Origin of the sequence: Cellulophaga fucicola, assembly GCF_900119145.1 — a bacterium.
Lineage (GTDB): Bacteria > Bacteroidota > Bacteroidia > Flavobacteriales > Flavobacteriaceae > Cellulophaga > Cellulophaga fucicola.
Window position 1 is genome coordinate 228758 of the sequence record NZ_FPIY01000002.1, and the last position, 55776, is coordinate 284533.

Annotated in this window: 70 protein-coding genes (2 of these 70 only partly in view); 9 read left to right on the forward strand and 61 right to left on the reverse strand. The window is 32.9% G+C overall.

Features of this window, described 5'->3' with window-relative positions; all coding sequences use genetic code 11:
* Nucleotides 1-218 carry the 5' portion of a hypothetical protein gene (locus BT107_RS07285; protein ID WP_072303138.1) on the reverse strand. 130 nt of this gene lie to the left of the window's left edge, so only the first 218 of its 348 coding nucleotides appear in the window; it begins with the start codon at nt 216-218; the stop codon falls past the left edge of the window.
* The gene (locus BT107_RS07290) at nt 218-547 is read right to left on the reverse strand and encodes a YtxH domain-containing protein (protein ID WP_072303139.1); all 330 of its coding nucleotides are present in this window, start codon (nt 545-547) and stop codon (nt 218-220) included. Before BT107_RS07290 ends, BT107_RS07285 begins: the two co-directional genes overlap by 1 nt.
* Before the next feature lie 184 nt (nt 548-731).
* Here BT107_RS07290 and BT107_RS17515 point away from each other — a divergent pair, with 184 nt between their 5' ends.
* Both BT107_RS17515 and BT107_RS17725 read left to right on the forward strand, forming a co-directional pair.
* Entirely contained in the window at nt 732-908 is a 177-nt protein-coding gene (locus BT107_RS17515) for a hypothetical protein (protein WP_170854717.1), read from the forward strand.
* Between the two features lie 93 nt (nt 909-1001).
* Nucleotides 1002-1133, forward strand: a complete 132-nt coding sequence (locus BT107_RS17725) for a hypothetical protein (protein ID WP_280173623.1) — start codon at nt 1002-1004, stop codon at nt 1131-1133.
* A gap of 63 nt (nt 1134-1196) precedes the next feature.
* Here BT107_RS17725 and BT107_RS07295 read toward each other — a convergent pair whose 3' ends face one another.
* The 10 genes from BT107_RS07295 to BT107_RS07340 form a co-directional block, all read right to left on the reverse strand.
* Entirely contained in the window at nt 1197-2015 is an 819-nt protein-coding gene (locus tag BT107_RS07295; protein WP_072303140.1) for a universal stress protein, read from the reverse strand.
* A gap of 22 nt (nt 2016-2037) precedes the next feature.
* Nucleotides 2038-3399 (reverse strand): oxygen-independent coproporphyrinogen III oxidase, encoded by a 1362-nt coding sequence (gene hemN, locus BT107_RS07300; protein WP_072303141.1) that lies wholly within the window; start codon nt 3397-3399, stop codon nt 2038-2040.
* Between the two features lie 86 nt (nt 3400-3485).
* Nucleotides 3486-4535 (reverse strand): lactonase family protein, encoded by a 1050-nt coding sequence (locus BT107_RS07305; RefSeq protein ID WP_072303142.1) that lies wholly within the window; start codon nt 4533-4535, stop codon nt 3486-3488.
* Between the two features lie 101 nt (nt 4536-4636).
* A complete protein-coding gene (gene fucP / locus BT107_RS07310) occupies nt 4637-6007 on the reverse strand; it encodes an L-fucose:H+ symporter permease (protein ID WP_072303778.1) in 1371 nt (456 codons plus the stop codon).
* A 191-nt stretch (nt 6008-6198) separates the two neighbouring features.
* Nucleotides 6199-7608: an MBL fold metallo-hydrolase gene (locus tag BT107_RS07315; RefSeq protein ID WP_072303143.1), complete on the reverse strand. Its 1410-nt coding sequence runs from the start codon at nt 7606-7608 to the stop codon at nt 6199-6201.
* Between the two features lie 65 nt (nt 7609-7673).
* Complete coding sequence (locus BT107_RS07320; RefSeq protein WP_072303144.1) at nt 7674-9398, reverse strand: SulP family inorganic anion transporter; 1725 nt, start codon at nt 9396-9398, stop codon at nt 7674-7676.
* A gap of 74 nt (nt 9399-9472) precedes the next feature.
* On the reverse strand, nt 9473-10255 hold the full coding sequence (locus BT107_RS07325) for an aldose epimerase family protein (protein WP_072303145.1): 783 nt from the start codon (nt 10253-10255) through the stop codon (nt 9473-9475).
* A gap of 26 nt (nt 10256-10281) precedes the next feature.
* Complete coding sequence (locus BT107_RS07330) at nt 10282-10872, reverse strand: sugar O-acetyltransferase (protein WP_072303146.1); 591 nt, start codon at nt 10870-10872, stop codon at nt 10282-10284.
* 12 nt (nt 10873-10884) lie between these two features.
* Nucleotides 10885-11865, reverse strand: coding sequence for a PLP-dependent cysteine synthase family protein (locus tag BT107_RS07335; protein ID WP_072303147.1), 981 nt, complete (start codon nt 11863-11865; stop codon nt 10885-10887).
* A gap of 90 nt (nt 11866-11955) precedes the next feature.
* Nucleotides 11956-13197 carry an ABC transporter permease gene (locus tag BT107_RS07340; protein ID WP_072303148.1) on the reverse strand — a complete coding sequence of 414 codons (1242 nt, stop codon included), beginning with the start codon at nt 13195-13197 and terminating at the stop codon, nt 11956-11958.
* A 3-nt stretch (nt 13198-13200) separates the two neighbouring features.
* On the opposite strand from BT107_RS07340, the gene BT107_RS07345 reads away from it, so the two are divergent.
* Nucleotides 13201-14436: an exo-beta-N-acetylmuramidase NamZ family protein gene (locus BT107_RS07345; protein WP_072303149.1), complete on the forward strand. Its 1236-nt coding sequence runs from the start codon at nt 13201-13203 to the stop codon at nt 14434-14436.
* Nucleotides 14437-14443: 7 nt separating this feature from the next.
* Here the strand turns inward: BT107_RS07345 and BT107_RS07350 are convergent, their stop codons facing one another.
* From BT107_RS07350 to BT107_RS07360, 3 genes are all read right to left on the reverse strand, one after another.
* Nucleotides 14444-15274, reverse strand: a complete 831-nt coding sequence (locus BT107_RS07350) for a sterol desaturase family protein (RefSeq protein WP_072303150.1) — start codon at nt 15272-15274, stop codon at nt 14444-14446.
* Nucleotides 15275-15337: 63 nt separating this feature from the next.
* Entirely contained in the window at nt 15338-15832 is a 495-nt protein-coding gene (locus BT107_RS07355) for a YkgJ family cysteine cluster protein (RefSeq protein ID WP_072303151.1), read from the reverse strand.
* Nucleotides 15832-16347: a DUF2059 domain-containing protein gene (locus BT107_RS07360; protein ID WP_072303152.1), complete on the reverse strand. Its 516-nt coding sequence runs from the start codon at nt 16345-16347 to the stop codon at nt 15832-15834. The genes BT107_RS07355 and BT107_RS07360 overlap by 1 nt, the downstream gene beginning before the upstream one ends.
* Nucleotides 16348-16406: 59 nt before the next feature.
* Here BT107_RS07360 and BT107_RS07365 point away from each other — a divergent pair, with 59 nt between their 5' ends.
* Nucleotides 16407-17123 carry a class I SAM-dependent methyltransferase gene (locus BT107_RS07365; RefSeq protein ID WP_072303153.1) on the forward strand — a complete coding sequence of 239 codons (717 nt, stop codon included), beginning with the start codon at nt 16407-16409 and terminating at the stop codon, nt 17121-17123.
* Nucleotides 17124-17191: 68 nt separating this feature from the next.
* Complete coding sequence (locus tag BT107_RS07370; protein ID WP_072303154.1) at nt 17192-17998, forward strand: hypothetical protein; 807 nt, start codon at nt 17192-17194, stop codon at nt 17996-17998.
* A gap of 50 nt (nt 17999-18048) precedes the next feature.
* Here BT107_RS07370 and BT107_RS07375 read toward each other — a convergent pair whose 3' ends face one another.
* From BT107_RS07375 to BT107_RS07395, 5 genes are read right to left on the reverse strand one after another with little or no spacing between them, the layout of a single operon-like run.
* Nucleotides 18049-18477: a VOC family protein gene (locus tag BT107_RS07375; protein ID WP_072303155.1), complete on the reverse strand. Its 429-nt coding sequence runs from the start codon at nt 18475-18477 to the stop codon at nt 18049-18051.
* A gap of 12 nt (nt 18478-18489) precedes the next feature.
* Nucleotides 18490-19332 (reverse strand): alpha/beta fold hydrolase, encoded by an 843-nt coding sequence (locus tag BT107_RS07380; RefSeq protein WP_072303156.1) that lies wholly within the window; start codon nt 19330-19332, stop codon nt 18490-18492.
* Between the two features lie 36 nt (nt 19333-19368).
* Nucleotides 19369-19737 (reverse strand): cupin domain-containing protein, encoded by a 369-nt coding sequence (locus tag BT107_RS07385; RefSeq protein WP_072303157.1) that lies wholly within the window; start codon nt 19735-19737, stop codon nt 19369-19371.
* Entirely contained in the window at nt 19738-20283 is a 546-nt protein-coding gene (locus BT107_RS07390) for a hypothetical protein (protein WP_072303158.1), read from the reverse strand. It abuts the gene before it with no gap.
* 36 nt (nt 20284-20319) lie between these two features.
* Entirely contained in the window at nt 20320-21828 is a 1509-nt protein-coding gene (locus BT107_RS07395; RefSeq protein WP_072303159.1) for a helicase HerA-like domain-containing protein, read from the reverse strand.
* A 172-nt stretch (nt 21829-22000) separates the two neighbouring features.
* Between BT107_RS07395 and BT107_RS07400 the strand changes: the two genes are divergently transcribed.
* Entirely contained in the window at nt 22001-22648 is a 648-nt protein-coding gene (locus tag BT107_RS07400; RefSeq protein ID WP_425291838.1) for a 7-carboxy-7-deazaguanine synthase QueE, read from the forward strand.
* 71 nt (nt 22649-22719) lie between these two features.
* Here BT107_RS07400 and BT107_RS07405 read toward each other — a convergent pair whose 3' ends face one another.
* From BT107_RS07405 to BT107_RS07435, 7 genes are all read right to left on the reverse strand, one after another.
* Nucleotides 22720-23577, reverse strand: coding sequence for an alpha/beta hydrolase (locus BT107_RS07405; protein ID WP_072303161.1), 858 nt, complete (start codon nt 23575-23577; stop codon nt 22720-22722).
* Between the two features lie 126 nt (nt 23578-23703).
* Nucleotides 23704-24165, reverse strand: a complete 462-nt coding sequence (locus BT107_RS07410; protein WP_072303162.1) for a GyrI-like domain-containing protein — start codon at nt 24163-24165, stop codon at nt 23704-23706.
* A 38-nt stretch (nt 24166-24203) separates the two neighbouring features.
* Nucleotides 24204-24929 (reverse strand): helix-turn-helix transcriptional regulator, encoded by a 726-nt coding sequence (locus tag BT107_RS07415; protein WP_072303163.1) that lies wholly within the window; start codon nt 24927-24929, stop codon nt 24204-24206.
* A 3-nt stretch (nt 24930-24932) separates the two neighbouring features.
* Entirely contained in the window at nt 24933-25907 is a 975-nt protein-coding gene (locus BT107_RS07420) for a sulfurtransferase (protein ID WP_072303779.1), read from the reverse strand.
* Nucleotides 25908-26059: 152 nt separating this feature from the next.
* Nucleotides 26060-26947, reverse strand: a complete 888-nt coding sequence (locus BT107_RS07425) for a bifunctional 5,10-methylenetetrahydrofolate dehydrogenase/5,10-methenyltetrahydrofolate cyclohydrolase (protein ID WP_072303164.1) — start codon at nt 26945-26947, stop codon at nt 26060-26062.
* A 56-nt stretch (nt 26948-27003) separates the two neighbouring features.
* On the reverse strand, nt 27004-28344 hold the full coding sequence (ffh, locus tag BT107_RS07430; RefSeq protein WP_072303780.1) for a signal recognition particle protein: 1341 nt from the start codon (nt 28342-28344) through the stop codon (nt 27004-27006).
* A 133-nt stretch (nt 28345-28477) separates the two neighbouring features.
* Nucleotides 28478-29860 (reverse strand): hypothetical protein, encoded by a 1383-nt coding sequence (locus BT107_RS07435; RefSeq protein ID WP_244543108.1) that lies wholly within the window; start codon nt 29858-29860, stop codon nt 28478-28480.
* A gap of 140 nt (nt 29861-30000) precedes the next feature.
* Here BT107_RS07435 and BT107_RS07440 point away from each other — a divergent pair, with 140 nt between their 5' ends.
* The 3 genes from BT107_RS07440 (at nt 30001) to BT107_RS07450 (ending at nt 34038) form a co-directional block, all read left to right on the forward strand.
* The gene (locus BT107_RS07440) at nt 30001-30513 is read left to right on the forward strand and encodes an RNA polymerase sigma factor (RefSeq protein ID WP_072303166.1); all 513 of its coding nucleotides are present in this window, start codon (nt 30001-30003) and stop codon (nt 30511-30513) included.
* 95 nt (nt 30514-30608) lie between these two features.
* A complete protein-coding gene (locus BT107_RS07445; protein WP_072303781.1) occupies nt 30609-31517 on the forward strand; it encodes a FecR family protein in 909 nt (302 codons plus the stop codon).
* Entirely contained in the window at nt 31504-34038 is a 2535-nt protein-coding gene (locus tag BT107_RS07450) for a TonB-dependent receptor (RefSeq protein ID WP_072303167.1), read from the forward strand. Before BT107_RS07445 ends, BT107_RS07450 begins: the two co-directional genes overlap by 14 nt.
* Here BT107_RS07450 and BT107_RS07455 read toward each other — a convergent pair.
* The 34 genes from BT107_RS07455 to rplD form a co-directional block, all read right to left on the reverse strand.
* Nucleotides 34035-34847 carry a zinc-dependent peptidase gene (locus BT107_RS07455; protein ID WP_072303168.1) on the reverse strand — a complete coding sequence of 271 codons (813 nt, stop codon included), beginning with the start codon at nt 34845-34847 and terminating at the stop codon, nt 34035-34037. The two genes, BT107_RS07450 and BT107_RS07455, sit on opposite strands and share 4 nt — an antisense overlap.
* Before the next feature lie 15 nt (nt 34848-34862).
* Nucleotides 34863-36638: an arginine--tRNA ligase gene (gene argS, locus BT107_RS07460; protein WP_072303169.1), complete on the reverse strand. Its 1776-nt coding sequence runs from the start codon at nt 36636-36638 to the stop codon at nt 34863-34865.
* Nucleotides 36639-36696: 58 nt separating this feature from the next.
* On the reverse strand, nt 36697-37629 hold the full coding sequence (gene ctlX / locus BT107_RS07465) for a citrulline utilization hydrolase CtlX (RefSeq protein WP_072303170.1): 933 nt from the start codon (nt 37627-37629) through the stop codon (nt 36697-36699).
* 17 nt (nt 37630-37646) lie between these two features.
* On the reverse strand, nt 37647-38558 hold the full coding sequence (locus tag BT107_RS07470) for a dimethylarginine dimethylaminohydrolase family protein (RefSeq protein WP_072303171.1): 912 nt from the start codon (nt 38556-38558) through the stop codon (nt 37647-37649).
* A gap of 116 nt (nt 38559-38674) precedes the next feature.
* Nucleotides 38675-39958 carry a citrate synthase gene (locus BT107_RS07475; RefSeq protein ID WP_072303172.1) on the reverse strand — a complete coding sequence of 428 codons (1284 nt, stop codon included), beginning with the start codon at nt 39956-39958 and terminating at the stop codon, nt 38675-38677.
* A 238-nt stretch (nt 39959-40196) separates the two neighbouring features.
* Entirely contained in the window at nt 40197-41489 is a 1293-nt protein-coding gene (gene eno / locus BT107_RS07480; protein ID WP_072303173.1) for a phosphopyruvate hydratase, read from the reverse strand.
* A 130-nt stretch (nt 41490-41619) separates the two neighbouring features.
* Nucleotides 41620-42732, reverse strand: coding sequence for a glutamine-hydrolyzing carbamoyl-phosphate synthase small subunit (gene carA / locus BT107_RS07485; RefSeq protein WP_072303174.1), 1113 nt, complete (start codon nt 42730-42732; stop codon nt 41620-41622).
* Between the two features lie 110 nt (nt 42733-42842).
* Nucleotides 42843-43331, reverse strand: coding sequence for a 50S ribosomal protein L17 (gene rplQ / locus BT107_RS07490; RefSeq protein WP_072303175.1), 489 nt, complete (start codon nt 43329-43331; stop codon nt 42843-42845).
* A gap of 37 nt (nt 43332-43368) precedes the next feature.
* Nucleotides 43369-44361, reverse strand: coding sequence for a DNA-directed RNA polymerase subunit alpha (locus tag BT107_RS07495; RefSeq protein ID WP_072303176.1), 993 nt, complete (start codon nt 44359-44361; stop codon nt 43369-43371).
* Nucleotides 44362-44377: 16 nt separating this feature from the next.
* On the reverse strand, nt 44378-44983 hold the full coding sequence (rpsD, locus tag BT107_RS07500) for a 30S ribosomal protein S4 (RefSeq protein ID WP_072303177.1): 606 nt from the start codon (nt 44981-44983) through the stop codon (nt 44378-44380).
* Between the two features lie 97 nt (nt 44984-45080).
* Nucleotides 45081-45473 carry a 30S ribosomal protein S11 gene (rpsK, locus tag BT107_RS07505; protein ID WP_013621735.1) on the reverse strand — a complete coding sequence of 131 codons (393 nt, stop codon included), beginning with the start codon at nt 45471-45473 and terminating at the stop codon, nt 45081-45083.
* A gap of 99 nt (nt 45474-45572) precedes the next feature.
* Nucleotides 45573-45947: a 30S ribosomal protein S13 gene (gene rpsM / locus BT107_RS07510; protein WP_072303178.1), complete on the reverse strand. Its 375-nt coding sequence runs from the start codon at nt 45945-45947 to the stop codon at nt 45573-45575.
* Between the two features lie 2 nt (nt 45948-45949).
* The gene (gene ykgO / locus BT107_RS07515) at nt 45950-46066 is read right to left on the reverse strand and encodes a type B 50S ribosomal protein L36 (protein WP_013621733.1); all 117 of its coding nucleotides are present in this window, start codon (nt 46064-46066) and stop codon (nt 45950-45952) included.
* 1 nt (nt 46067) lies between these two features.
* Nucleotides 46068-46283, reverse strand: a complete 216-nt coding sequence (gene infA / locus BT107_RS07520) for a translation initiation factor IF-1 (protein ID WP_013305172.1) — start codon at nt 46281-46283, stop codon at nt 46068-46070.
* Nucleotides 46284-46286: 3 nt separating this feature from the next.
* Nucleotides 46287-47630, reverse strand: coding sequence for a preprotein translocase subunit SecY (gene secY, locus BT107_RS07525; protein ID WP_072303179.1), 1344 nt, complete (start codon nt 47628-47630; stop codon nt 46287-46289).
* Between the two features lie 14 nt (nt 47631-47644).
* The gene (rplO, locus tag BT107_RS07530; protein ID WP_072303180.1) at nt 47645-48097 is read right to left on the reverse strand and encodes a 50S ribosomal protein L15; all 453 of its coding nucleotides are present in this window, start codon (nt 48095-48097) and stop codon (nt 47645-47647) included.
* Nucleotides 48098-48112: 15 nt separating this feature from the next.
* A complete protein-coding gene (gene rpmD, locus BT107_RS07535) occupies nt 48113-48292 on the reverse strand; it encodes a 50S ribosomal protein L30 (protein ID WP_013621730.1) in 180 nt (59 codons plus the stop codon).
* 10 nt (nt 48293-48302) lie between these two features.
* Nucleotides 48303-48827 carry a 30S ribosomal protein S5 gene (gene rpsE / locus BT107_RS07540; RefSeq protein WP_072303181.1) on the reverse strand — a complete coding sequence of 175 codons (525 nt, stop codon included), beginning with the start codon at nt 48825-48827 and terminating at the stop codon, nt 48303-48305.
* A 6-nt stretch (nt 48828-48833) separates the two neighbouring features.
* Nucleotides 48834-49187, reverse strand: a complete 354-nt coding sequence (rplR, locus tag BT107_RS07545) for a 50S ribosomal protein L18 (RefSeq protein ID WP_072303182.1) — start codon at nt 49185-49187, stop codon at nt 48834-48836.
* 11 nt (nt 49188-49198) lie between these two features.
* Nucleotides 49199-49741, reverse strand: a complete 543-nt coding sequence (gene rplF / locus BT107_RS07550) for a 50S ribosomal protein L6 (RefSeq protein ID WP_072303183.1) — start codon at nt 49739-49741, stop codon at nt 49199-49201.
* Between the two features lie 19 nt (nt 49742-49760).
* The gene (gene rpsH / locus BT107_RS07555) at nt 49761-50159 is read right to left on the reverse strand and encodes a 30S ribosomal protein S8 (RefSeq protein ID WP_072303184.1); all 399 of its coding nucleotides are present in this window, start codon (nt 50157-50159) and stop codon (nt 49761-49763) included.
* Nucleotides 50160-50232: 73 nt separating this feature from the next.
* Nucleotides 50233-50502 (reverse strand): 30S ribosomal protein S14, encoded by a 270-nt coding sequence (gene rpsN, locus BT107_RS07560; RefSeq protein ID WP_072303185.1) that lies wholly within the window; start codon nt 50500-50502, stop codon nt 50233-50235.
* 1 nt (nt 50503) lies between these two features.
* A complete protein-coding gene (gene rplE / locus BT107_RS07565; protein WP_072303186.1) occupies nt 50504-51055 on the reverse strand; it encodes a 50S ribosomal protein L5 in 552 nt (183 codons plus the stop codon).
* A 2-nt stretch (nt 51056-51057) separates the two neighbouring features.
* Nucleotides 51058-51372 carry a 50S ribosomal protein L24 gene (rplX, locus tag BT107_RS07570; RefSeq protein WP_170854718.1) on the reverse strand — a complete coding sequence of 105 codons (315 nt, stop codon included), beginning with the start codon at nt 51370-51372 and terminating at the stop codon, nt 51058-51060.
* A gap of 11 nt (nt 51373-51383) precedes the next feature.
* On the reverse strand, nt 51384-51752 hold the full coding sequence (gene rplN, locus BT107_RS07575; protein WP_034642780.1) for a 50S ribosomal protein L14: 369 nt from the start codon (nt 51750-51752) through the stop codon (nt 51384-51386).
* A gap of 1 nt (nt 51753) precedes the next feature.
* Nucleotides 51754-52011: a 30S ribosomal protein S17 gene (gene rpsQ, locus BT107_RS07580; protein WP_072303188.1), complete on the reverse strand. Its 258-nt coding sequence runs from the start codon at nt 52009-52011 to the stop codon at nt 51754-51756.
* A 13-nt stretch (nt 52012-52024) separates the two neighbouring features.
* Entirely contained in the window at nt 52025-52216 is a 192-nt protein-coding gene (gene rpmC, locus BT107_RS07585) for a 50S ribosomal protein L29 (RefSeq protein ID WP_072303189.1), read from the reverse strand.
* 18 nt (nt 52217-52234) lie between these two features.
* Entirely contained in the window at nt 52235-52654 is a 420-nt protein-coding gene (gene rplP / locus BT107_RS07590) for a 50S ribosomal protein L16 (protein WP_072303190.1), read from the reverse strand.
* Nucleotides 52655-52674: 20 nt separating this feature from the next.
* Entirely contained in the window at nt 52675-53391 is a 717-nt protein-coding gene (gene rpsC / locus BT107_RS07595; RefSeq protein ID WP_072303191.1) for a 30S ribosomal protein S3, read from the reverse strand.
* Between the two features lie 9 nt (nt 53392-53400).
* Complete coding sequence (gene rplV / locus BT107_RS07600; RefSeq protein WP_013621717.1) at nt 53401-53808, reverse strand: 50S ribosomal protein L22; 408 nt, start codon at nt 53806-53808, stop codon at nt 53401-53403.
* A gap of 3 nt (nt 53809-53811) precedes the next feature.
* Nucleotides 53812-54090, reverse strand: a complete 279-nt coding sequence (gene rpsS, locus BT107_RS07605; protein ID WP_072303192.1) for a 30S ribosomal protein S19 — start codon at nt 54088-54090, stop codon at nt 53812-53814.
* Nucleotides 54091-54102: 12 nt separating this feature from the next.
* A complete protein-coding gene (gene rplB, locus BT107_RS07610; RefSeq protein ID WP_072303193.1) occupies nt 54103-54927 on the reverse strand; it encodes a 50S ribosomal protein L2 in 825 nt (274 codons plus the stop codon).
* 9 nt (nt 54928-54936) lie between these two features.
* Nucleotides 54937-55227 (reverse strand): 50S ribosomal protein L23, encoded by a 291-nt coding sequence (rplW, locus tag BT107_RS07615; protein WP_072303194.1) that lies wholly within the window; start codon nt 55225-55227, stop codon nt 54937-54939.
* A gap of 7 nt (nt 55228-55234) precedes the next feature.
* On the reverse strand, nt 55235-55776 hold the 3' portion of the coding sequence (rplD, locus tag BT107_RS07620) for a 50S ribosomal protein L4 (protein WP_072303195.1). It continues 88 nt past the right edge of the window; only the last 542 of its 630 coding nucleotides appear in the window; the start codon falls outside the window, past its right edge — the gene reads right to left on this strand; the stop codon is at nt 55235-55237.

The following is a 55776-nucleotide window of genomic DNA, read 5'->3' on the forward strand; positions in this document are numbered from 1 at the left end:
AACAAGTCTCCCAAAGCTAATGCAGCTGCAATTGCCATAAACAAAAATGCTAACAACAATAGTCCGCCTAGGATTACCATTTTAACCACATAAGAAGATATGGTTGTTAGCTGCTGAAAAACTTTAAGCTCGTAGTATTTTTTAGATACCTCTACATATTGTTTTCCAGTCGCTGCAGCTTCGGTTGCCGTTTTGTCTATGGATTTTAATACGCTCATTACGACTTCTGTAATTTCTTGTTCTTAGCCTTTAACTCTTTAAGTTTGCTCTCTAATTGTCCTATTACATCGTCTGCCTTATAACTAGCGTCTGATACTAAAGATTCTAATTTAGAGTCTAAGGTTTCTTTGTTAGCCACCACTGTAGATGCTACTGTATTTCTAATATCTAAAGCTGTATCTGCAATAGATTCTTTTGTTGCTACGGCTTCGTCTACTAATTTTTTTCTAGTGTTTACACCTTTATCTGGGGCAAACAAAATTCCTAATGCTGCTCCTATTGCGGTTCCGGCTAATACTCCTAATACTGTGTTGCTATTGTTACTCATAGTTTTATATATTTATTTGTTTGTTCAACAAAGGTCAGAATTCTTTTGCCTATTCTTTAACGTAAATGATGCAAAGCTTAACTCATTTACAACAAAGCATTTGTGTTACCTTTTTTAGCTATTGCGCTAATAAACACCACTAAATTCTTATATAATTGTAACACAACACTAAAAACAAATAACAATGAAAAAAGACACTAAACAAGGAGAAGAAGATATGAAGCTTATTAAAGACAAAAACGAAAAAACTAGGAATTACTTGTTTCAGAAAAACAAGATCACAGTTGTAGCTTTTATAATTGTCTTTATAATAATTGTAGCACTATTAATTAGTGTATTTGCTACTTCTAGTCATATTTAATATTGGTAAAAACGATAAACTGATAAATATCATATTTAAGGAACCCTACAGATAGTATCTTTACACTGTAGAACTTTAATAACCACCATAAAAATGAATTTATCTATAGCCTTATCTAACCTAAGTAATGGTAAAATAATGATAGCCATTTTTGCTCTAGTATGTATTACTCTTGTAGCAATTGTAGTTGGCTTTTTAATGACCGATAAAAAGAAGAAAGAATAATTTAGTTGTAATAGTTGGTTAAAATGAAAGAAGCAGGTTTTTAAAAACCTGCTTCTTTTTTTGTTATATTTTAAAAGTAACTACTGGTATTATGGCGTGGTTGGCAATATCTTCTCCTATACTACCCATAAAGAAATGAGATACACCTTTACGACCGTGAGTAGACATTGCAATTAAATCTGCATTTGTAGTTGCACTATAGTTTAGCACTCCTTTTTCTACCGTATAATCGTTGTAAATTTCTACCTCTATACCTGCGTTTGTCTTAGATATAAACTGTGCTATTCTAGAGTACGCATCTTCTGTGCTTAAAAAGTTATCTCCAGGTGTGTTAATATACACGTAGTCTACTTTAGCATTTAAAAGATTGGCAAAAGATTTTACTTTATGAAAAGCAGTAATATTCTCTTCTTCAAAATTAGAAGCAAATACAATAGATTCTACTTTAAAATCTTTAATCTCTTCTTTTATAATTAAAACCGGTACTGTTGCATTACGCACAACGCGTTCTGTATTACTACCTATAAAAATTTCTTCTAAACCATCTACTCCGTGAGACCCCATAACAATTAAATCTGCATTATGCTCCTCGGCAACCTCATTAACCTCACTAAAAACTTTATAGTGTTTTATAATAGGTGTAACAGTTATGTCTTTTAAAAATGGCTTATCTAAAAACTCTTTTAATCTTTTCTCTGTTAACTTTAATAGAAATACAACCTGTTCTTGTGGCATACCTGCGGACGAAATCATAGTTGCAGACAACTCTAGCATATGCAAAATAATAATTTCTGAATTGTGCTTTTTAGCCAAAGACGCAGCTACTTCTAGTGCATAGTTAGATTGTTCTGAAAAGTCTACTGGTACAATAATTTTTTTCATAGTTTACATTTATAGGTTATAATTAAATAGTCATTGAAAATAATCTTGTTTGCGGTGTTTTCTGATGCAACAAAACATCAAAAGCCATACATATGTTTCTAATAAAAGGTCTTCCTTTATCTAAAACAGTAAGCTTTGCAGCAGAAATTTCTATTAGGCCGTCATTTTCCATTTCTTGCAATTTTTCTAAAGTATTTGGCAATTGCGCAAATTCTTCTTCTCCATTGCTCCAAGAAGTCTCTAACCTACACATCAAATTTAAAATATGTTTTCTTATTATTCGATCTTCTTCTGTTAAAATATGCCCTCTATAAATAGGAATTATATTGTTAAGTACTAAATGACTGTATTCTTCTAAACTTTTTACATTTTGAGCAAAACTATACCAACTATCGCTAATACTAGAAGCACCAAGACCTATCATTACTTGGGTTTTAGATGCTGTATAGCCCATAAAGTTTCTATGTAACTTATTGGTTTCCATAGACACATACAAACTATCTGCCTCTAAAGCAAAATGGTCCATACCAATTTCTTTATACCCTACTTTAGCAAGTAAGTTTTTTCCTTTCTCGTACTGCTCTCTTTTTTGCGTTGCAGTTGGCAAATCTTCATCTCTATAACCACGCTGTCCGTTTCCTTTTAACCACGGCACGTGCGCGTAGCTGTAAAAAGCCAATCTATCTGGTAATAGTTCTTTTGTTTTTAAAATAGTAGCTTCTACGTGCTCTAATGTCTGAAAAGGAAGTCCAAAAATAATATCGTGACCAATAGATGTATACCCTAATTCTCTAGCCCATTTGGTAACATTTTTAACATTCTCAAAAGGTTGCACTCTATGTATAGCTTCTTGTACCGTTAAATTATAATCTTGTACACCATAACTAACACGTCTAAAGCCTACGTTATATAATGCTTGTAAATGTTCTTTAGTTGTATTGTTTGGGTGCCCCTCAAAACTAAACTCGTAACCAGTTGCTTTATTGGCTTTTCTAAAAATACCGTTTATTAGCTCTTGTAAGTTTTCTGGAGTAAAAAACGTTGGCGTACCACCACCTAAATGCAATTCTTTTACAATTGGTTTTTCTGGCAAAATATCGCAATACAATTGCCACTCTTTAAGCACAGCTTGTATATACGGTGTTTCTACCTCGTGTCTTTTAGTTATTCTTTTATGGCAACCACAAAACGTACAAAGACTCTCGCAAAAAGGCAAATGTATGTATAGACTTATTCCCTCTTTTTGATTACTTTCTGTAAAAGATTGTATAAGCGTTTGCTCCCACTCTTTTCCAGAAAATGTAGTATTGTCCCAATAAGGTACGGTTGGGTAACTTGTATAGCGAGGTCCTGGTATATTGTATTTCTGAACTAAATTGCACATTTATATAGCGTATTTTAAGGTAAAAATACAGGCTATTTAGGGCCAGAACTATGACAAATATCATACTCTTAAAATACAGTGCTTATTTAAGCTTTATGCCAAAGCACGCAAGTTGGTGTGTTTAATTCTTTTATAATATGAGATTGTGTTAGTGTACCCAAATCTTTATCTACCTTAAAAACAGTAACATCGTTAGAGCTTTGACCAGCAACTAACAACCATTTTTCAGACGGAGATAAATTAAAATCTCTTGGTGTTTTTCCGCCTCCATCTATACGTTGCACCAATACTAATTCTCCTGATTTTTTATCAATCTTAAAAACTATAATCTGACTAGTGGTTCTTTCTGATGCATATAAGAATTTACCATTTTCAGTTATTCTGATGGCTGCCGCACCTGGTAGATCTGTAAACGAATCTGGCAATAATTTTATGGTTTGCAACAGTGTACTGTCTTTGGTTGAAAACACATTTACTGTTCCAAACATTTCGGTTAATACATATACAAAGTCTTTTCTAGGATGAAAAACACAATGTCTGGCACCGCTACCCGCTGGCACTTTAAAATCTAAATTAGCCCTGTTCATAAAACCAGTATTATTCCCTTTTTCATAGGTTTTAACAGCATCTAAACCTAAATCTGTTATATACATTCTGTTTTTAAAATACAGACACATATGCGCGTGCGGACCTTCTTGTCTTCCTGGGTTTACACCTTTACCCGTATGTTGTAGTATTTGGGCATTTTGTATAGTACCATTTTTTTGTATGGCATACACCTCTGCATTTCCGGTACCGTAATTGGCAACCGCAAGCTCCTTACCATTAGGCGAAATTGCAATATGGCACGGGTAAGCACCGTGTATAAACTTTTCGTCTATTAAGGTATAATTACCGTTTCCATTATATTTAAAAGCTTTTAATTTTGGTGTGTCTTCGTATGCTATTTCTTCAATAACATACAAACAATCGTTCTTATCATTGTAAACAAAATAACTAGGATTTTTAAGTGATAAGTATCCTATTTCTGTAGTGTTTCCAGAGTCTTCATTCCATTTTAGAATATAAATTCCTTTACTTTTTCCTATTAGGGTTTCAGACATTTTTTCTGTGTAACCACCAACCAATACTATCATAATTTTAATGCTAATTATTTCAATCACAAATTACAAATAAAAGACACATACAACTCTATAGCGTCTAAAAATTTATAACATTAAGAATCTAGATTATGATATTAAACTGATGCAGCAACTTTAGACTCGTACTTTTTATACACTGTAAAACCGTACCAAGCAATATACAGAAAGCAAAAAAGTGGCAGTACAAAAGAGAAATTAATCTCTGACACGCCCAATACTGTAGTGTCTGATACTCCTGAACCTCCTAAATCTATTATTAGGCCTTGTAATGGCGGCATTAAAGCACCACCAACAATTGCCATTATTAAACCTGCAGAACCTACTTTAGACTGGTCTTCTGTTAAGCCTTCTAAAGCAATACCATAAATTGTTGGGAACATTAAAGACAAACAAAAAGACACCCCAACCAAGCTGTACAAGCCAAACATACCATCTATAAATATTGTGCCACAAACAAATACAATTGCCAATACTGCAAAGCTAGATAATAGTTTGCCGGCACTCATAAAACGCAACATTGCTGTTCCTATAACTCTACCTACTACAAAAAGTAAAAATGCTATAATTTGATAATAAAATCCGTCTTTTAATACCTCTGTACCAAATACAGTAATGTAACTTTCTGCAAAGGCTCCTGTATTTACCAATCCTTCTACGTATTGATAAATATACGTCCAACACATAATCTGCGCACCAACGTATAGTATTTGCGCTAAAACACCTAATGCATACTTTTTATTAGAAGCCAATTCTTTAAAAGTCTCTTTTATACTTGGCATTTTACCTTCTGTTGTATTCTGAGGCATTTTACTTACCAAAAACAACACAAAAAAGCCAATTAACACCAATCCTAATATTACATAAGGATCTCTAATTACTGCTAGGTCTGATGCTGTTATCGCTGCCTTTTTAACAGAGTCTAAAGCCGCAAAATTATCAAAATCGTCTGATTGTAATTTCTCTGCAACAAAAAACTTAGCAATTAAAATACCAGCTATTAAACCAACCGGATTAAAAGCTTGTGCTAAATTTAAACGTTGTGTAGCTGTTTCTTTTGCCCCCATTGCTAAGGCATATGGGTTTGCTGCTGTCTCTAAAAAAGCCAAGCCAAAAGTTAAAATATATAATCCCAAGCAAAAAAACCAAAACTGCTCTGTTACTGCCGCTGGGTAAAAAAGTAATGCTCCAGTAGCAAACAACCCTAAACCAATTAACACACCTACTTTATAAGAATATTTACGCATAAACATTGCTGCAGGTAAAGCCATACAAAAATAGCCACCGTAAAAAGCCATTTGTACCATAGATGCTTGTGTGTTACTTAATTCTAATACCTTTTTAAATGCCGATACCATTGGGTCTGTTACTGCATTTGCAAATCCCCATAACGCAAATAACGATGTAATTAAAATAAATGGGACTAGCATTTTTTTAGTTACAACAGGTATTTTTTCAGTAGTTTTCATATAGTAGTTTGTTTGGTTGTTCTTATACTGTACAATGTATTTAAAAGACATCAAGTAACTCTATTTTTTTCGACTAACCGATGTTTTTTCAGTAATTATAACAAAATACAGAGCAAAAATAAAAAAGGTTAAAACTGCTTAGTATACACTAAACGGCTTTAACCTTTGTAAATATTAATTTTTTACGCTTACTATAAAGTAGACGGACAAACAAATTTTGTGATGCTCATATTTGCAGTTCGCATAGCAGCAAAACCACCTGCAATATCTACTAAATTATGAATACCTCTACTTTTTAATATAGATGCAGCAATTACAGATCTGTAACCACCTGCACAATGTATATAAAAAGGCTCATCTTTAGGAAACTCTGCTAAATGATTATTTAACATACTTAAAGGTGTGCTTTTAGCATCTTCTATATGTTCTGCTTGGAATTCTGTTTCCTTACGAACATCAAAAATAGTGGCATTATTATTTATAACCTCAGCTTTAGCATCTTCTGCAGAAATAGAACGTAAACTGTCTATTTCTTTACCTGCCGCTTTCCAAGCTTTAATTCCTCCTTTTAAATATCCTATAGTATGATCAAAACCAACACGAGATAAGCGTGTAATAGCTTCTTTCTCTAACCCTTCTGATACAACTAAAATAAGAGGTTGTTTTACGTCTGCAATTAAAGCGCCTACCCAAGGAGCAAAACTACCATTAAGACCAATAAAAATAGATCTAGGAATGTGTTCCTTAACATACTCATTTTGGTGTCTTACATCTAAAACAATAGCGCCAGTTTCGTTTGCAATAACTTCTAATTCTTCTGGTGATAAAGGTCTTGTTCCTCTTTCTTGTACAACATCAATATCATCATACCCCTCTTTATTCATCTTTACATTTAAAGGAAAGTATTTTGGTGGTGGTGCTAAACCATCTGTAACCTCTTTTATAAATTCTTCCTTAGTCATATCTGCACGTAAGGCGTAATTCATTTTCTTTTGGTTACCTAAAGTATCAACCGTTTCCTTCATCATATTTTTACCACAAGCAGAACCTGCACCGTGAGCTGGGTATACAATAACATCATCTGCTAAAGGCATAATTTTGGTACGTAAACTATCAAACAAAAAGCCCGCTAAGTCTTCTTCTGTAATTTCGCCTGCTTTTTGTGCTAAATCTGGTCTACCAACATCTCCTAAAAACAAAGTGTCTCCAGAGAAAATAGCGTGGTCTTTACCGTTTTCATCACGTAATAAGTATGTAGTACTTTCCATTGTATGCCCTGGCGTATGCAAAACAACTATAGTAATGTTACCAACTTTAAACTCTTGTAAATCTTTAGCTATAATAGCATCAAAACTAGTAACAGCGTTAGGGCCAAAAACTATTGGTGCTCCAGTAGCCTTTGATAAAGAAACGTGCCCGCTTACAAAATCGGCGTGAAAATGTGTTTCAAAAATATATTTTACAGTAGCCTTATCTGCTGTTGCTCTTTTTATATATGGATCTATTTCTCTTAACGGATCTATAATTGCAACCTCACCATTACTCTCTATATAATATGCGCCTTGCGCTAAACATCCTGTATAAATCTGTTCTATATTCATAGTCACTTTCTATTTTCAATAGACGTAAAATTACGCTTTTTTATTTTTTATAATACTGATATTTATCAGTTAAAATTCTTTTGATGAGCTACTTTAGCTCTCAACATTGATATTTCCTTAGGTTCATCAAAATAAGTAACAGCCTCTGCTGTTTTTACAAATAAAAATTCCCTGTGTAATTCTGTTATAATTCCGCTTGTAAAAATTATATCTCGTGCTGGCCCTATAGCACCAGCTACATAAAATTGTATGTTTTTTTCGTGTATTTCTCTAATTACTTTCTCTAACATTTGAGCTGCACTAGAATCTATATAGTTAATAGCTTCTGCATTTAAAATTACACCTTTTAAAGCAGAACCTTTTTTGTCTATATGCTTATACAGTTCGTTTTTAAAATAACTTGCATTACCAAAATACAGTTGCGCATCAAACCTAACAATTAAAAGATCTTCTCTAGTAATTACCTCTGTACCAAAACGACTTACATTTTTATAATAATCTGTATCTTTTACATTCCCTAGAACAGCAAAATGTGGTTTAGATGTTCTGTAAACCATCAGCAATAAAGAAAATAAAACACCTACTAAAATCCCTTCTTTTATACCGATAAAGATGGTGCAAATAAATGTTGCTAATAGTACTAAAAATTCATCTTTACGGTGTATCCATAATTCTTTAGGATAACTAAGATCTATTAGTCCAAATACAGAAACCATTATAATTGATGCCAATACTGCATTAGGTAGATAAAAAAATAGTGGTGTTAAAAAAAGCAATACAACCACAACCATTACAACACTAAAAAGTGATGCTAAATTGGTTTTTGCCCCTGCTTCGTAATTAATTGCCGATCTAGAAAAACTAGCTGTAACCGGAAAAGATCTAAAAAAAGACCCTACCATATTAGAAGAACCTATAGCAATTAACTCTTTGTTTGCGTCTATAGTTTCTTCTCCGCTTTTTTCTTCTAATGCTTTACCAATAGAAATAGCCTCTAGATACCCAACTAAAGCCAATGTAACTGCTATAGGCCAAATATCTAAGATGTTCTTTATATTTATATTAGGCACACCAAAAGAAGGTAATCCGTCTGGAATAGCACCCACAATTTTTACACCATATTGATCTAGTTTAAAGAAGTATACTGCTAATATCCCTAGTATAACCACAAATAAAATAGAGGGTAATTTTTTATTTACTTTTTTAAGAACTACAATTATAACAATACCAACAATACCAATAGCAAAGTCGTACATATTGGTTTCTGCTACCTTAGCCATAACATTTTTTATCAATGCTATAAACTTACTACTCCCTTCTATGTTAGCACCTAGTAAATGTTTAAGCTGACTAAACATTATTATAATTGCTGCCCCAGAAGTAAACCCACTAATTACGGGTTTAGACATAAAGTTTACCAAAAAACCCATTCTAAAAAGTCCCAATAAAAACTGAGTTGCGCCAACCATAAAAGCCAATACTATGGCCATAGAAATATAATCTTCTGTTGTTGCAAGTGACAACGCTCCTAACCCAGCGGCAACCAATAAAGAATCCATAGCAACCGGACCAACTGCCAATTGTCTAGATGTACCTAAAAAAACATACATTAATGTTGGAAACAAGGCTGCATACAAACCATAAACAGGTGGCAAGCCAGCAATCATAGCATACGCCATACCCTGCGGTATTAAGATGATACCTACGGTAAAACCCGCAAGTAAATCTTTTATAAAATCTCCTTTTTTATAAGTTTTAAGCCACGTAAGTATGGGAAAGAAATTCTGCATTAAACAAATTTACTGTTATTGTTTATAGTATATATAATAAAATTGAAAAATAGGGTGACAATTAATTGATTAAATTATAAATGAGTTGGCTTTAAAAACACTTTATATTCTACTGGCAACTTACCCATATAACTATATCCTTGAGATAATTTATCTTGAGTAACATCATAAGGATAAAATGTAATAGGTTCTATACACAGCATAGTATCTACCTCTGTCCATAACATTAAATGCTTAAAACCTTGAGTTTCTATAGTAAGCGGATTAGGATTCTGTAGTTGTGCACTAGTCACATCTGTTAAAGAATATGCTCTACTACCAACTGCTTGTATTTCTTCTACATGAATAGTAATATTCTCTGTAGATAGCTTGGTAAATTTACTTTCTGTTTTAAATGCAGGATGATATCCTAACATAAAAGGCATACCCTCTTCTGCTGTAATTATAAAAGTAATTTCTAAACCGTTATTTGTAAGCTCGTATTTTTTTTGAAATTGAAAATCGTAAGGCCAATACAACTCACTAACAATAGATTTATCAGGATATTTAGAGTTTGTTATTTTAGTATTAGCTAAATATTTTTTCTGAAAAATTGCAGTAGTATCATCTGCCTCTACTAAAGTATATGTTAGCTCTCTTAAAAGTCCGTGTTGGTCTTGTATGGCATCTCCTTTAGGTGTCCAAACAGTAAAGTTTGCTTCTGCAGTGGGACCAATAACAGGAAACATTTCTGTATCTGCATTTCGCCATCCTGGGTCTCCTTTTTGGTGTATATATTCAACCGTATTAGCATTGTAACTTACTAATTCACCTTTATCTATCTTAACGGTTTGGTTTGGTAATTTTAGAACTATCATTATAAAAAATTAAAATAAGGATGAAGTTACACTTTACTATTAAAATAATCTTTGTCTTCTTCTGTAATTTCCCTTTTTATTGTACAAGGGTTACCCACGGCTATTACATTACTAGGAATATCTTTAGTAACTACACTTCCAGAACCTATAACGGTATTAGCGCCAATGGTTACTCCAGGGTTTATAACTACGTTACCACCGATCCACACATTATCTCCAATAGTTATTGGCAAAGCGTGCTCGTAATGTTTGTTTCTAATAGTATGGTGAATTGGGTGTGCTGCGGTATAAATAGCAACATTAGGGCCTAACATTACATGATCTCCTATGGTTACTTTTGCACAGTCTAAAATAGTAAGGTTATAATTAGCAAAAAAGTTTATACCAATCTCTATATTATAACCATAATCGCACCTAAAAGGCGGCTCTATGTAGAACCGCTTAGGTGTTTTTGTAAAAAGCTGAACTAAATCTTGCTTTTGTTCTTTTACTTCTGTTGGTCTACGAGAGTTAAAATTAAAAATAATTTCTTTGGCCTTTAAACGCTCCGCTGCTAATTCTTTATCAAAAGGCGAATACGGTTTACCAGAAAGCATTTTTTCTTTTTCACTCTGCATATATGTTGTTTTTTAGTCTAAAAAACCTTGTTCTTTCATCCATTCATCATTAAACATTTTACCAACGTATCTACTTCCGTGATCGTGAAAAAGCACAACCACAACATCGTCTTTTGTAAAATGTTCTTTAAGTTGCAATACTCCTTTTATAGCAGCTCCGGCAGAGTTACCTAAAAACATACCTTCTTCTTTTGCTAGGCGTTGTGTATAAACAGCAGCATCTTTATCTGTTACTTTTGTAAAACCATCTATAATGCTAAAATCAACATTTTTTGGCAAAATATCTTCTCCAATACCTTCTGTAATGTATGGGTAAATTTCGTTCTCATCAAACTCACCAGTTTCGTGGTATTTTTTAAATACAGAACCATATGTATCTACGCCCCAAATTTTAACGTTAGGGTTTTTAGATTTTAAGTATTTACCAACACCAGAGATAGTACCTCCAGTACCTACACCAACAACAAAATGCGTTATTTTACCTTCTGTTTGTTCCCATATTTCTGGACCAGTACTTAAAAAGTGTGCTTTTGCGTTAGAAGGGTTATCGTATTGGTTTACATACCAAGAGTTAGGTGTTTCTTCTCCTAATCTTTTAGAAACAGAATAATACGAACGTGGATCTTCTGGTTCTACTGCAGTAGGACAAACAATTACCTCTGCACCAACTGCCTTTAAAATATCTACTTTTTCTTTAGACTGTTTGTCTGCCATAACAAAAATACATTTGTATCCTTTTATAACAGCGGCAAGTGCCAAGCCCATTCCTGTATTACCAGAAGTACCTTCTATTATTGTTCCGCCTGGTTTTAATCTTCCGTCTGCTTCAGCATCTTCAATCATCTGTAAAGCCATACGGTCTTTTACAGAATTTCCAGGGTTAAAAGTTTCGTATTTAGACAATACCAAACAAGGTAATTCTTTTGTTAGTTTATTTAATTTAACCATAGGTGTATTCCCTATAGTCTCTAAAATATTCTCTGCGTAAATCATTTAATCATTTGTATTTGAGTGCAAAGATAATTAATGACACAGAAAAATAACTAAACATTAGGTTATTGTTAGATTATACAATCTATTAACCTACTCAAATTTAATAGACTTTACAGGACTTATCTTTGTTATAATGTAAGATGGCACCAACAACATTAGCAAGCAAAGCACCATTACACCTGTGTTTAAAGCTACTATAGTTATTAGATCTATATGTACAGGTATGTACTCTATGTAATATTCCTTAGGGTCGGCAAATTTTAAAAATTTAAACTTGCTTTGCATCCAAAGAAGACCTAAACCTATTAAATTACCCCAAAATAAGCCAATAGCAATTAGGTAAACCGCATTGTACAAAAACACTTTACGCACACTCCAATTGGCAGCGCCAAGTGCTTTTAAAATACCAATCATTTGGGTACGCTCTAATATAAGAACCAAAAGTGCGGTTATCATATTAATACCACCAACAATTATCATAATTCCTATAATAAGTGTCACATTAAAATCGAACAAACCAATCCATTCAAAAATACTTCCGTATTTCTTTTTAATGTTAGTAGAATCTAAGGTAGACAATGTAGCTCCGTAAACTTCTTCGCTTTTTTTATCAATAGCATCAAAGCTTTCTAAAAAAACTTCAAAACTACCAACTTCATTTTCTTTCCATTTATTTATACGTTGTATATGGCGTATGTCTACAAAAATATACGTACCATCAAACTCTTCAAAGCCACTGTTATATAGTCCAACAATTGTAAAATTTCTACGATTTGGTGTTTGTGAAGGGTTGTTATCTTTTAGAAAAAAGGTCGAGAATGTATCACCAACTTTAAGTTGTAATCGGTTTGCAATTAATGAAGAAATTAAAACTTCTTCATTTAACTTATCATTATAGTTTGGCAATCTGCCTTCTATTAAATACTCTTTAAAAACATCCCAGTTGTAATCTTTACCAACACCTTTTGCTATTACGCCTTCAAAAGTTTCATCAGCAATAATAATTCCGCCTTTATTAGCAATAGCCTGTATATGTGTAACACCATCTATACTAGTAAATTCTGGATAAAATTCTTGCTCTAAAGAAACAGGAACAACAGAAACATCTGATGTGTTATTATCGTAATTAAAAATTTGAATATGCCCATTAAAGGCAGCAACTTTTTCTCTTACTTTCTCTTTTAAACCTTCTCCCGTAGCAATAGCAAAAAGCATCATTATAACGCTCATAGCAATTGCTGCAATAGCAATTTTTATAATTGGAGCAGATATACTACTTTTATTCTCTTTACCTTTAATTAGGCGCTTAGTAATAAAAAATTCTAAATTCAATTTATGGCGATTTTTTCCAGTTTCAAAAGTACAGTTTTATTATCGTTTTTAATACTTTCTGCTTGCGGAAACACTCCAAAAGCAACTATTACTCATAATACAGAGGAAAAACCTAAAGAGACTGCTCCTAAAAAAATAGTAGTAGCCGCTAACAAAACTGAAAAATACCTGCCATTATTAAACGGTAAAAAGGTTGCTGTAGTTGCAAACCAAACTAGTGTTATTTTTAAGACTGATAATACATACACACATATAGTAGATTCTTTACAGGCATTAAAGGTTGATATTAAAAAAGTATTTGCTCCAGAACACGGCTTTAGAGGTAAGGTAGATGCTGGCGAACACGTAAAAGACGGTGTAGACACTAAAACTGGTTTATCCTTAATATCTCTTTACGGTAAAAATAGAAAGCCAAATAACGAACAATTAAAAGATATAGATGTTGTTCTTTTTGATATACAAGATGTTGGTGTACGTTTTTACACCTACATAGCAACTTTGCAACTGGTTATGGAAGCTTGTGCAGAAAACAACATTAAAGTTATTGTGTTAGATAGACCAAACCCAAACGGACATTATGTAGACGGACCAACAATGGAAACAGAACATAGAGGCTTTTTAGGAATGACAAATATTCCGTTAGTTTACGGAATGACCATTGCAGAATATGCAACAATGATTAATGAAGAAGGTTGGTTAAATGGCGATAAAAAGGCCGACTTAACTATAATTAAGCTTGATAATTATGAGCATACAAGTGATTATAATTTACCTATTAGACCTTCTCCTAACCTACCAAACAATACTGCAATTACATTATACCCAAGTTTAGGTTTGTTTGAAGGTATGGATATTAATGCTGGTCGTGGAACAGAATTTCAGTTTCAACGTTATGGAGCTCCATTTTTAGACAGTACAAAATATAGTTTTACATACACACCTAAACCTAATTTTGGCTCTAAAAACCCTAAGCATAAAGACGAGTTGTGTTATGGCAACGACTTATCTGCAACAGAAAGAATGAATCTAGTTTCTTTAAAATGGATAATAGATGCATACAACAATAGTACAGATAAAAGCAAGGTATTTTTAACTAGCGGATTTACAAAACACGCGGGAACAGAAAAATTACAAAAACAGATAGTTTCTGGTATGTCTGAAGCTGAAATAAAAAAAACGTGGCAACCAGCTATTGAAGATTTTAAGAAAATAAGAGCTAAATATCTTATATATAATTAAACTATAACTAAACTTTAGTTGTAGGATTTCTATACGTATGAAAGGGTTGCTTTAGCAGCCCTTTTATGCTTGCATTCTCCACCTCATCCGGGAAAGTATCTACACCATAAATTATACTATCGCGATCTAATTTCATAAACGTACCAAACATTCTGTCCCAAATAGAAAAAATGTTTCCGTAGTTAGAGTCGGTATAAGGCAACATATAATGGTGGTGCACTTTATGCATATCTGGAGACACTAAAAAGTAACTAATAAAAGCATCTACCTTTTTAGGCAATCTAATATTTGCGTGTCCAAATTGGGTAGCTATTAAAGATAAAGATTGATATAGCATTACCACACCCATAGGAGCTCCAACAATAAAAACACCCATTAAAGTAAAAGCAAATCTAATAACACTCTCTAACGGATGATGCCTGTTTGCGGTTGTTGTATCTACATTATGATCTGTATGATGCACCAAATGCACCATCCACAATGGTTTAACTCTGTGTTCTGTAAAGTGTGCTAAATAAGCTCCAAAAAAATCGAGTAGCATTACACCTGCAACAACATACAGCCACAGTGGAATTTCTGGCAACCAGTTAATAATTCCGAAGTTATTTACAACTGTCCAGTCGCTCGTTTTTAACAAAAGAAAGGCTAGTAAAAAATTAATTATTATTGTAGTTAGCGTAAAAAATAGATTTGGTAATGCGTGCCTCCATTTTTTATACGTAAAGCGCTGCAAAGGTAAAATACCTTCTAAAACCCAAAATAGAGTTATACCACCAACTAAAATAATACTTCTGTGCCCAGAGGGTATTGTTTCAAAATAACTAATAATACTTTCCATTTTCTAAATATAGAAAAAACTGTTAACTTTTATAGTAACGCTCTATATATAAAATAAGGACTATTAAACCTTAATTTTCTTTTTCATTTCCTCAACAATATTATAAGCAGCCGGACAAATAGCAACATTTTTCATTGTTAAGTTACTTATTTGCTGAAACTTTTTACGGTCTGTATGCGGAAATTCTCTACACGCTTTTGGCCTTACATCGTAAATAGAACAATAATTATCTGCTCCTAAAAATGTACAAGGAACACTTTGCAACACATAATCATTTTCATCATCTACTCGTAAATAGTTTGCAATAAACTGTTGTGGTTTTTGTTTAAAAGACTTTGCTATACGCTCTACATCTGCATTAGTAAATAAAGGGCCTGTAGTTTTACAACAGTTAGCACATGTTAAACAATCTGTTTTTTTAAATTCGTTTTCATGTAATTCTTGCATTACATAATCTAAATTCTTTGGTGGCTTTTTTTTAAGCTTCACAAAAAACTTCTTATTTTCAGTTTGTTTCTCTTGTGCCTTTTTAGGTAGTTCCTTTAAAAAGTCTTCCATTATTTTAATAAAGTCATTGCTGTTTCATACAAATCTCTACTCCAAGCCTCAGAAGCTGTTCCTATTTCCTTACCTAATACTTGTTGTTTAGAAATTATCTTTTTTCCAACTTCAGAATTGTAGTATGCATTAAGCTCTTGCTTTTGCTCTTCTGTCATTTGGCTTCTATCTTTTAGCATTTGCTTAGCAGCATCACCTCTATAAAAACCTAACATTTCGTTTATATCTTCAGTTGTAAAATGCTTCTCGTATACTTTTCCTAAATCGACCATAATATCAGCTACAGCTTTAGCCTTATTTTCGTTTAAGTACTTCCATCCATCTGCATTAGCATCTGTTTTAGGATGTTTTTGTTTTAACATTGTTAATAATTGATCGTACGCATACTCGTATTGAACCGCAGATCCATTACTCTTTAAATAGGTGGCAATTAAACTTTGCTCTTTCCCTTTTTGAGCGAAGCTATTAGTTGATACAAAGAAAATTAAAACCAGTGCTATACCCAGTTGTTTCATATAAATACTTTTAAATGTTGTTAAAAATTGCCACTTTTGTTGGCTAAAATACAAATAAAATGGGAAGCGATATTTTTGGTGCCGCAATGTTAGATTATTTAAATAAGACATATACAGAAGACATTGTTACGCTTTCTACCATTTCTGAAGAAGATACAATTCCTGTGCCATATCTTTTTAGAGATTACGCCGCCATGCCTCTTCTGGAGCAAAAGGCATTAGATTTAAGTAAAGGGAAAGTCCTAGATATTGGTTGCGGTGCTGGTAGCCATAGTCTGTATTTACAAGGAAAAAGCATAGATGTTACTGCTTTAGATGCATCTAAAGGAGCTATAGAAGCCTGTAAACAAAGAGGTGTAGACAAAACAATACACTCTACTATTTTAGAATATAACGCAGCTACCTATGACACTCTACTCTTATTAATGAACGGTATAGGTATTGTTGGTAGTTTAAATAATTTAGCTGAATATTTATTGCATTTAAAATCGCTTTTAAAACCAAACGGACAGTTATTACTAGATTCTAGTGACATTATTTATATGTTTGATGAAGATGAGGATGGTGGATATTGGATTCCTCCTGGAAAAGATTATTACGGAGAAGTAGATTTTACAATGCAATACAAAGGTCAAAAAAGCGATTCTTTTCCTTGGTTGTATTTAGATTACAACACACTACAACGTGCTGCTATTTTAAATGGTTTTAATTGTGAATTGATAGTTGAAGGTGAACATTACGACTATTTAGCTAAACTTACTCTTATTACGCAATAGAAGTTCTCTTTTATACGTTTGTTAGTAGGGTTTTGCCTTAAACAATTGTTTGTTATAAAAAGATATCTATGAAAAAATTTAGTGCTTTACTATTATCCGTTTTACTTTTTGCAAGTTGCTCTAGCACTGATGATTCTGACAAACAATCTGAAGGACAAATAAAAAAAACAGCAAACCTACAAGGTTCAGGAGACTCGGCTAACGACATATTATCTAATAACACATTCTCTAAACTCTCTTTAGAAATTGCATATGTAAAAGGCTTTAAACCTGCAGATGAGACTTTAATTAACTTTACAGACTTTATAAAATCTATTACTTTTAAGAATGATATAGCAATTAAACTGGTTGAGTTAGATTCTCCTAATGAAGAAGATTTAACTACAGAAGAAGTGGCTAAATTAGAAACTGAAAACAGAACAATTTACAATAGTGATGACACTTTAGCTATCTATATCTATTTTGCAGATGCACCATCTAATAATGATGACGAGGATACAAACTCGGTAACACTAGGGGCTGTTTACAGAAATACTTCTATGGTTATTTATGAAGCTACGATTAAAAAATTGGCAAATAAAAGTGCTTTAATTTCTGAGACTTCTGTTGAAACCTCAACACTTAATCACGAGCTAGGTCATTTAATGGGCTTAGTAAATTTAGGCACAGAAATGGTTCATCCGCATGAAGGAGAAACTACAAACGAGGACAACGAAACTGTAGGTAGTAACCACTGCAACATAGACAATTGTTTAATGAATGCCGAATTAGAATTTGGATCTGGAATGAAAAAAATGCTAATTGCTAGCAAAAACGGTATCCCAGAATTAGACGCTGAATGTTTAGCAGATTTAAAAGCAAACGGAGGTAGATAGTTTTAATTTAAAAAACTTACAACCACAAACATTAAAGCCATTACAACTATTTATTTTGCAAACAGCTGGTCTATATCCTTAAAAGCTTTAAATTCTAAAGCATTACCAGCAGGATCTAAAAAGAACATAGTTGCCTGCTCTCCTCTTTCTCCTTTAAACCTTACATAAGGCTCTATTACAAATTTTACTCCCTTTTGTTTTAACTCTTCAGAAAAGGTTTGAAAAGTTTCCCAAGGTAATACAACACCATAATGTGGTACAGGAACATTTTTACCATCTACAGCATTTGTATATAAATCTTCGTTTGTAGTTTTTTCTTTGTAATGTATTACCAACTGGTGACCAAACAAATTAAAGTCTACCCAATGATCACTACTTCTACCTTCTGGACAATCTAATACATCTCTATAAAACGCCCTGCATTCCTCTAGATTATGAACAGGTATTGCGATATGGAAAGGTGCTACTGGATACTTCATACTACTATTATTTTAGCCTTCTTTTAAAAATGACATTACGGCATTACTAACCTCATCTTGGTGTAAAGAATGTCCGTAACCCTCTGTTGTAATTAATTTACTGTTGGTCCAATTTTTATGAACTAATTCTGAGTCTGAACACGGAGCAATAAAATCTAGCTTATCATGCACTAATAAGCCTTTCTTTTTATTCTGTTTAGCGTATTCAGATATTGAAAAATCTTCAGGTAAAAAACCAAATTTTTCTTTTATAAATGCCTTTAACTCATTAAAAACTTTATCATTAAACTTAAGCATATTTTGGTAGTTCAACAAAATAGTATAAAACTCAGATGGTGCCCCAAGTATAATAAGTTTATCTACGCTAGGGTTATTGTATTTGTAATTATTATATAAGGTTGTCATACCACCAACACTATGCCCTACAATATGCTTTGGCTTGTATTTATCTATAAGTGTTTGTGCTACTTCTGTATAAATAGGCACGTGTAACACTTCACCCTTAGAATTACCGTGTGCAGGAGCATCAAAAGCAATAATATTATAATTATCTTCTATTAAATAAGAAATTAAATTTCGCCATCTAAACACATTACTTTCCCAACCATGTAAAAGTAAAACAGTTTCTTTTTCTCCAGCCCACTCGTACACCTGCAAATCTATATTATTGCTGTGTACAACCTCTTTTTTAGCTTTATTTAAAAATTCTGATTGAAACGGCAACACTTTACCCTTTCTAGGTGTGCAGAAAAGATAAAATGCTTTTTTTGCAGCTTTCTTTTTAGAAAACACAGAAAGTGTATTAAAGTATGCTCCGTAAGCAACAGGAATTATTTTATTTAAGAGTTTTTTCATAAAATAAATAATAGATCTATTTTAACATAATCGTTTTTATTCTTCTTCTCTGTTTACCGTATCTATAGAAAAAGCTGGCGTACAAATAGACATATACTCACAAACCTCATCAAAAGGATTAGAGTATTTTACACGTGTATTCTTTTCTATTTTTATAGACTGTCCTTGTTCTAATACAACAATATCACCATCTATTACAAATTGCTTTTTACCTTTAATGATATAGGTGTACTCTGCAAACTCTGGTGTCTGAAAAGGCTCTGACCAACCAGGAGGAGCCACCATATGAGCAATACTAATATCTTCTTGCTTTGTTGTTGCACCACCAAAATGTTCTTCTATTAATTTACCATCTGTAGTAGGCACTACAAATGGCTGCGCTTGTATAGTATACTTCTTTTTCATTTACTCCCAATCTACCATTAAATACTTAATTTTAGCATCATCCGGTATCTGTATAGCCTCTATCTTAGTACTATTGCTATAGCGTAAGTTTTCTGGCAATTCTTTTTTATCAATAGTAAAATAAATCTCACTATCTTTTATAAACAACACTATATTGTTCATAGAAGTAAGTACCTTACTTACCGTGTAATTATCCTTTATATCTTTAAAAGTACTAAGTAAATTAACACCTTTATCTGTAGTATAACGCGGATCTAAAACCCTAATGTTATCTATAATAGAATCGTTACTAATACTAACGGTAAACAAAGGCTTTCCTCCTTTTTCGTAAATATGCTCTTTGCGCATACTTGCATTTAATTGTACTGCATCATCTTTTACTATAGAGTCTGTTGCATAAATAGTTGCTATTTCTTTAGCCGAATTATCTTTGGTTAGTTTACCAAAACTAGTTGGCGTAATTAAAAAATCTGCATCTGTACTTTTAGCACACTGCGTTAAAATTGAAGCAGCTGCAACAATACAAGTAATTGTTATTTTTTTCATTTAAAATATGTGGTTAGTAGATAAGTTTGTTATTGTTTAGCGTAATACTTTTTTTAGCACACCAAGCATACCTCTTATAAAAGTTGCGCTGGTTAATACTTTTATAATAGGATTTTGTCTTGTGCTTTTAGCACGACTACTTGCCCTTTTTGGTTCTGGTTTTTCCTTTTCTTTTGCTGCTATTTCTTCTGCCTTATCTATTTTTTTAGTAAGCATTTCATAAGCACTTTCTCTATCTATAACATCATTGTATTTTTTAACCAAAGCAGAAGAATCTATAACTTCCTTTAATTCTTTATCTGTTAAAACATCCATTCTACTCATAGGCGCACGCAACATAGTGGCTGCTAGCGGAGTTGGTCTACCTTTTTCATCTAGAGCAGAAATTAAAGCTTCACCAATACCTAAAGACGTTAATACATCTTCTGTATTATAATACTCACTGTCTGGGTAATTTTGTGCTGCCAACTTAATAGCTTTTCTGTCTTTAGCCGTAAATGCTCGTAAAGCGTGTTGTATTTTTAAACCTAATTGCGCCAATACATCTTCTGGTACATCTGTTGGGTTTTGAGTAACAAAATAAACACCAATGCCTTTAGAACGTATTAGTTTTACAATGCTTTCTATCTGATTTAATAAAGCCTTAGATGCTTCATCAAAAATTAGATGAGCCTCATCTATAAATAAAACCAACTCTGGTTTATCACTATCTCCTTGTTCCGGAAAAGTATCATAAATTTCAGCTAAAAGACTCAACATAAAAGTTGAAAACAACTTAGGTCTGTCTTGTATATCTGTTAATCGTAAAATATTAATATATCCTCTACCGTTTTTATCTATTCTAGTTAAATCATCTACTTCAAAAGATTTTTCTCCAAAAAATAAATCGGCTCCTTGTTGTTCTAATTCTATTATTTTTCTAAGAATAGTACCCGTAGATGCAGATGAAATTCTACCGTAGCTTTCTTTAAATTCTTGTTTTCCTTCTTCAGTAGCGTATTGCAATACTTTTTTAAAATCTTTAAGATCTAAAAGAGGTAATTTATTATCGTCACAATATTTAAAAATAACGGCAAAAATACCTTCTTGCGTTACAGTTAAGTCTAAAATTCTAGATAAAAGAACTGGTCCAAATTCAGATACAGTTGCTCTTAGTTTAACACCATCTTGCTCGGACAATGATAAAATTTCTACAGGAAAGCTTTTACTCTCAAAAGGTACTCCTATTTTTGCGTGACGTTCATCTATTTTAGGATGTCCAGGACTAGGCTGTGCCAAGCCACTTAAATCTCCTTTTAAATCCATTAACAGTACAGGAACACCTTTTTCTGATAAATTCTCGGCTAACACTTGTAATGTTTTAGTTTTACCCGTACCAGTGGCACCAGCAATTAAACCGTGACGGTTAAGAGTTTTTAAAGGTATTTTTACAAACGCATTAGTAACGGTTTCCCCATCTACTATACCTGCGCCCATAGTTATAAAGTCGCCTTTTGTAGTATACCCTTTTTCTATGTCTGCTAAGAATTTTTCCTTGGTGCTCATTTCCTAAAATTTTGATAAAAATAGCTTAAATTTAAACAACTAAAAAGATTAGTTCTACGCTAATCGTATTAAAACCTTAAGTATCAACTTTTACTGTTTTTATTTTTTTTGATTTAATACACTACGCACTACACTAACTTTTACATAAAGTTTAGATAGAGAAAAACAAAAAATGTATCTTTGCATAATGGTTAAAAATGAGGTATTAGCATTGGTAGATAAGGGAGAAATGCTTCCGTTAATGGAAGAATTTTATACCATACAAGGAGAAGGTTTTCATAAAGGAACTGCTGCGTATTTTATACGCGTCGGCGGTTGCGATGTGGGTTGCCATTGGTGTGATGTTAAAGAAAGCTGGAATGCAGAAACACACCCACCAACAACTATAAAAGCTATAGTAGATAATGCTGCAAAATACTCTAACACTATTGTAGTTACAGGTGGCGAGCCATTAACTTGGAATATGGTGCCATTAACTGATGCTTTAAAAGCTAAAAATTTACAAACACATATAGAGACTTCTGGTGCTTATACCTTAACTGGTACTTGGGATTGGATTTGCTTATCTCCTAAAAAAAATAAATTACCAGAAGGTATTATTTATGACAAGGCAGATGAGTTAAAAATGATTATTTACAATAAAAACGATTTTAAATTTGCTGAAGAACAAGCGGCTAAAGTAAACAAAGATTGTATTTTGTATTTACAGCCAGAGTGGAGTGTTAAAGACAAAATGACTCCGTTAATTGTAGATTTTGTTATGAAAAATCCGCAATGGAAAGTTTCTTTACAAACACATAAGTATTTAAACATACCATAGTAAAATATAAAAACTAGCTAGTATTATTGTAATACTAGCTAGTTTTTATTTACACCTATAGTACTTTATTGTCAATGTTGATGAAAAGCAGCTGACACAAATTTTAATACTTCTGGTAAGGATTGTCTCCAATACGTCCAATTATGTGCACCATCACGAACTCTATACTCGTGGGGAATTTTCTTTTTCATCATAGAAATATGCACCAAGCTATTGCCTTCAAACAAAAAATCATCATCACCACAATCTATATACCAACGAACAGATTTAACATCATCTACAGGTATACTATCTAGTAGCGAAATAGCAGAGTGCTTCTTAAAATATTGTTTCATTTCGGCAATAGATTTTTGCTCGCTCTCTGCAAAATCTTTTATTTTAGTTGTGTCTTGTGGCAACATACCAACAGAGGCACTTAAGGGACAAGCAGACGAGAATAACTCGGGTTTATGCAGTGCATACATAAATGTGCCACCGCCACCCATAGAAAGGCCAGAAATAGCCCTATATCTCTTTTCGCTTTTAATTCTATATTTATTTTCTACATAAGGCATTAATTCTTCAAAAAAGAAATCTTCATAACGCCAATCTTCAGTATTAAAATAACCACGTTTACCCGTATCGGCATCTGGCATTACAATAATCATAGGTGTTGCTTTACCTGCTTTAATTGCTTTGTCTGTAATATGTAGTACCTCACCAAACTGCACCCAGCCTGTATGGTCGTCTCCGGCCCCATGTAATAAATACAGAACAGGATAATCTCTTTTAGACGACTCGTAATCTGGCGGAAGGTATATAGAAAAGTTACGTTCGCTTTTAAGTATTTTACTTGTAACTTTTAGATTGTCAAAAACTTTACCTGTTTGCGCTTTTACTATAAAACCAAATAGCAAACTGAAACAGATAGTGGGTATTAACTTTTTCATGGAACAAAAAATTTAAGTAGGCTATTGTCCCTAAATATAAAAAATGTAGTCCAAAACAGGACTACATTCTCTTTAAACCTTGTAATATATTGGTTAAGCTACTAAAACTATAGACCTAAAAAGCAACTACTCTTTCACCGCTACATAAATAGGAACCTCTGCATTTGTTGTATCTTTTGCAGTATCTCCATAAATTTCAAAGTCCGATGTATACAAACGATCTTCTTTTGCTTCCCAAATTTCTAACCATTTATTATACACTACGTTTTTAGACAAGTCTCCTTTTGCTATACTTTTTTTATAGGTTGATGCCTTAATAGTATGTGCTACCATACCATTTGGAACCTCATCTATACTAGAAACTTTACATCCTAAAATAGTATCATAAGGTTTTGTGTAATCTCCCTCATAATTGGTATAAATTGAAAAGACTTCTGTACTTATTTTATTTGGAGTTTTGTCTAAAATATGCTCAGACATAAAAGTATTCCATAATGCAACAATATCTTTTGCTGCTTGTGCATTTTCATTTGTAGTACGCACTTTAATACCAATTACACTAAAAGATTCTAATTTTACAATATTCATAGCTTTCTATTTTTATTTACTTCAAAAGTAAACCAGCTCTATGTCATAGATATGTCAGGGGTACTCTCCCATTTTTTTCTAGCCATATCAAAATAATCTTCAAGTGTTATTTTATGCGGATTAAAAGTATTGGAAGAAATTACCATTTGCTGAATGCAGTCTACCCTAAAAGCTCTAAAATCTTTTCTAAGTCTACAAAAAGCAATTAACACCCAATTGTCTTTATTATGTATTAACGCAAATGGCTCTATATCTCTTTTTGTTTCTTTCTGTTCTAAAGACAAATAGTTTATTTGTATTACTTTATAATTAGTTAATGCTGTTTGCAGTTGCATTAAATAACTACTTGTTTTCTGATTCTCTAAATTGCTTCTTATTTGTAAGCGCTGGGTAAGCAATGTTGCTTTATCTTTTTGAGAATATTTAAGTACAGCTTTAATTTTTTCTATTGCGCTAACATATCCATCTACAAAAGAAGTATCCTTATTCTTGTTTATAATATGCTCTGCAGTTATTAAGGCATTTGCTTCTTCTTCTGTAAACATTACAGGCGGCAAATTATAGCCTTCTACTAAACAATACCCTTTACCTTCTTCTGTATAAATAGGAATCCCAGATTGTTCTAAAGTACGTATATCTCTATAAATAGTTCTTATACTAACCCTATACTTAGCAGCCAACTCCGTAGCAGTTACAATTCTTTTGCCTTGTAACTGCGTAACTATTGCTGTTAGTCTAACCAATCTGGGTTTCCCTTTTTCCATTTATTATTCTTCCTCTTCAGAACTTATTTCTTCCTCATTTAAATCTTCTACATCACTTAACACCTCTTCTTTACTTACTTCTGCTTGGTTAAGCTCCTCTACCTCATTAGCAATTACTTCTTCTTCAGTTATCTCCTCAGTTACTTCTTCATCTTCTTCTTTATACAACTGTACCCACTCAGTCCAAGAACCATCATAAACAGATGAATCTTTAGTATCATCTACCAACTTACTTGCTAATAGAATAACACAAGCTGTTAAACCAGAACCACAACTAAAAACAAGGGGCTTATCTTCTGCTAAAATCGGATTAAAAATAGCAGCTAATTCTTCTTTAGATTTGTATTTACCATCTACAAGCACATCATTAAAAGGAACATTAATAGAACCCGGTATAGAACCACTTGCTAGTTCTGCTCTAGGTTCTGGCTCTGTTCCATTAAAACGACCAGCAGAACGTGCATCTACTACTAGAGCCGTATTACTTTCTGTGTTTTCCTTTATCATTGAAAAATTCATTACATTAAACTCTTTTAAGTTTGCAATAAAATTACCCAATGGCACTCTTTTTTTACTCGCTTGCTCTGTTGCATACTCGTGCGCCACCCAGTCTGGCAAGCCACCATCTAAAACAGCGATATTATTATGACCAAAAGTGTTAAACAACCACCAAACACGTGGCGATGTATACACTCCAAGATTATCATAAACTACAATTTTACTATTCTTATTTATACCTAGTTTACGTGCTTCTTCTTGAAACTGTTTAGCACTAGGTATGGTATTTGGATAGTTACTTTCTCTATCGCTAAAATTATTTTTTATATTAAAATAACGAGCTCCTTTAATTTGCAAACCTTCTAGATCGCTACTTAATCCAGATACATTTGTAGCCGGACTAGCATCTAAAAGAACTACGCTAGTTTCTTCCGTTAGCAATGCCGCTAATTCTTCTGATGAGATAAGGGGTGTTTTCATATTTATATATTTATTGGCATTAAAATTACCCAATTAAATCGTTGCTTAAGAGCTAACTTATTAACATAAAAAAAACCATTACAAACTATGTAATGGTTTTATATTATAAATAAGAATTACTTAACTTTTATAGCTAAAACTTAATTTTATTTTTATCTGTTAGCATTTCTATGACGCTCTCTTGCTAATAATGTATTCTTTAATAACATTGCAATAGTCATTGGTCCTACTCCACCTGGAACTGGTGTTATAAAAGATGCTTTTTTACTTACGTTTTCAAAATCTACATCTCCTGTAATATAGTATCCTTTTGGTTTTGTATCATCTGCAACACGTGTAATACCAACATCTATAACTACAGCATCATCTTTTACCATTTCTGCTTTTAAAAAGTTAGGTACACCTAACGCAGAAATTACAATATCTGCCTGAGAGATAATTTGCGTAATATTTTTTGTAGCACTGTGCGTTAAAGTTACGGTAGAGTTACCTGGCCATCCTTTACGCCCCATTAAAATACTCATTGGTCTACCAACAATATGGCTACGACCTATAACTACAGTATGCTTTCCTTTTGTATCTACTTTGTAACGCTCTAACAACTCTAAAATTCCGAATGGAGTTGCTGGTATAAACGTACTCATATCTAATGCCATTTTTCCAAAGTTAGTTGGGTGAAACCCATCTACATCTTTATCTGGATCTACAGCTAAAAGTACTTTTTGTGTATCTATTTGTGGAGGCAATGGCAACTGTACAATAAAACCATCTATTTCATCGTCATTGTTAAGCTCTTCAATTTTACGAAGCAACTCTATTTCACTAGTAGTACTTGGCATTTGCACTAAAGTAGACTCAAAACCAACACGCTCACAAGAGCGTACCTTACTACCAACATACGTTAAGCTAGCCCCATCACTACCAACAATTATTGCTGCTAAATGTGGTACTTTTTCGCCACGCTCTCTCATTTTGGTTACCTCAACGGTAATCTCTTCTTTAATCTGATTTGATACTTTTTTTCCGTCTAGTAATTCCATTATTAGATTTTTATTGATGGTTTTTAGCTACGAGTATATATTTTAAAACTTTTAAATTATGGACGTCCTCCATTTAAACCACCCATCATTTGCATCATCTTTTTACCGCCTCCGCCTTGCATCATCTTCATCATCTTACTCATTTGATCAAACTGCTTAAGTAATTGATTTACTTCTTGTACAGATCTACCACTACCACTAGCTATTCTTTTTTTACGACTAGCATTAAGTAAAGTTGGTGTTTCGCGTTCTGCAGGTGTCATAGAATGTATAATAGCTTCTACGTGTTTAAATGCGTCATCATCTATATCCATACCTTTTAATGCTTTACCAGCACCAGGTATCATTCCCATTAAATCTTTAAGGCTACCCATTTTCTTAATCTGCTGAATTTGCTTTAAGAAATCATCGAACCCAAATTTATTTTTGGCAATCTTCTTTTGTATTTTACGAGCTTCTTCTTCATCAAACTGCTCTTGAGCACGTTCTACTAAAGAAACAACATCTCCCATTCCTAGGATACGTTCTGCCATACGAGATGGGTGAAAAACGTCTATTGCATCCATTTTTTCACCTGTACCTATAAATTTAATTGGCTTAGTTACTACAGATTTAATAGATATTGCTGCACCACCACGTGTATCACCATCTAATTTGGTAAGTATTACACCATCAAAATTTAAAACATCATTAAAGGCTTTTGCTGTATTTACAGCATCTTGACCTGTCATAGAATCTACAACAAATAATGTTTCTTGTGGTTTAATTGCTTTATGAACGTTAGCAATCTCGTTCATCATTTCTTCATCTACTGCTAAACGACCAGCTGTATCTATAATTACTACATTGTGTCCGTTTGCTTTTGCATATGCTATACCAGCTTCTGCAATGGCAACAGGATCTGTATTACCACGGTCTGAAAAAACGTCTACTCCTATTTGATCACCAACTACGTGTAACTGATCTATTGCAGCAGGACGATAAACATCACAAGCTACCAATAATGGCTTTTTAGTTTTTTTAGTTTTTAAATAATTGGCAAGTTTACCAGAAAACGTTGTTTTACCCGAACCCTGTAAACCAGACATAAGAATTATAGATGGTGTACCAGAAAGGTTTATACCCTCTGCATCTCCACCCATAAGCTCAGTAAGCTCATCTTTTACCAACTTAACCATTAACTGTCCTGGTTGCAGGCTAGTTAATACGTTTTGACCTAGTGCTTTTTCCTTTACCTTATTGGTAAATTCTTTTGCAATTTTAAAGTTAACATCGGCATCTAATAAAGCTCTACGAACTTCTTTTAAAGTTTCTGCAACATTAATTTCTGTTATTTGCCCGTGTCCTTTTAGTACATGGAACGCTTTATCTAACTTTTCGCTTAAATTATTGAACATAAGTCTACCTTTTTCTGGAATTGCAAATTTAATAATTACATTGGGAAGTGTATGGTTTAAGCCAAAAAATATAGCACAAAAAAAGGGCAACTTATAAAAAGTTGCCCTTTAGCATAATTATAATGCACTATTGCTAGTCGCATTCTTTGGTTAAGACAATAATTTCTTCTCCTCTTTCTAACTTAAATGAATCAGTACCACATTCTATTACTTCCCATTCTCCATTGTAGTTATCTAATTTTAAGCTTAAGGCTACAAAACTTAACACTCCGCTTTGTAAAGACCAAGCACCTTCATCTGCTATTGTATTGTTAGCATCGTAAGCGTGAATATTACTGTTAGAAAAATCTATATATAATTCTTCAAAGAAAGTACCATCTAGATTTGTAATTTTAAATTTACAACCTCCAAATAAAGCATCATTTATATCTGCATCACTACAAGCAGTACCATCTTCGCATTTTCTTTGCAATACATTTTGGTATACTAGCTCATTCTCATTGTAGATATCTACATACATTTGAGATGCTGAATATGATGATATTTTCCATTTTTCAGCAATCAATTCTTGATTAGCATTATAAAAAGTAATAGCACCGCCATCTAATTTCCAAGTTGTAAAAGTATCTATAGTAAAAACACCTCCGTTTTCATCTACAAACTTAACATCTCCGTTTTCTAAAAACTTAACATTATACAAACCAATAGATGAGCTGCTAGGAACCACAAACTCCCATTTACACTCGGCAAGTATATTTTCTATTTCTTCATTAGATTCTCCTGTTACTTCACAACTTTTAGTTAAAACAATAGTTTCTTCTCCTCTTTTCAATTTAAATGAGTCATTTTCACAACTAATAACTTTCCAATCACCAATGTAGTTTCCTAAAGTTGCACTTAAGCTATTTATTTGTAATACTCCACTCTGTAAAGACCAGTTACCTTCATCTGCTATTGTATTATTAGCATCGTAAGCGTGAATATTACTGTTAGAAAAATCTATATATAATTCTTCAAAGAAAGTACCATCTAAATTTGTTATTTTAAATCTACAATCTCCTAATAAAGCTTCATTTATATCTCCATCACTACAAGGTGCAATCTGGCCTGGGTCACAAGAATCTTTCGCTGCTTCTAGAACTACAGCCAATTCTGCATTACTATTTACAACAACCCTAGTACCATCGTACTTTTCTAGAGTAATAGGAAAATCTATACCAACAATATCATTTTCTCCCAATCCTGTAAAAAATAATCTTAGCTCAATATCATTCTTTACCGTTACTGTATTTGTAATTTCTAGGTTGATGTTAAAACTGAATAAATCTATAGGATACACAAAGTCTATACACTCTATGCTGTTGTTTTGACCACCTTCTGAAGATGTATCTTTAATTAACGCTGCTGTAGAAGAAGATGCTTCAATTGCTTTACCATCATTACTGTCTGGCAATTCTTCAAACTCTTCTTGACAAGAGATTAAAGTAAATGTTCCCATAAGTAGGGCTGCGAACATAAATTTTGTGAAAAAGTTTTTCATAATAATTTGGTTTATTTTTGTTTTTATAGCTCTATAACAACTGAGTCTAAAAATACCCTACCACAATAAAATCATTTTTTTAAAATACCTTTGGCAAAAAATAAACCTATCTAGTTTTGAATATAGAGAACAACACTAACGTTTGCGAAGAAAAGGTATACAACCAAATCTTTACCACCAATTCTAAAACGGTATTTAATTATATATATTATAAGTTTGGGAATGAAGAAAAGGCTTATGATGCTGTGCAAGAAGCTTTTGTAAAGTTATGGGAAAATTGCGCAAAAGTAGTTCCTACCAAAGCAAAATCTTACGTTTATACTATTGCCAATAATTTATATTTAAATATGATTAAGGCTGATAAAGTACGATTAAAATATGCCCACCTAAACACAGGTGTAACTAATGAAACTCCCGAATTTCTACTTGAAGAAAAAGAATTTCAGGAAAAATTAGATAATGCCCTCGCTAGTTTACCAGAAAACCAACGCACAACTTTTTTATTAAATAGAATTGATAAAAAGAAGTATGCAGAAATTGCAGAACTAGAAGGCGTTAGTGTAAAAGCTATAGAAAAAAGAATGCACTTAGCTCTAAAATCGCTTAGAGAACATATAGACGGTATTTAAAATACAAACAAGCATTATAGATACCAATAAAAAATATTAATTTAGAAGTAGGGTTTTTTACTTCTATATTGTTATACCTACGTAAAGCAAAAGTTATGCAAGAGAATTACCTAGCTAAATGGCTAAATAACGAGTTAACAGATGAAGAGATTATCCAATTTAAAAAAACGGATGAGTATACTTCTTACCAAAAAATTATAACTGCATCTAATAAATTAAAAGCTCCAGAATTTAACCAGAATAAAGCTTTACAAGCAATTAAAGCTAAGCGTAATGCAACTAAAGAAGCTAAAGTTGTTAAACTAAATCCGTTTAAAAAATATGCAAGCATTGCTGCAGCAATATTACTTTTATGCAGCTTAGGATATTATTACACAACAACATTAGACCAAACTATTAGTACAGATTATGCCCAAAACAATGAATTAACTTTACCAGATAACTCTGAGGTTTTTTTAAATGCCGAGTCTAAAATTGCATACAATAAAAATCAATGGAACAAAAAAAGAGATGTATCCCTAGATGGTGAAGCTTTTTTTAAAGTTGCCAAAGGAGAAAAATTTACAGTTACTACAGATCACGGAACTATTAGTGTTTTAGGCACACAATTTAATATAGAAACTAGGACAAACTTTTTTGAAGTTACTTGTTATGAAGGTCTTGTAAATGTAAATTACAATGGTAAAAACTACAAAGTACCAGGCGGAACCTCTTTTATGGTTGTAAACGGTAAAATAGCACCTTTAAGTCACGTAAAAACATTAGTACCATCTTGGACATTAAACGAAAGTACATTTAAAAGCATACCATTAGAGTTTGTTTTAAATGAACTACAAAGACAATTTAATTTAACTGTAACTACAGAAAACGTAAATACAAAACAACTTTATACCGGCTCTTTTAATAATAAGGATCTAGATCTTGCTTTAAAGAGTATTAGCATACCTTCTAAAATTAGTTATAACTTAGAGAAGAATAAGGTGTTGTTTTATGCAGAAAAATAATTTTCTAAGATCTTTCTGTTGCTTTCTTTTATTTGCCTTAAGTTTAGTAACTACTGCGCAAGAAACCAACAATGTAGTACCATTACTAAACTACATACAACAACTAGAACAAAATTTTAATATTAGAATATCTTATGTAAATAAAGATATAGAATCTTTTAATATACAACCTAGCGCAAGTACTAGTTTAGGAGAGATTTTAAAGTACATATCTAAAAAAACAGACTTAACACTAACTAAGTTAAACGAGCGTTACTATGCGTTATCAAAAGAAAATACAATTAGCATACACGCTAAAATCTTAGATAATTACGAGCAAAACACTGTAAATGGTGCCACTATAGAAGTACTAGAAAGCAACATAGCTACAGTTACAGATGCTACAGGCTATTTTAGTCTTAACAATGTGCCTAAAGATGCTATACTTAGAATACGCTTTATTGGCTTTAAAACAATGCATATAAGCGCAAAAGAATTAGATAGTAACAACCCAATAAAAACATTTTTATTAAGTCAACACTACGTAGCACTAAAAGAAGTTATTGTTTCTAAATTTTTAACAACCGGACTTTCTAAATCTAAAGACGGTAGTATAGTTTTAAATACAACTAATTTTGGCATTTTACCTGGACTTATAGAACCAGACGTACTGCAAACAGTACAAGCTTTACCTGGTATTAAAAGTAGCAACGAGACTGTTTCCGACATAAACGTACGTGGTGGTACAAACGACCAAAACTTAGTGTTATGGGAAGATATAAAAATGTATCAATCTGGGCATTTTTTAGGTTTAATTTCAGCATTTAACCCGTACTTAACCAATAGTGTCACCATTATAAAAAATGGTACTAGTCCGCAATTTGGAGATGGTATAAGTAGTGTTATAGACATGCGTACTAATAATAAAGTAGACAATTCTTTTTTAGGTGGTGGTTTTAATATGATAAGTGCAGATGTCTATGCACAAGTACCTATCACAAAAAAGTCGGCTTTTCAGTTTTCTGCAAGAAGATCTATAACAGACTTTTTAAACTCACCAACCTACAATAGGTATTTTGATAAAACTTTTCAGGATAGTGATATAGATAAAAACACTACAAATAATGACATCACCAGAGAAGAAGATTTTTATTTTTATGATATTACAGCAAAAGTTTTATATAATATCACAGAAAAACAAAAGCTAAGATTCAGCTTTATTCATATGAATAATGCATTAGACTATCAAGAAACTAATGCCAACAATGAAACAGCACTTAGCAAATTAGACCAGCAAAACACTTCTTTTGGAGGTAGCTTAGAAAGTAGATGGACCTCTAGATTCTCTACAAAAGTTAATGCTTATCGTACATCTTACAATTTAAATACCAAAGCAATATCTAATAACAAAGAACAAGAACTACAACAAACAAATAAAGTTTTAGAAAACGGATTAAAATTAAATACCAACTACAAACTTACCAATAAGATTAGTTTACTTAATGGTTACCAACTTATAGAAACAGGTATATTAAATCTTACCAACGTTACCTTACCTCCTTATAGAAAAAATATAAAGGGAGTTATTAGAACCAATTCTATCTATTCTGAAATAGATTATAAATCGACAAGGTTAAATGCCAGAGCTGGTGTGCGGGTAAACCACATAGAGAATATAAATACATTTAAACGCTGGATTGTTGAGCCTCGTTTAAATGTAAACTACAATTTAGCAACTCATTTTAACGCCAATATTCTGGGCGAATTTAAGAGTCAGTCTACCAATCAAATTATAGATTTAGAACAAAACTTTTTGGGTGTAGAAAAAAGAAGGTGGATACTGGCAGATGAAGATCAGTTACCAATTACCACAAGTAAACAATTATCCTTAGGTTTTAATTACGACAAAAACAGCCTGTATATTGGAATAGAAGGCTTTTATAAAGATGTAGAAGGCATAAGCACACAAACACAAGGATTCCAAAACCAAGATCAGTTTAACGGAGAAATAGGAAAATACAATATAACTGGTATTGAATTTTTAATTAATAAAAAAACAACCAGTTACAGTACTTGGCTAAGCTACACTTACAATATAAACAACTATACATTTAAAGCTATTACCCCAAATACTTTTCCAAACAATCTAGATATTACACATACAGTAACTTTTGCTGGCACATACAATTATAAAGATTTTAGATTTGGCTTAGGCATTAATTACAACTCAGGAAAACCATATACAGAACCTAAAGAGGGTGAAAATGCATTAGATTTATTTAGCTTCCCTACTAAAATAAATTACAAAGAGCCTAATAGTAGCAGATTACCTAATTACTTAAGAGCAGATATATCTGCATTATATAATTTTAAATTAAATAAAACTTGTAAGGCCACCTTTGGAGCATCTATTTTAAATATTTTAAACAAGGAAAATATTTTAAACAGGTATTATAGAGTTACAGAACAAGATGAAATTGAAACTATAGAAAGTGCCTCTTTAGGTATTACACCAAATATTAGTTTTAGAGTTAGTTTTTAAAGCTTGCTATGAAAACTAAACGCTTCAAAATTTAACATCCGTGTCATTATTTGATACAACTCAGGAAAAGTAGCAACAAAATCTGATGGTGTCTCTACGTAATTCTCTAGAGTAACAGCAAAAAACTCGTGAATATTAGTAATTGCATACGGTCTAAAATACTGCGTGCTCTCTACTCTTTGCAAAAACTCTTTATCTTCTAAAAGTCTATTCATTTTAGTAAGACCCTTTCTAAATTTTACAGCGGTAAATTTTAAATCCTTTTTAAAATGAAAAACCAGTGCGTGTGCAAACTCATGTACTCCCAGATTTAAATTATCTGTAGCATCATCAAAACCACTTAACACATGTTCTGCAGAAAAAACCAATGTTTTTAATTGCGGGTTGTATTCTCCTAAATGATTTTGCTTTGTTAAGGTAGAAAAATAAGCGGAAGGATAAATTAAAATCTTGCGTATAGAGGCTATTCTGTAATCCTTAAAACCAAGCATTAAAAAAGCTGCTGTTGCAGACAACAGCAGCTTTATTTCTTCGTCTCTATCACTTTTCTCTGCAAAGACAAAAGTCTTATTAGCTCTAAACCTAGATACCCTATTCTTAAACTTTTTCTTTTGCTCAAGAGATAACAATGAGTAGGCTGGTAATTTTTCAATTATTAATTGTTCATCTAAAGCAGACAATCTAATGGTGTCTTTAGATGGTGTAAAAAAATATAAATCGGCTATATAATATAAAATGTAAATAAAGTAACCTACTATAGCAAGTAAAGCAATTATTCCAAAAATACTAACTCCTATATCATCACTCATTTAATTATTTTAAAATTACATACGTTCTGGTACTTCTATACCTAATAAAGCAAAAGCTGACTTTATAATCTCACCCACCTTTTTAGATAACTGTACTCTAAATATTTTCTTTTGTAAATCTTCTTCAGGTAAAATTGGAACGTTTTGATAAAAAGAATTAAACTCTTTAACCAAATCATACGTGTAATTTGCTACTAAAGCTGGACTGTAATTTTGAGCAGCATTTTGTATTACAGAAGGAAACATTTGCATTTGCTTTAGCAACTCTTTTTCCTTTTCCTGTAATTCGTTTCCGTCTACCGCAACAGAGTAATCAAAATCCGATTTTCTTAAAATAGATTGTATTCTAGCATACGTATACTGTATAAAAGGACCTGTATTTCCTTGAAATTCTACAGACTCTTCAGGATTAAACAAAATACGCTTTTTAGGATCTACTTTTAGTATGTAGTATTTTAAAGCTCCAAGACCTATAATTCTATATAACTCTTCTTTTTCTGTATCAGAATACCCCTCTAACTTTCCTAATTCCTCAGAAATGCTAGCAGCAGTAGCCGTCATATCTTTCATTAAATCATCTGCATCTACAACGGTACCTTCTCTACTCTTCATTTTTCCACTAGGTAAATCTACCATACCGTAACTTAAATGGTAAAGCTGTTCTGCCCAAGTAAAACCTAATTTCTTTAGTATTAAAAACAATACATTAAAGTGGTAATCTTGCTCGTTACCTACCGTATAAACCATACCATTTACATCTGGATGATCTTTAACACGTTGTATAGCTGTACCAATATCTTGCGTCATATAAACCGCTGTACCATCTGCACGTAGCACAATTTTCTCGTCTAAACCTTCATCAGATAAATCTATCCAAACACTGCCATCTTCTTTTCTAAAGAAAACACCTTTTTCTAAACCTTCATCTACAATGTTTTTACCTAAAAGATACGTCTCGCTCTCATAATAATATGTATCAAAATCTACACCTAAATTTTTATAAGTAACTTCAAAACCTTTATAAACCCACTGGTTCATTTTTTTCCAAAGTGCAACAACTTCTGCATCACCAGCCTCCCACTTACGTAACATTTCTTGAGCTTCAACTAAAATTGGCGCTTGCTTTTCGGCCTCTTTAGCATCTGTACCAGCTGCAATTAATTCTGCTATTTGTGCTTTGTATTCCTTATCAAACTTAACGTAGTAATTACCAACTAATTTATCACCCTTAAGACCAGTACTTTCTGGAGTCTCTCCGTTTCCAAAAAGTTTCCAAGCCAACATACTTTTACAAATATGTATACCACGGTCGTTAATAATCTGAGTTTTATATACTTTTTTACCAGAAGCCTTTATTATTTCTGCAACAGAGTAACCTAATAAATTATTTCTAATATGGCCTAAATGCAATGGTTTATTTGTGTTAGGAGAAGAATATTCTACCATAACGGCATTAGCATCTACAGCAGCTATAGACCCGTAATTTTCTGTGTCTTTAATAGCATTAAAAAAGTTAAAGTAAAAAGCATCGCTAATTACAATATTTAAAAACCCTTTAACAACATTAAAGTTTTCTACTTCGGCTACGTTTTCTTTTAGGTAGCTACCTATTTGTTCTCCAATCTGTGCAGGATTCCCCTTTACAAAGCGCAGAATAGGAAAAACAACAACAGTTACATCACCTTCAAAATCTTTTCTTGTTGGCTGAAATTCTACAGTTGGCAATTCTATACTATAAATAGATAAAACTGCTTCTTTTACCTTTTGCGTTAACACTTCTTGGATATTCATTATAAATTGTATTTAAGCCTGTAAAATTACGGCTTTTATCTTTTTACTTAGGTCGATTTTAGTTTGTTTTTGGCAAAAATACTTCTGCCATCATACATCTTGCACTACCACCACCACAAGTTTCTATAGTTTCTAAAGAACTATGTATAATTTCTGATGATTTCTCTATAGTCGCAATTTGTTTATCTGTTAATCTATTATAAGCTGCAGAGCTCATTACCAAGTAACGTTTATTGTCTTGCCCCATTACCTGAAGCATATTACCTGCAAAAGAATGCATTTGCTCTTCCGTAATTTCTATAATTTCTTTACCGTCTTGCTTTAAGTTCTTTAGTACATTTTTACGTTCCTTTTTATCATCTATAGTATCTAAACATATAACAGAAAATTTTTCTGCTAAACACATCATTACATTAGTATGGTAAATAGGTAAACGCTTATTTTCTACAGATTGGTATGCTGTAAAAACAACTGGTGTATACTCAAAATCTTCACAGAATTCAATAAACAAATCCTCATCTGCTCTTACAGACAAGGCACAGTATGCTTTTTCATTTACTCTATCTAATAATATACTACCTGTACCTTCTAAAAATAATTTTTCATCTTCTGCACTGGTATAATCTATAGTATGGTCTATAGAAAAACCTTGTTCTTCTAAAGTCTCTAAAATATCTTCTCTACGTTCATTTCTTCTGTTCTCTGCATACATAGGGTACAAACCTACAGTACCGTTGCTATGAAAAGAAACCCAATTATTAGGAAAAATAGAATCTGGAGTATCTGGACTTTTTGTGTCATCTACAACAATTACGTTTACACCTTTGGCGCGTAATACATTTACAAAAGCGTCAAACTCAGCTTGCGCTTTTGTGTTTATTTCAGCATTTTTAATGTCAAGATCTTCTTGAAAATAATTGTTAACCGCAGTTTGTTCGTTTTTACGAAAACCAACCGGTCTTATCATTAAAATTGTATTGGTAACTTGCATAGTAATTCTTAATTATATTATTCTCTTAATAATGGTAATGTGCTACAACGTAACAAACCTTCTTGTTTAGAAATCTCTGCATATGGCACTTCTTCTACCGTAAAACCTTGTTCTCTAAGCCAATTATTTAATCTTGTAAAGTTTTTTTCTGATACAATAACATCTTCTGAAATTGAAAACACATTACTAAACATCTGATACATTTCGTCGCTAGTAATCTCAAAAACATTTTCTTTTCCAAAAAAGTCTACCAACCATTGGTACTCTTCTTCTACTAAAAATCCGTTTTTATGAAGAATAGCCTTGTCTTTACCTATAGGCTGAAAACAACAATCTAAATGCAATGCATTTTCTCTTGCATTAGTAGACTTACGTAACTCAAAAGACTTTACTATTTTATTCGGAAAAAGTTTAGTGATATAATCTACAGCCAATTTGTTAGTTCTGGCTGTTATATGGTGAGAATAATTCTCTGCTGTATATGTACCAATAAAGATATGATTGTTCCAAGGCATAACATCACCACCTTCTATATGTGCTTCTTCAGGAAGTTCTATAACCTTATCCGGATTAATCTGATCTACTATGTACTGTATTGCTAAATATTCTTCTTCTCTATCTGGTAAAATATTAGCTCTAAAAAAAACATCGTCTATAACAAAAGCTATATCTCTAGAAAAAATCTGATTACAATCTTTAAGCAACTTAGGTCTTAAAACCTGTACATCGTACTTTTTTAAAACAGCTTCAAAGGCGCTCATTTCTTCTACCATTTCTTTTTCTAACGGATATGTACCAGCTAAAATATATTCTAAAGATTTAGGATCGTAAGCGTCTTCTGGTTTTGGAGTTGGACCACAACTTTCTGCTGTACCCAAAACAACTGTTTTTAATCTAGAAGTTTCGTTTTTCACATTTATTTGAAGCATAAACTAATTTTATTGCAAATATGGCAAGTATTTCTCTAACTTAAAATAAGAATCTGTAAAATAATAAAGCCTTTTTGCAGAAACAAAAAGGCTTTAAAAATATATTTGTATTGTTTTTATCTTTTGTTAACTTCAACAAAAGGTCTAAGGTTTTCACCTACGTAAACTTGTCTTGGTCTACCTATTGGCTCGCCATTTAATCTCATTTCTCTCCATTGAGCAATCCAACCTGGTAATCTACCTAATGCAAACATAACTGTAAACATTTCTGTAGGTATACCTAAAGCTCTGTAAATAATCCCTGAGTAGAAATCTACATTAGGATATAATTTACGATCTACAAAGTAAGGGTCTTCTAAAGCTTCTTTTTCTAAACCTTTAGCAATTGCTAAAATAGGATCATCAATACCTAAATCGTTTAAAACTTCATCCGCAGCTACTTTAATAATCTTAGCTCTAGGATCAAAGTTTTTATAAACTCTATGTCCAAAGCCCATTAATCTAAACGGATCATTTTTATCTTTTGCTTTAGCCATATACTTTTTAGTGTCACCACCATCAGCCTCAATAGCCTCTAACATTTCTAATACAGCTTGATTAGCACCACCGTGTAATGGACCCCATAGTGCAGAAATACCTGCAGATAATGAAGCAAATAAACCTGCGTGAGAAGAACCTACAATTCTTACAGTAGATGTAGAACAGTTTTGCTCATGGTCTGCATGTAAAATTAATAGCTTATCTAAAGCATCTATTATAATCTTGTTACATTTATACTCTTCACTAGGTCTTTTAAACATCATTTTATGAATGTTCTCTACATAACCTAAAGAATCATCTCCATAATCTAAAGGAAGACCTTTCTTCTTTCTTAAAGTCCAAGCAACTAATACTGGGAATTTTGCTAAGATTCTCACGATTGCATGGTACATATCGCTTTCTGAAGAAACATTTACAGAAGATGGATTAAATGCTATTAATGCATTTGTTAAAGAAGATAACACGCCCATTGGGTGTGCCGACTTAGGAAAACCATCTAAAATCTTCTTCATCTCCTCATCTACATGAGATTCTTTTTTTATATCTGAATGAAATTTTGCTAACTGTTCATCATTTGGAAGTTCTCCAAAGATTAATAAGTATGCCACTTCTAAGAAATCAGCTTTTTCAGCTAATTCTTCAATAGAGTAGCCACGGTATCTTAAAATACCTTTTTCTCCATCTAAAAATGTTATGGCACTTTCACAAGAACCTGTATTTTTAAATCCTGGATCTATTGTTGTTAAACCGGTTGCAGAACGTAATGTTTTTATATCTATGGCCTGTTCTTTCTCTGTGCCCTCTACTACTGGGAAATCGTATTTATTTCCGTTAAATTCTAAAGTAACTTTATCTGACATTGGTATAATTTACTAATATTATTAATCTAATTGTAAATTTAAGAAAAAGACACTAGTTTATCAATTAGTTATCACTATTTATAGTTTTAATAACACTTATTTTCGGCAAAAGATATGCTGCAGATTGTGTTTAGCATAAAAAAGGAATTAATAGCACTCTATTTTTTATAGTATTAGTAATAATAACAAAAAAACCGCTCTATAATAGAGCGGTTTTGATAATAAGAAAGTAGTATTCTTATTTTATTTTAAAAGCATCCATTTGCGGGTAATATGCAACAGAACCTAATTCTTCTTCAATACGTAATAATTGATTGTACTTAGCCATACGATCTGACCTAGAAGCAGAACCTGTTTTAATTTGACCTGTATTTAAGGCTACTGCTAAATCTGCAATTGTATTATCTTCTGTTTCACCAGAACGGTGAGACATTACAGATGTATAACCAGCATTTTTAGCCATAGTTACAGCTGCAATAGTTTCTGTAAGTGTACCTATTTGATTTACTTTAATTAATATAGAATTTGCTATATTATTTTTTATACCCTTAGATAAACGCTCTACATTAGTAACAAATAAATCATCACCAACAAGTTGTACTTTATCACCAACTTTTTCTGTTAAAGATTTCCAACCATCCCAATCGTTTTCATCCATACCATCTTCAATAGATATAATAGGGTATTTAGCTGATAGATCTGCTAAGTATTGAGCTTGCTCCTCAGAAGATCTTATAACACCTTTATCTCCTTCAAACTTAGTGTAGTCATATTTACCATCCACGAAAAATTCTGCTGCAGCACAATCTAATGCAATCATAATTTCATCACCTAGCTTGTAACCTGCGTTAGAAACAGCTTTTGCTATAGTATCTAAAGCATCTTCGGTACCACCAGCTAAATTTGGAGCAAAACCACCTTCATCACCAACAGCAGTACTTAAACCTCTATCATGTAAAACTTTCTTTAAGTGATGAAAGATCTCTGTTCCCATTTGCATTGCATGCGTAAAGTTTTTGGCTTTAACTGGCATCACCATAAACTCTTGAAAAGCAATAGGTGCATCAGAGTGAGAACCTCCATTAATAATATTCATCATTGGTACAGGCAAAGTATTTGCACTTACACCACCAACGTATCTATACAAAGGCATACCCATTTCGTTAGCCGCAGCTTTAGCAACAGCTAAAGAAACACCTAAAATAGCATTAGCTCCTAATTTAGATTTGTTTGGAGTACCATCTAAATCTATCATAGTTTGGTCTATTAGATTTTGTTCAAAAACAGACATCCCAACAATTTCCTCTGCAATAGTAGTATTTACATTTGTAACAGCGTTTAAAACACCTTTACCCATAAAAATATCTCCACCATCTCTTAATTCAACAGCTTCATGTTCTCCTGTAGATGCTCCAGAAGGAACTGCTGCTCTACCTAAAACACCATTTTCTGTATAAACATCTACTTCTACAGTAGGGTTACCTCTTGAATCTAATATTTGCCTAGCATGCACATTTATGATAATACTCATAGAATTTTTATTTTTTTAGGTTGATATAATCTAATTGTAAATATACAAAAGCCATACTGTTTCTGTGGTCTTTACAAGATAACTACATCAAGAATTAACTATAATTTAAACGAAAACGATATCGTATTATTTAGTTCTGATTGTTTTTTATTAATTCAAAAAAATTGTCAAACAAATAATTAGAATCGTTTGGCCCTGGACTAGCTTCAGGATGATACTGAACAGAAAATACATTTTTATTTTTCATTTTAATACCAGCTACAGTGTGGTCATTAAGATGCGTATGTGTAATTTCTAGCTCGCTATTAGCTTCAGTTTCCTCTCTATTAATTGCAAAACCGTGATTTTGAGACGTAATTTCACCTTTACCAGTAGTAATGTTCATAACAGGGTGATTAATTCCTCTATGACCATTATGCATTTTATAAGTAGATATTCCGTTTGCCAATGCAATAACTTGATGACCCAAACAAATACCGAACAATGTATTATTATTCGCTATAATATCTTTTGCTGTCTGTATTGCATCTGTTAAGGGTTCTGGATCACCAGGTCCATTAGAAATAAAATACCCATCAGGATTAAAAGCCTTTAGATCTTCATAAGAAGCATTATATGGAAAAACCTTAATGTATGCATCTCTTTTAGCTAAGTTTCTAAGTATATTCTTCTTAATACCTATGTCTAAAGCTGCTATCTTGTAAGTTGCATTTTCATCACCATAGAAATATGGCTCCTTAGTAGAAACCTTAGAAGACAACTCTAAGCCTTCCATACTAGGTATTTTAGCTAATTGCTCTTTTAAATTTTCAATATTATCAACTTCAGTAGTTATAACAGCATTCATAGAACCATTATCTCTAATATAGCTTACTAGGGCTCTAGTATCAACATCAGATATAGCAAAAAGATTACTATCATTTAAAAATTCTTGTAAACTAGCATCAGCATCAACTCTAGAATAGTCATAACTGAAGTTTTTACAAATAAGACCAGAAATCTTAACAGAATTAGACTCTACTTCTTCTTTGTTAGTACCATAATTACCAATATGAGCATTGGTGGTTACCATTAGTTGTCCAAAATAAGATGGGTCTGTAAATATTTCTTGATAACCTGTCATACCAGTATTAAAACATACTTCTCCAAATGCAGTACCTGTTGCATCGCCTACAGCTTTACCGTGGAAAATTGTACCATCTGCCAATAGTATTAGCGCTTTTCTTTTTGTTTGATATTTCACCCTATAAAAATTTAATCCTTATTATTTCTACTCTACAAATTTAACACAAAAAAAAGGGACAGACTATAAGTCTATCCCTTTTGAATATTTAAAAAAATAAAATCATTATTTTATTCTTCTGAATCATCTGATTTTGTTTCTGTAACTGGCGCTACTGCCTTCTTACTTCTACCTCTTCTAGATTTCTTCTTTTCTACTGGCTTACCAACAGTGTAGATTTCATTAAAATCTACTAATTCTATTAGAGCCATATCAGCATTATCACCTAATCTGTTACCAAGCTTAATAATTCTTGTATAACCACCTGGTCTATCTCCTATTTTAGAAGAAACTTCACCAAATAAGGTTGTAACTGCGTACTTATCTCTTAAGTTTTTAAACACTATACGTCTGTTGTGAGTTCCTTTCTCTACAGACTGATTGTTTTCTGCCTTTGATTTTGTAATTAAAGGCTCTACAAATTGTTTTAAAGCTTTTGCTTTAGCAACAGTAGTGTTAATTCTTTTGTGCTCAATTAAAGAACAAGCCATATTTGCTAACATAGCTTTTCTATGCGCAGCTTTTCTTCCTAAATGATTAACTTTTTTACCGTGTCTCATTGTAATATCTTATATATTTCCTTTAATGGAAATAAAATTAATCTTTATCCAATTTATATTTTGATAAGTCCATTCCAAAACTTAACCCTTTATTAATCACTAACTCTTCTAATTCAGTTAATGACTTTTTACCGAAGTTTCTAAACTTCATAAGGTCGTTTTTATTGAAAGAAACTAAATCTCCTAATGTATCTACTTCTGCTGCTTTCAAACAATTTAGAGCACGAACCGAAAGATCCATATCTACTAATTTAGTTTTTAACAACTGACGCATGTGTAATGATTCCTCATCATATGTTTCTGTCTGAGCTATTTCATCAGCTTCTAACGTAATACGCTCATCAGAGAATAACATAAAGTGATGAATTAAAACCTTTGCAGCTTCTGTTAAAGCATCTTTAGGATTTATTGATCCATCGCTACTGATTTCAAAAACTAATTTTTCATAATCAGTTTTTTGCTCAACACGATAGTTCTCAATACTATACTTTACATTCTTAATAGGTGTAAAGATAGAATCAATTGGAATAGTTCCTATTGCAGCACCAGGCTTTTTATTCTCTTCTGCTGGTACGTATCCTCTTCCTTTTTCAATAACAATTTCCATATTAATGCTAACTTTAGCATCCATATTACAAATTACTAAATCAGGATTTAATACTTGGTACCCAGAAATAAATTTCTGAAAATCACCCGCAGTTAACTGATTTTTTCCACTTACAGAAATTGAAACTGTTTCAGTCTCTACATCTTCTATTTGTCTCTTAAAACGAACTTGTTTTAAGTTCAAAATCATTTCTGTAACGTCTTCAACAACACCTGGAATAACAGAGAACTCATGTTCTACTTTATCCATTCTTACAGAAGTGATAGCAAAACCTTCTAAAGCAGAAAGTAATACTCTTCTTAATGCGTTTCCAACAGTCAATCCATAACCAGGCTCTAAAGGACGGAATTCAAATTTCCCTTCAAAATCGGTAGAATCGATCATTATAACTTTATCGGGCTTCTGAAAATTTAATAATGCCATAGTTGAATCAGGTTGTTTATTTAGAGTATAACTCGACGATTAGTTGTTCTTTGATGTTTTCTGGAATCTGAACTCTTTCAGGGATAGATACGTAAGTACCTTCACTCTTCTCAGTATTCCAAGTTATCCACTCATAAACACGGCTATTTGCAGCCAATGAATCTTGTATAGCAGATAATGATTTTGATTTTTCTCTAACACCAACAACATCTCCTGGTTTTAAAGAATAAGATGGTATGTTTACCAAATTACCGTTTACTGTAATGTGACGGTGAGAAACTAATTGTCTTGCTCCTCTTCTTGAGTTAGAAACACCCATTCTGTAAACAACGTTATCTAAACGAGATTCACATAATTGAAGTAATACTTCACCAGTAACTCCTTTACTACTATTTGCTTTAGCAAATAGGTTTCTAAATTGTTTTTCTAAAATTCCGTAAGAATATTTAGCTTTTTGCTTTTCCATTAACTGGATCGCATATTCAGATTTTTTACCACGACGTCTATTGTTACCGTGTTGTCCTGGAGGGTAATTCTTTTTTTCAAAAGACTTATCTTCTCCAAATATCGCTTCTCCGAATTTACGTGCGATCTTAGTTTTAGGTCCTGTATATCTTGCCATTTTCTAAAATTTTGAAAGTGAGACTATGAATTAAGGCTTATCCTTCGATAATCGTAATTACACTTTCTGTGAAATGCCCATTGGGCTATTAAATTAATTAAACTCTTCTTCTTTTTGGAGGTCTACAACCATTGTGTGGTAATGGAGTAACATCAATAATCTCTGTTACTTCAATTCCTGAATTGTGGATTGCACGAATAGCAGATTCTCTACCATTACCTGGGCCTTTAACGTAAACTTTTACTTTTCTAAGACCAGCTTCATGTGCAACTTTAGCACAATCTTCTGATGCTACTTGCGCAGCATAAGGAGTATTCTTCTTAGATCCTCTGAAACCCATTTTACCGGCAGATGACCAAGAGATTACGTCTCCTTTTTTATTTGTCAAAGAAATAATGATGTTGTTAAAAGATGCAGTCACGTGAGCTTCCCCAACTGACTCAACTATAACTTTACGTTTTTTAGCTGTTTTTGTATTTGACTTTGCCATATTTTTCTAGTTTTTAGTTGTTAGTTGTTAGTATTAGAATCCTAAACTTTTACATTTCAAGCAGACTCAATCCAACTTCTAAATACTAATGACTTTTAATTATTTAGTTGCTTTTTTCTTGTTAGCAACAGTTTTTCTTTTACCTTTTCTAGTTCTAGAGTTATTCTTAGTTCTTTGACCTCTTAATGGTAAGCCAGATCTATGACGAATTCCTCTGTAACATCCTATATCCATTAAGCGCTTAATGCTTAACTGAATTTCTGAACGTAACTCACCTTCAATTGTAAACTCAGATACTGCATCACGAATACGACCTATTTCGTCATCATTCCAATCTGATACTTTTGTATCCTCACTAACTTGGGCTTTAGCTAAAATCTCTTTAGCTCTACTTCTACCTAAACCAAATATATAGGTTAAAGCGATAACTCCTCTTTTCTGTTTTGGTATATCTACACCTGCAATTCTTGCCATAATTACCCTTGTCTTTGTTTAAATCTAGGATTCTTTTTATTAATTACGTACAACCGTCCTTTTCTGCGCACTATTTTGCACTCGGCACTTCTCTTTTTTATTGATGCTCTTACTTTCATCTTAATATCTATATGTAATTCTTGCTTTAGTCAAGTCATAAGGGCTCATTTCTAATTTCACCTTATCACCTGGTAATAATTTAATATAATGCATTCTCATCTTTCCAGATATATGCGCTGTAACCACGTGTCCGTTTTCTAACTCTACGCGGAACATTGCATTTGATAATGCTTCAATTATAGATCCGTCTTGCTCTATCGCTGCTTGTTTAGCCATAACTTATGCTACTTTTCTATTTTTACCACTCTTCATTAAGCCATCATAATGTCTATTTAACAAATATGAATTCACTTGTTGAACTGTATCTATTGCCACACCTACCATAATTAACAGTGATGTACCACCATAAAACATTGCCCAATTTCCTGTAATTCCTAACAATTGTACAACAATCGCTGGTAAAACAGCGAGCAAAGCTAAGAAAATAGATCCTGGTAACGTAATTAATGACATAATTTTATCTAAAAAATCTGCAGTTTCTTTCCCAGGCCTTGTCCCTGGTACAAATCCGCCGCTTCTTTTTAAGTCATCAGCCATTTTATTTGTTGGAACTGTAATGGCTGTATAGAAATATGTGAATACTATAATAAGAAAAGCAAACAATAAATTATAAGCTAATCCAAAAGGATCTTGAAACTGAACCTCTAACCATGAACCTATTGATGAAGTATTAAAATACTTACCTATCATACCTGGCAAAAACATTAAAGCTTGAGCAAATATAATTGGCATTACACCAGATGCATTTAATTTTAAAGGAATATATTGTCTAGATCCTGTAATATTCTTTTCATAACCACCAGAAGCTGTTCTTCTTGCGTACTGTACAGGTATTTGGCGAGTCGCCATAATAACCAATACAGAGGCCAAAATAACTAAGAACCATAAAATCACTTCTACAAGTATTAACATTGGTCCACCACTATTTTCTCCTGTTCTAGATGCTACTTCTTGCATAAATGCCTGAGGCATTGTTGCAATAATACCAACCATAATAAGTAATGATATACCGTTACCAATACCTTTATCAGTAATCTTCTCACCTAACCACATTGCAAACACAGTACCTGTTACTAATATTATAACAGCAGGGATCATAAAATCTAATCCTTTACCCATAACAAAAGCAGCATCAGGAACACCAAATGCACCTAAACCTAAAAGGTAAGCTGGAGCCTGCACAATACAAATAGCTATAGTTAACCATCTTGTAATTTGATTAATAGTCTTTCTACCACTCTCACCTTCTTTCTGTAACTTTTGAAGGTAAGGTATAGCTATACCCATTAACTGTACTACAATAGATGCAGAAATATAAGGCATTATACCCAACGCAAAAACAGATGCCTTGGCAAAAGCCCCACCTGTAAATGCATTTAATAAACCAAATATACCTTGTTCTGTACCCGATTGTAAATTACCCAATTCCTGAGAGTCTATCCCTGGTAGTGCAATTTGAGCACCAAAACGGTATACTAATAGTAAAGTAAGTGTAATAATAATTCTATTTCTTAACTCTTCTATTTTCCAAATATTGGATATGGTATCAAAAAATTTCTTCATCTTCTATTTAGTGATTAAAGACTTATTGCTTCTCCTCCAGCAGCTTCAATAGCTTGCTTAGCAGATGCAGTAAATTTGTGAGCAGAAATTTTAAGTGTAGCTTTTAATTCACCACCTCCTAAAATCTTAACCAAATCATTTTTTCTTACTAATCTATTCTCTATAAGAGTTTCAAAAGTAACTACATCTTTTATAGTTCCTTTTTCTACCAACTCTTGTAATTTCTCTAAATTAATACCTTGGTATTCTTTTCTATTGATGTTTGTAAAACCAAACTTAGGCACACGTCTTTGTAACGGCATCTGCCCTCCTTCGAAACCAATTTTCTTAGAGTAACCTGATCTAGATTTTGCACCTTTGTGCCCTCTAGTAGCAGTACCACCTTTACCAGAACCTTGTCCCCTACCTATGATTTTACCTGCTTTATTAACAGCACCTTCTGCAGGTGTTAAATTACTTAAATTCATCTCGATAAATTATAATTAAGCTTCTTCAGTAGAAACTAAATGTTCAACTTTATTTACCATACCAAGGATATTTGGCGTAGCCTCATGCTCAACAACTTGACCAATTTTTCTAAGCCCAAGAGCCTCTAAGGTTCTTTTTTGTCTTTGAGTCTGTTTTATATTACTCTTAACTTGCTTTACTTTAATCTTTCCCATTGTATCCTATTTATCCTTTAAATACTTTTTCTAAAGATACTCCTCTTTGATCTGCAATTGTTTTTGCATCCCTAATTTGCAATAAAGCATCAAAAGTTGCTTTAACTACATTATGAGGGTTAGAAGATCCTTGTGACTTTGATAATACATCATGCACACCAACTGCTTCTAGTACAGCCCTAACTGCACCACCAGCAATTACTCCTGTACCGTGAGATGCAGGTTGTATGTATACACGCGCACCACCAAATTTACCTTTTTGCTCGTGAGGTATAGTTCCTTTGATTAAAGGGATTCTAATTAAATTCTTCTTTGCGTCTTCAACAGCTTTAGCAATAGCAGTAGCTACATCTTTAGATTTTCCCAAGCCATGTCCTACAACACCACTTTCATCTCCTACAACTACTATAGCAGAAAAACCAAAAGCTCTACCACCTTTTGTTACCTTAGTAACTCTTTGTACGCCAACCAAACGATCTTTTAAATCTAATCCACCTGGTTTAACTGTCTCTACGTTTTTATATCTCTGGTACATAATATATTAGAATTTAAGTCCGCCTTCTCTAGCACCTTCTGCTAATGATTTTATTCTTCCGTGGTATAAGTTACCACCTCTATCAAAAGCAATAGTCTCTATACCGGCTTTTAAAGCCTTCTCAGCTATAACTTTACCTACTTGGTTAGCTATTTCTATTTTAGTTCCTTTTGCATCTAGCCCATTATCTCTTGATGATGCAGAAACTAAAGTAGTTCCTGCATTGTCATCTATAATTTGAGCATAAATCTCTTTATTACTTCTAAACACCGCTAATCTTGGCTTAGTTGCTGTTCCAAATGAAACTTTTCTAATCCTTCTCTTGATTCTGTGTCTTCTTTCAGTCTTTGATAATCCCATAGTGCTAATTATTAAGCTGATTTACCTGCTTTTCTTCTTAATATTTCTCCAACAAACTTAATACCTTTTCCTTTATAAGGCTCTGGTCTACGGAAAGCTCTAATCTTTGCCGCTACTTGACCAACTAATTGCTTGTCAAAAGATGTTAATTTTACGATTGGGTTTTTCCCTTTTTCAGAAATAGTTTCCACTTTAACCTCTGGAGCTATATCCAAAACAATGTTATGAGAGAAACCTACAGCTAAATCTAATTTTTGTCCTTGGTTGCTAGCTCTATAACCAACACCAACCAATTCTAATTCTTTTGTCCAACCTTTAGAAACTCCTTCAATCATATTAAAGAACAAAGACCTGTATAAACCATGTCTTGACTTGTGCTCTTTACTATCTGAATCTCTATTTACAATGATTGTACCTTCTTCTATTCTTACAGAAACTCCTGAAAAATCTTGAGTTAACTCACCCAACTTACCTTTCATAGTAACTACATTACCGTTTAATTCAACGGTTACGCCCTCAGGAATTGTTACTGGATTATTACCTATTCTAGACATTATTCTTCTTCTTTATAGATTAATAAACGTAGCATAAAACTTCACCACCAACTTTTTCTAACTTAGCTTGCTTGCTAGTCATAACTCCATGAGAAGTAGAAACTATAGCGATCCCTAAACCGTTAAGTACTCTTGGCAAGTCCGTAGAACCAGCATACTTACGTAAACCTGGCTTACTTACTCGTTGTATTTTTTTAATTACAGGCTCTTTAGTTGCTTTATTGTACTTCAAAGCAATTTTAATAGAACCTTGTACTGCATCTTCGATGACTTTATAACTTAAAATATATCCTTGATCGAATAATATTTTAGTTATTTCTGTTTTTAGATTTGAAGCAGGAATTTCTACCACTCTGTGACCGGCACTACTGGCATTTCTAACTCTTGTTAAATAATCTGCTATAGGATCTGTTACCATTTAAAATAATTTGCGGTGACGGTTTTTAACTTAACGCTAAACCTGAAACCAATTTATATTGATTGTTTAATTTTTACCAACTTGCTTTTTTAACCCCTGGGATTAAACCATTGTTAGCCATTTCTCTGAAAGTTACCCTTGAAATACCAAAAGTTCTCATATAACCCTTAGGCCTTCCTGTTAATTTACATCTATTGTGCATACGTACAGGAGATGCATTCTTTGGTAATTTTTGTAATGCCTCGTAGTCTCCAGCTTCTTTTAAAGCTTTTCTTTTTTCAGCATATTTTGCAACTGTTTTGGCTCTTTTTCTTTCGCGGGCCTTCATTGATTCTTTAGCCATACTAATTCTTTTTAAAAGGTAATCCTAGTTGGGTTAATAATGATTTAGCTTCTTTGTCAGTATCTGCTGTAGTTACAAAAGTTATATCCATACCATTGATTCTATTAATCTTATCAATGTTAATTTCAGGAAATATAATTTGCTCAGTAATACCTAAGTTATAATTTCCACGACCATCAAAACCAGTAGCTTTAATCCCTTGAAAATCTCTAACACGTGGCAACGCACTTGTAACCAACCTATCTAAAAATTCGTACATTCTTTCTCCTCTTAATGTAACCTTCACACCTATTGGCATTCCTTTACGTAATTTAAAAGTAGCAACATCTTTCTTAGATAAAGTAGAAACTGCTTTCTGACCTGTAATAAGTGTTAACTCATCCATTGCATGATCAATAAGCTTCTTATCTGCAACTGCAGCACCAACACCTCTACTTAAAACTATTTTAGTAAGTTTTGGCACCTGCATAACGTTTCTGTATTCAAACTCTTCTGTAAGAGCTGAAACTATACGTTCTTTATATTCTTGTTTTAATCTTGGAGTGTAAGTCATAATTAAATTACTTCATTAGATTTTTTAGAAAATCTCACTTTCTTACCATCTCTTACTTCATATCCTACTTTCGTAGTTTCACCAGATTTTGGATCTATCAAAGATAGATTAGAAATGTGTAATGGAGCTTCCTTTTTTACGATTCCTCCTTGAGGATTATTTGCGCTAGGCTTCTCATGCTTAGATACCATATTAGCACCTTCAACAATTGCCTTGTTTTTTTCACGATCTACAGTAACAACTTTACCTTCAACACCTTTATGGTCTCCAGCTATTATTCTTACAGTATCTCCTGTTTTTATTTTTAACTTCATCATTTTTCTGAATATTAAAGTACCTCAGGGGCTAATGAAACAATCTTCATGAACTGCTTATCACGAAGCTCTCTTGCAACAGGTCCAAAAACACGTGTACCTCTCATTTCACCCGTTGGGTTTAACAATACACAAGCATTATCATCAAAACGAATGTAAGACCCATCTTGTCTTCTTACTTCTTTCTTAGTCCTTACAACTACTGCAGTTGAAACAGCACCTTTTTTAATACCACCATTTGGAGTAGCATCTTTAACAGATACTACTATTTTATCCCCAACAGATGCATATCTTCTTTTGGTACCGCCCAATACACGTATAGTCAAAACTTCTTTTGCACCTGTATTGTCTGCCACTTTTAGTCTAGATTCTTGCTGTAACATATTATTTAGCTCTTTCTAAAATTTCCACCAATCTCCAACACTTAGTTCTACTTAATGGACGAGTTTCCATTATTTTAACTGTATCACCAATATTGCAATCGTTTGTTTCGTCGTGCGCAACATATTTCTTAGTCTTTAACACGAACTTACCGTACATAGGGTGTTTAACACGCTTAACTTCTGAAACCACAATTGATTTCTCCATTTTGTTGCTAGTAACAACTCCTATTCTCTCTTTTCTTAAATTTCTTTTTTCCATAAAGCAGAACCAATTATTGGTTATCCCTTTTAGTTAATTCAGTTGCTAGTCTAGCCACCGTTCTTCTCGTCTTTCTGATCTGAAGTGGATTCTCCAAAGGTGTTACAGAATGAGCTAATTTTAAATCCCCATACTGTTTTTTGTATTCAGCTAATTTATCTTTCAAATCCTCAACTGATAATTCTTTTACTTCTGATTGTTTCATGATTCCTTAAATTATAAATTAAGCTGAATAATCTCTAGCAACGATAAATTTAGTTTTTACCGGTAATTTTTGAGCCGCAAGACGCAAAGCCTCTTTAGCGATGTCCAAAGGAACACCTGCGATTTCAAACATTATTCTACCTGGCTTAACAACAGCAACAAAATATTCTGGTGCACCTTTACCTTTACCCATACGTACTTCTAATGGCTTTTTAGTAATAGGCTTGTCCGGAAATATCTTGATCCATAACTGTCCTTCTCTTTTCATATATCTAGTTGCAGCAATACGAGCAGCTTCAATCTGACGTGAAGTAATAAACTTAGTATCTAAAGATTTTATACCGAACATACCGTTAGAAAGCTGATGCCCTCTTTGCGAAAGTCCTTTCATACGGCCTTTCTGCGCTTTACGAAATTTGGTTCTTTTTGGTTGTAACATTTCTATATCTCTTTAAATAATTACTTTCTACGACGTTGTTTCTTAGGTCCTTCATTTCTACCACCTTTGCTCTGTCCTTTAGACATACCAACTAATGGAGAAAGCTCTCTCTTTCCATAAACTTCGCCTTTCATAATCCACACTTTAATACCTAATCTTCCATAAGTAGTATGCGCCTCATTTAATGCGTAGTCTATATCTGCTCTAAAAGTAGATAACGGAATTCTACCATCTTTGTAAGCCTCAGAACGAGCCATTTCAGCACCATTCAACCTTCCAGAGATTTGTATTTTAATTCCTTCTGCATTCATTCTCATTGCCGCTGCAATTGCCATCTTAATAGCTCTTCTATAAGAAATTCTATTTTCAATTTGACGTGCAACACTAGCAGCTACAAGATTAGCATCTACCTCAGGTCTCTTAATTTCAAAGATATTGATCTGAACTTCTTTACTAGTAATTTTCTTAAGCTCTTCTTTTAACTTATCAACTTCCTGACCACCTTTACCAATAATGATACCAGGTCTTGCAGTTGTAATAGTTACAGTAACAAGCTTTAAAGTACGCTCTATAATAATTCTAGAAACACTAGCCTTAGCCAAACGAGCATGAACATACTTACGTATTTTATCATCCTCAGCTAATTTGTCTCCATAATCATTTCCACCGTACCAGTTAGATTCCCAACCTCTGATGATACCTAGACGATTCCCGATTGGATTTGTTTTTTGTCCCATAGTAATGTCTTAGCTTTGAGTTTTATTGTTAGATTCTAACACCAATGTTACGTGGTTAGAACGTTTTCTAATTCTATGTGCTCTTCCTTGTGGCGCTGGTCTTAATCTTTTTAACATTGCCCCACTATCTACTCTTATCTCTTTAACAATAAGATCAGCCTCTTCAATATCTGCATCTTCATTTTTAGATTGCCAGTTAGCAATAGCAGAAAGCAACAACTTTTCTACTCTTCTTGAAGCTTCTTTTTGACTAAATTTCAATATAGCCAAAGCTTTCTCTACCTGTACACCTCTAATTAAATCTGCAACAAGACGCATTTTTCTAGGCGAAGTCGGACAATTGTTCAACTTAGCAAAAGCAATCTTTTTCTTTTCAGCCTTAATTCTTTCGGCCATCTGTTTTTTACGAACTCCCATAGCTTACTTTTTTCCTTTGTTCTTCGCACCAGCGTGACCTCTAAAAGATCTAGTTGGTGAAAATTCTCCTAATTTATGCCCTACCATATTCTCTGTTACATAAACAGGAACAAATTGTCTACCGTTGTGTACTGCTATAGTTTGACCAACAAAATCAGGAGTAATCATAGAAGCTCTAGACCAAGTCTTAATAACTGCTTTTTTACCCGACTCAACATTTTGTTGAACTTTCTTATCTAAACTATAATGAACGTAAGGTCCTTTCTTTAGTGAACGTGCCATTTTTTTCTAATTTTATTTCTTTCTACGTTCTAATATATATCTATTTGTATCCTTAGTTTTAGAACGAGTTCTAAATCCTTTAGCTGGTATACCATTTCTTGATCTTGGATGACCACCTGAAGCTCTACCTTCACCACCTCCCATTGGGTGATCCACAGGGTTCATAGCTACCGGTCTTGTTCTAGGTCTTCTACCCAACCATCTACTTCTACCTGCTTTACCAGATACCAATAATTGGTGATCAGAATTTGATACCGCACCTATAGTAGCCATACAACCAGCTAAAACTAATCTAGTTTCACCTGATGGCAACTTAACAGTTACAAATTTTCCATCTTTTGCCATTAACTGAGCAAAAGTACCTGCACTCCTTGCCATTACAGCACCTTGCCCAGGACGTAGTTCTATACAAGAAATAATTGTCCCTAAAGGAATTGCACTTAACGGTAAAGCATTACCAACTTCCGGAGAAGCTGTTTCACCAGAAGAAATCTTCTGACCCACCTCTAAACCATTTTGAGCAACAATATATTTCTTTTCGCCATCAGTATACTCTACCAACGCAATAAATGCTGTTCTGTTAGGATCGTATTGTATAGACTCTACAGTAGCAACAACACCTTGCTTGTCACGCTTAAAATCTATTACACGATACCTTCTTTTATGACCTCCACCTTTTTGGCGCATTGTCATTTTACCCTGACTGTTTCTACCTCCAGACTTTTTTAACGGAGCAAGTAAACTTTTCTCCGGCTTATCAGTAGTAATCGCGTCAAATCCGTTTACTACTCTAAATCGCTGTCCTGGAGTGATTGGTTTTAATTTTCTAACTGACATGCTTTGTCTTTATAGATTATTATAAAAATCAATTATATCTCCTTCTACCACGTCAATAATAGCTTTTTTATAGCTATTAGTTTTTCCGTGCTGCACACCTGTCTTAGTGTGACGTGTTTTACGCTTTGGTCCATAAATCATTGTTCGAACATTTTTAACCGAAACCCCATAAGCCTGCTCTACCGCATTCTTAATTTGAATTTTATTGGCTTTTAAATCCACAACGAAACCATAACGATTATATAACTCGCTATCAGCGGTCATTTTTTCCGTAATTATTGGCTTAATTATTATACTCATTGCTTTTCTATTTGTTTAAGTTCGATACAATTCCCTCTAAAGCACCTTCAAATAACACTACACTTGAAGCGTTAAGTATTTTGTAAGTACTTAATTCTGAGTTAATTACAACTTCTGAACGCTTTAAATTGCGCGATGACAAATATACATTATTATTTGAATCACCCAACACAAATAAAGATTTTTTATTTTCAATACCCAAAGACTCAAGAACTTTCTTAAATTCTTTCGTTTTTGGAGCATCAAAATTAAAGTCTTCAATTACTAAAATTGCTTTCTCATTTTGTTTAATACTAAAAGCAGATTTTCTTGCTAAACGCTTAACGTTTTTGTTTAATTTCTGCTTATAGTCCTTAGGACGTGGGCCAAAAATACGACCACCGCCTCTAAAAACAGGAGACTTAATACTACCCGCACGAGCAGTACCAGTTCCTTTTTGCTTTTTAATTTTTCTTGTACTACCAGCTATCTCAGCTCTTTCCTTTGACTTGTGGTTTCCTTGCCTCTGATGTGCCAAATACTGCTTTACATCTAAATATACAGCATGGT

Bases quoted from the DNA above. Each gene is read 5' to 3' on its own strand.
- BT107_RS07290 (WP_072303139.1), bottom strand. From the start codon at position 547: ATGAGTAACAATAGCAACACAGTATTAGGAGTATTAGCCGGAACCGCA.
- BT107_RS17515 (WP_170854717.1), top strand. From the start codon at position 732: ATGAAAAAAGACACTAAACAAGGAGAAGAAGATATGAAGCTTATTAAA.
- BT107_RS17725 (WP_280173623.1), top strand. From the start codon at position 1,002: ATGAATTTATCTATAGCCTTATCTAACCTAAGTAATGGTAAAATAATG.
- BT107_RS07295 (WP_072303140.1), bottom strand. From the start codon at position 2,015: ATGAAAAAAATTATTGTACCAGTAGACTTTTCAGAACAATCTAACTAT.
- hemN (WP_072303141.1), bottom strand. From the start codon at position 3,399: ATGTGCAATTTAGTTCAGAAATACAATATACCAGGACCTCGCTATACA.
- BT107_RS07305 (WP_072303142.1), bottom strand. From the start codon at position 4,535: ATGATAGTATTGGTTGGTGGTTACACAGAAAAAATGTCTGAAACCCTA.
- fucP (WP_072303778.1), bottom strand. From the start codon at position 6,007: ATGAAAACTACTGAAAAAATACCTGTTGTAACTAAAAAAATGCTAGTC.
- BT107_RS07315 (WP_072303143.1), bottom strand. From the start codon at position 7,608: ATGAATATAGAACAGATTTATACAGGATGTTTAGCGCAAGGCGCATAT.
- BT107_RS07320 (WP_072303144.1), bottom strand. From the start codon at position 9,398: ATGCAGAATTTCTTTCCCATACTTACGTGGCTTAAAACTTATAAAAAA.
- BT107_RS07325 (WP_072303145.1), bottom strand. From the start codon at position 10,255: ATGATAGTTCTAAAATTACCAAACCAAACCGTTAAGATAGATAAAGGT.
- BT107_RS07330 (WP_072303146.1), bottom strand. From the start codon at position 10,872: ATGCAGAGTGAAAAAGAAAAAATGCTTTCTGGTAAACCGTATTCGCCT.
- BT107_RS07335 (WP_072303147.1), bottom strand. From the start codon at position 11,865: ATGATTTACGCAGAGAATATTTTAGAGACTATAGGGAATACACCTATG.
- BT107_RS07345 (WP_072303149.1), top strand. From the start codon at position 13,201: ATGGCGATTTTTTCCAGTTTCAAAAGTACAGTTTTATTATCGTTTTTA.
- BT107_RS07350 (WP_072303150.1), bottom strand. From the start codon at position 15,274: ATGGAAAGTATTATTAGTTATTTTGAAACAATACCCTCTGGGCACAGA.
- BT107_RS07355 (WP_072303151.1), bottom strand. From the start codon at position 15,832: ATGGAAGACTTTTTAAAGGAACTACCTAAAAAGGCACAAGAGAAACAA.
- BT107_RS07360 (WP_072303152.1), bottom strand. From the start codon at position 16,347: ATGAAACAACTGGGTATAGCACTGGTTTTAATTTTCTTTGTATCAACT.
- BT107_RS07365 (WP_072303153.1), top strand. From the start codon at position 16,407: ATGGGAAGCGATATTTTTGGTGCCGCAATGTTAGATTATTTAAATAAG.
- BT107_RS07370 (WP_072303154.1), top strand. From the start codon at position 17,192: ATGAAAAAATTTAGTGCTTTACTATTATCCGTTTTACTTTTTGCAAGT.
- BT107_RS07375 (WP_072303155.1), bottom strand. From the start codon at position 18,477: ATGAAGTATCCAGTAGCACCTTTCCATATCGCAATACCTGTTCATAAT.
- BT107_RS07380 (WP_072303156.1), bottom strand. From the start codon at position 19,332: ATGAAAAAACTCTTAAATAAAATAATTCCTGTTGCTTACGGAGCATAC.
- BT107_RS07385 (WP_072303157.1), bottom strand. From the start codon at position 19,737: ATGAAAAAGAAGTATACTATACAAGCGCAGCCATTTGTAGTGCCTACT.
- BT107_RS07390 (WP_072303158.1), bottom strand. From the start codon at position 20,283: ATGAAAAAAATAACAATTACTTGTATTGTTGCAGCTGCTTCAATTTTA.
- BT107_RS07395 (WP_072303159.1), bottom strand. From the start codon at position 21,828: ATGAGCACCAAGGAAAAATTCTTAGCAGACATAGAAAAAGGGTATACT.
- BT107_RS07400 (WP_425291838.1), top strand. From the start codon at position 22,001: ATGTATCTTTGCATAATGGTTAAAAATGAGGTATTAGCATTGGTAGAT.
- BT107_RS07405 (WP_072303161.1), bottom strand. From the start codon at position 23,577: ATGAAAAAGTTAATACCCACTATCTGTTTCAGTTTGCTATTTGGTTTT.
- BT107_RS07410 (WP_072303162.1), bottom strand. From the start codon at position 24,165: ATGAATATTGTAAAATTAGAATCTTTTAGTGTAATTGGTATTAAAGTG.
- BT107_RS07415 (WP_072303163.1), bottom strand. From the start codon at position 24,929: ATGGAAAAAGGGAAACCCAGATTGGTTAGACTAACAGCAATAGTTACG.
- BT107_RS07420 (WP_072303779.1), bottom strand. From the start codon at position 25,907: ATGAAAACACCCCTTATCTCATCAGAAGAATTAGCGGCATTGCTAACG.
- BT107_RS07425 (WP_072303164.1), bottom strand. From the start codon at position 26,947: ATGGAATTACTAGACGGAAAAAAAGTATCAAATCAGATTAAAGAAGAG.
- ffh (WP_072303780.1), bottom strand. From the start codon at position 28,344: ATGTTCAATAATTTAAGCGAAAAGTTAGATAAAGCGTTCCATGTACTA.
- BT107_RS07435 (WP_244543108.1), bottom strand. From the start codon at position 29,860: ATGTTCGCAGCCCTACTTATGGGAACATTTACTTTAATCTCTTGTCAA.
- BT107_RS07445 (WP_072303781.1), top strand. From the start codon at position 30,609: ATGCAAGAGAATTACCTAGCTAAATGGCTAAATAACGAGTTAACAGAT.
- BT107_RS07450 (WP_072303167.1), top strand. From the start codon at position 31,504: ATGCAGAAAAATAATTTTCTAAGATCTTTCTGTTGCTTTCTTTTATTT.
- BT107_RS07455 (WP_072303168.1), bottom strand. From the start codon at position 34,847: ATGAGTGATGATATAGGAGTTAGTATTTTTGGAATAATTGCTTTACTT.
- argS (WP_072303169.1), bottom strand. From the start codon at position 36,638: ATGAATATCCAAGAAGTGTTAACGCAAAAGGTAAAAGAAGCAGTTTTA.
- ctlX (WP_072303170.1), bottom strand. From the start codon at position 37,629: ATGCAAGTTACCAATACAATTTTAATGATAAGACCGGTTGGTTTTCGT.
- BT107_RS07470 (WP_072303171.1), bottom strand. From the start codon at position 38,558: ATGCTTCAAATAAATGTGAAAAACGAAACTTCTAGATTAAAAACAGTT.
- BT107_RS07475 (WP_072303172.1), bottom strand. From the start codon at position 39,958: ATGTCAGATAAAGTTACTTTAGAATTTAACGGAAATAAATACGATTTC.
- eno (WP_072303173.1), bottom strand. From the start codon at position 41,489: ATGAGTATTATCATAAATGTGCATGCTAGGCAAATATTAGATTCAAGA.
- rplQ (WP_072303175.1), bottom strand. From the start codon at position 43,331: ATGAGACACGGTAAAAAAGTTAATCATTTAGGAAGAAAAGCTGCGCAT.
- BT107_RS07495 (WP_072303176.1), bottom strand. From the start codon at position 44,361: ATGGCATTATTAAATTTTCAGAAGCCCGATAAAGTTATAATGATCGAT.
- rpsD (WP_072303177.1), bottom strand. From the start codon at position 44,983: ATGGCAAGATATACAGGACCTAAAACTAAGATCGCACGTAAATTCGGA.
- rpsK (WP_013621735.1), bottom strand. From the start codon at position 45,473: ATGGCAAAGTCAAATACAAAAACAGCTAAAAAACGTAAAGTTATAGTT.
- rpsM (WP_072303178.1), bottom strand. From the start codon at position 45,947: ATGGCAAGAATTGCAGGTGTAGATATACCAAAACAGAAAAGAGGAGTT.
- ykgO (WP_013621733.1), bottom strand. From the start codon at position 46,066: ATGAAAGTAAGAGCATCAATAAAAAAGAGAAGTGCCGAGTGCAAAATA.
- infA (WP_013305172.1), bottom strand. From the start codon at position 46,283: ATGGCTAAACAAGCAGCGATAGAGCAAGACGGATCTATAATTGAAGCA.
- secY (WP_072303179.1), bottom strand. From the start codon at position 47,630: ATGAAGAAATTTTTTGATACCATATCCAATATTTGGAAAATAGAAGAG.
- rplO (WP_072303180.1), bottom strand. From the start codon at position 48,097: ATGAATTTAAGTAATTTAACACCTGCAGAAGGTGCTGTTAATAAAGCA.
- rpmD (WP_013621730.1), bottom strand. From the start codon at position 48,292: ATGGGAAAGATTAAAGTAAAGCAAGTTAAGAGTAATATAAAACAGACT.
- rpsE (WP_072303181.1), bottom strand. From the start codon at position 48,827: ATGTACCAGAGATATAAAAACGTAGAGACAGTTAAACCAGGTGGATTA.
- rplR (WP_072303182.1), bottom strand. From the start codon at position 49,187: ATGGGATTATCAAAGACTGAAAGAAGACACAGAATCAAGAGAAGGATT.
- rplF (WP_072303183.1), bottom strand. From the start codon at position 49,741: ATGTCTAGAATAGGTAATAATCCAGTAACAATTCCTGAGGGCGTAACC.
- rpsH (WP_072303184.1), bottom strand. From the start codon at position 50,159: ATGGTAACAGATCCTATAGCAGATTATTTAACAAGAGTTAGAAATGCC.
- rpsN (WP_072303185.1), bottom strand. From the start codon at position 50,502: ATGGCTAAAGAATCAATGAAGGCCCGCGAAAGAAAAAGAGCCAAAACA.
- rplE (WP_072303186.1), bottom strand. From the start codon at position 51,055: ATGACTTACACTCCAAGATTAAAACAAGAATATAAAGAACGTATAGTT.
- rplX (WP_170854718.1), bottom strand. From the start codon at position 51,372: ATGATGAAGTTAAAAATAAAAACAGGAGATACTGTAAGAATAATAGCT.
- rplN (WP_034642780.1), bottom strand. From the start codon at position 51,752: ATGTTACAGCAAGAATCTAGACTAAAAGTGGCAGACAATACAGGTGCA.
- rpsQ (WP_072303188.1), bottom strand. From the start codon at position 52,011: ATGGAAAAAAGAAATTTAAGAAAAGAGAGAATAGGAGTTGTTACTAGC.
- rpmC (WP_072303189.1), bottom strand. From the start codon at position 52,216: ATGAAACAATCAGAAGTAAAAGAATTATCAGTTGAGGATTTGAAAGAT.
- rplP (WP_072303190.1), bottom strand. From the start codon at position 52,654: ATGTTACAACCAAAAAGAACCAAATTTCGTAAAGCGCAGAAAGGCCGT.
- rpsC (WP_072303191.1), bottom strand. From the start codon at position 53,391: ATGGGACAAAAAACAAATCCAATCGGGAATCGTCTAGGTATCATCAGA.
- rplV (WP_013621717.1), bottom strand. From the start codon at position 53,808: ATGGGAGTTCGTAAAAAACAGATGGCCGAAAGAATTAAGGCTGAAAAG.
- rpsS (WP_072303192.1), bottom strand. From the start codon at position 54,090: ATGGCACGTTCACTAAAGAAAGGACCTTACGTTCATTATAGTTTAGAT.
- rplB (WP_072303193.1), bottom strand. From the start codon at position 54,927: ATGTCAGTTAGAAAATTAAAACCAATCACTCCAGGACAGCGATTTAGA.
- rplW (WP_072303194.1), bottom strand. From the start codon at position 55,227: ATGAGTATAATAATTAAGCCAATAATTACGGAAAAAATGACCGCTGAT.